Consider the following 40,442-nt stretch of genomic DNA (forward strand, 5'->3'; position numbering starts at 1 on the left):
TGCCACGGCGCGTCTGTAACAGTTGAGGAGTTAATAAATTAACTGTAAACTTCCTAACTGATAACTGATAACTGGTAACTGATTACTGTATCAGGGTATCTTGAACGGTTTTATTGAAAATGACACGCCCCGGGGTAGTACGAATATATTGGGCAAGAATATTCCCCTCGGAATCTTCTCGAACTCGTCGCATTAGTTTCCCTGTTTTTTTGCCCACATAAGTTTTAGTGATCACTCCAGTTAAGTCGTCTTTAAGTTCGACCCCTATCTGTTCTACTTCATCCGATAAAATCTCCCCATCAAATCGCACCATGATGTATGAATGTAAACCCAAAGCGCCCTGTTTATAGGCTAAGATTACATCTTCTAAATCAGGAAAATAGCGGTGACTTTGATCCTCTAATTTAGGGTTTTCTGCGGTTAAATAATAACATCCCAACACCATATCCTGACTAGGTGTAACAATCGGTCTACCCGTTGCTGGGGATAGAATATTATTCGAGGCTAACATTAATAACCGAGCTTCAGCCTGGGATTCAATTGATAGGGGAACGTGAACGGCCATTTGGTCACCGTCAAAGTCAGCGTTAAAGGCGGGACAAACTAACGGATGCAGTTGAATCGCCCGACCATCGACTAAAATCGGTTCAAAGGCTTGAATCCCTAAACGGTGCAAGGTTGGGGCGCGGTTTAGCATCACCGGATGTCCTTGGATGACTTCCTGTAAGACTTCCCAAATGCTGGCATCATTCCGTTGAATCAGTTTTTTCGCCGCCTTAATATTGTTAACTAATCCTTGACGAATTAGGCGGTTAATTACAAAGGGTTGGAACAATTCAATTGCCATTTCCCGTGGTAAACCGCACTGGTGCATTCTTAATTTTGGCCCCACCACAATCACGGAACGTCCAGAATAATCGACCCGTTTTCCTAATAGGTTTTGACGGAATCGTCCTTGTTTTCCTTCGATAATATCGGAGAGGGATTTTAAGGGTCGATTATTCGCCCCCACCACTGTCCGACCTCGGCGACCGTTATCAATTAAGGCGTCAACGGCTTCCTGTAACATCCGTTTTTCGTTACGGATAATAATTTCTGGGGCGAGAATTTCCTGTAACCGGGCTAACCGATTATTCCGGTTAATCACCCGACGATATAGGTCGTTTAAGTCGGAGGTGGCAAATCGACCCCCATCTAACTGCACCATTGGCCGTAAATCAGGAGGAATGACGGGAATTACATTCAAAACCATCCAATCCGGTTTGGAACCCGTAGCCACAAAGTTATCAATCACCCGCAACCGTTTAATATATTTGGCGCGTTTTTGTCCCTTGGCGACGCCGATTTCTTCCCGTAATCTTTCGGCTTCTTCTTCTAAGGGAATATCTTCGAGCAAACGGGAAATGGCTTCGGCTCCAATTCCCACTTCAATTCCGGTTAAGGTGGAATCTTCACTATAAATTTGGTCTTCAATTTCTAACCAAGTATCTTCGGTTAATAACTGTTTATAGGATAGGCCGTCATAGTTACCTGGATTTAACACCACATAAGCGTTAAAATAAACCACCTGTTCTACATCCCGCAATGGCATATCTAATAAAATAGCCATATAACTAGGAATGCCTTTGAGATACCAAACATGGGTAACGGGAGCCGCTAGTTTAATAAAACCCATACGGTGACGACGGACACGGGATTCTGTTACTTCTACCCCGCAGCGTTCACAAACAATTCCACGATGTCTGACCCGTTTATATTTCCCACAATGACATTCCCAATCCTTTGCTGGGCCAAAAATTCGTTCACAAAACAACCCATCCATCTCCGGTTTCAGGGTTCTGTAATTGATGGTTTCAGGTTTTGTAACTTCTCCAACAACTTGACCATTGGGTAGGGTTCTTTCTCCCCACTGCCGAATGCGTTCTGGAGATGCGATTCCAATTTTAACGTAATCAAATCGTTGTTCAATTTTAGCCATTTTATTCAGGGAATAGGGAACGGGGAATTACGAATTACGAATGGGTAATGGGTAATGGGTAATGGGTAATAGTAAAAAGTTCAACAGTTGGTTAACTCCTCAACTGATAACTCCTCAACTGATAACTGGTAACTGATGACTGATAACTGATTATTCGTCTTCTTCGACTGAACTACTTAAATCATAAGTAGGTTTAGCGGGGGCAAAGTTATTGGAGGTGTAGGTCATCCGGGTGGCTGGGATATCAGCCATTAAGTCTACTTCCACATCTCGACTTCCACCTTCGTCGGTGGTTTCCACTTTATGCACCGCAATATCCAAACACAACGACTGCAACTCCCGCATCAACACCTTAAAGGATTCCGGTGTCCCAGGACGGGGAATGGTTTTACCCTTGACAATGGCGTTGAGGGCTTCGTTGCGTCCCTGCATATCGTCGGATTTGACCGTTAACAACTCCTGCAAGGTATAGGCCGCCCCGAAAGCTTCCAAGGCCCAAACCTCCATTTCTCCAAACCGTTGTCCTCCTTGTTGGGCTTTCCCTCCCAAGGGTTGCTGAGTCACCAAAGAGTAAGGGCCAGTAGACCGGGCGTGAATCTTATCATCAACCAAGTGAACCAGTTTCAACATATAGGCAATCCCCACGGTGACGGGTTGGTCAAAGGGTTCTCCGGTGCGACCGTCATAAACGATGCTTTTCCCCGGATAGTTTTCGTTAAATAACCAATCTTTCTTGGTTTTATCCCGGGCTTCTTTTAACTTCCCGTGAACGGTTTCCCGTGACATTTCCGGGCCGTGCATTTCATCAAAGGGAACCACTTTAAACCGTTTTTTCAGGTTTTGACCCGCCCACCCTAATAAACATTCAAAGATTTGGCCGACGTTCATCCGACTGGGTACACCCAAGGGATTAAGAACAATATCCACAGCCCGACCATCGGGCAAATAGGGCATATCCTCAATGGGGAGAATCCGAGACACAATCCCTTTATTTCCGTGGCGTCCGGCCATTTTGTCCCCGACTTGGATTTTGCGTTTTTGCGCCACATATACCCGCACCACCATATTCGCCCCAGGCGGTAACTCATCCCCCTGTTCCCGGGTAAATACCCGCACATCTACAACCCGACCTTTTTCTCCGTTAGGAACCCGTAGGGAGTTATCCCGCACGTCCCGGGCTTTTTCTCCGAAAATTGCCCGGAGTAATTTTTCTTCGGGGGGTTGGTCGGATTCCCCTTTGGGTGTGACTTTCCCGACTAAAATATCCCCGGACTCTACCCAGGCCCCAACTCGGATAATCCCATTCCCATCCAGTTGTCGCAGGGAGTCTTCCCCCACGTTAGGAATTTCCCGGGTAATTTCTTCGGGGCCGAGTTTGGTTTGTCGGGCTTCAATTTCGTATTTTTCAACGTGGATGGAGGTGTAAATATCCTCTTGGACTAAACGCTCACTAATTAAAATCGCGTCTTCGTAGTTATATCCCTCCCAGGGCATATAAGTCACCAGAATATTATGACCTAAAGCTAGTTCTGCCCCTTCGGTGGAGGAACCATCGGCTAATACCTGACCCGCTACCACCTGATCTCCTTCATAAACCAAGGGACGCTGGTTTAAACAAGTATCTTGGTTAGAACGTTGATATTTTTGTAGTTCGTACTCGATATAGCCAGCGTATTTTTGCTTCCATACCGAGGGCTGTTTGGTTTTGAGGTCGAGATCGTCGTATTCGCGAATCAGGAAACTTTCCTCGCTGGAATTTGAATCGGCATCTACCGTCAGGGATTTGACAATAATCCGAGATCCGTCAATATAACTGATCTCCCCATCCATACGCGAAACAATCACCATCCCACTATCCCGGGCGGCTTGGGCTTCTAGTCCGGTTCCCACTAATGGCCGTTCGGGACGTAACAGTGGTACGGCTTGCCGTTGCATATTAGACCCCATCAATGCCCGGTTCGCGTCGTCATGTTCCAAGAAAGGAATTAAGGAGGTGGCGACGGAGACAATCTGTACCGGAGATACCGCGGCATAGTCCACCTGCATGGGAGTTGTGGTGGTGAATTCCTGGCGATACCGCACCGGAACAATTTCCCCTAAAATCGTTCCCTCGGCATCGGTGCTAATATCCCCAGGTGCCACCCGTAAATCGTCTTCTTCGTCGGCGGTCATGTACACCGCAGGTAAATCTAAGCGGACTTTGCCGTTTTCAACTTTGTTATAGGGGGTGGCAATAAATCCGTAGGGGTTCACCCGCGCCAAAGTTGCTAAAGAGCCAATTAATCCAGCGTTGGGCCCTTCCGGGGTTTCAATCGGACAAATCCGACCGTAGTGACTGGGGTGAATATCTCGGACAGCAAACCCGGCCCGTTCCCGGGTTAGTCCCCCGGGGCCGAGGGCAGATAGGCGCCGTTTGTGGGTCAGTTCCGCTAAGGGATTGGTCTGATCCATAAACTGCGATAATTGGGAACTACCGAAGAATTCTTTAATGGCAGCCACTAGGGGTTTGGGGTTGACTAAGGATGCTGGGGTTAAGGCATCGGCATCACTCACGGTCATCCGTTCTCGGATAATCCTTTCTAAGCGGTTTAAACCGACCCGAATTTGGTTTTGCAGCAGTTCTCCCACTGACCGGACACGACGATTTCCTAAGTGGTCAATATCATCGGTTTCACCAATATCAAATTCTAGGTTAATTAAATAATCAATCGCCGATAAAATATCCACGGAGGTTAGAACCCTGGTGGTATCGGGAATGGTGAGTCGTAGTTTTTTATTCAGTTTATAGCGTCCCACCCGGCCCAAATCATAGCGTTTGGCATCAAAAAAGCGATTATTGAGTAACTGTTCTCCACCAGCCACCGTTGGGGGTTCCCCTGGACGGAGTTTGCGGTACAGTTCCATTAAGGCATCGTCTTCGCTAAATTCCCCTTCCCGTTCAATGGTCTTTTCAAAGTATTCGGGATGGCGCAGGGCATCAAAAATTTCGTTATTGGTGAGTCCCAAGGCTTTTAATAAAACCTGGGCGGATAGTTTGCGGGTTTTATCAATTCTGACCCACACTAAGTCATTTTTATCGGTTTCAAATTTTAACCAGGCACCTCGGTTGGGAATTAAGGACGCACTATATGTCCGTCGGCCGTTTTTATCAATTTCAGATTTATAATAAACCCCAGGACTTCTGACAATTTGGTTGACGATAACTCGTTCAGCCCCATTGATAATAAAAGTTCCCCGTTCTGTCATTAGGGGTAAGTCCCCAATAAAGACTTCTTGTTCTTTAATTTCTCCAGTTTCTTTATTAATTAAACGAGTCGGAACGTACATTTGAACGGCATAGGTACTATCCCGCCGTTTGGCTTCATCAACGTCATATTTAGGACGTTTAAGTTTATAATCTTTGGCTAAAAAATGGAGTTCTAGTTTCCCGGTATAGTCGGTAATTGGGGAAAAACTTTCTAATTCTTCAATTAGCCCTGCTTCTAAAAACCAACGAAAACTTGACCGTTGAATTTCAATTAAGTCAGGGAGTACAAAAGTGGGTTCGTTATGGGTTAGACTTGCCATTTATTAGTTATCAGTTATCAGTTATCAGTGATTGAGTTAATAGTTGTCAGTTATCAATAATCAGTCATCAGTCATCAGTCATCAGTCATCAGTTAATCGTTAAGAAGTTTACAGTTAATTTATTAACTCCTCAACTGATCACTCCTCAACTGAATCACTCCTCAACTGATCACTGTTAACTGATAACTGATAACTGAAAGAGTTGACAGGCATTATTCGTGGTTTGTTGAGATAGGGTTTCTAGGGAAATGTCCCGCAGTCGGGCAACGGTTTCGGCAACATGGCGCACAAAGGCGGGTTCGTTGCGTTTTCCCCGTTGAGGAACAGGCGCTAGAAAAGGACAGTCTGTTTCAATTAAAATTCGATCAGACGGAACTAGACGAGCACATTCCTGAATAGCAATTGCGTTTTTAAAGGTAACGGTTCCGCTAAAACTGATATACAGCCCCAACTTCAGAAACTCCTGCTGTTCTTCGGGAGTTCCTCCCCAACAGTGCATGACCCCGGAAACTTGGCCTTGTTGTTGCCAGAATTGCTTTAATAGGGGAATCATGGTTTCTGCTGCCTCCCGACAATGGATAATCACAGGTTTCTTCAAACTATAGGCAATCTCTAGCTGTTGGGTGAAGACCTGGATTTGTTGATCTCGGTTATCGGCTTTATAGAAATCGAGTCCCATTTCTCCAATCGCAACGACTCTATCATCGGATTGGGCGAGTTGGGTAATGGTTTGGGCCGAGGTGGAATTCCAGAGTTTAGCATCCAAGGGATGCAACCCAACAGCAAAGCTTAGTTCGGGGACTTGATTAGCAATTTCCTGTATTTCCTGAAATTCTCCAGGGTGAACACAGGAATGCACCAAACGGACTACTCCCGCCTCCTGCCATCTCTGCCGAATTGCGTCTAAATCGGATGCCAATGCTTTGAAGTTAATATGGACGTGGGTATCGATCAGTTGCATAGTCCTTTTATTCAGATTCATCAGCAATCAGTGATCAGTTACCAATTTTGCAGTGCCAGCGTCCTCGCGGGATAGTTTATATTACCCGTATCCTTCATGGCTAAGAGTTGACTACTACTAAGCATTGGCTCTTAACTGTTAACCGTTTACTGATAACTGATCAATGATGAGCTAGGCCGCAACGGTTTGGTGGCGCTTTAAGGCTCTCGCCAGGCGAGATTTTTTACGAGCGCCATTGTTAGGATGCAGGATACCCTTTTTTACGGCCTTGTCGATTTTACTAAAGGCATCCGACATTTGTTGATTTACGTTAGTGAGATTATCGGTTGTGGGGTCAGTCCCAAATTTATCAACAGAGGTGAGACATTTTTTCATTAAAGTCTTGACGGCTGACTTGTAAGATTTGTTACGCAGGCGATTGCGCTCTGCGATTTCGACTCGTTTGACAGCAGATTTTATATTAGCCATAGGTTGTGATTGAAGAAGACGCAAGTATTTCGATTAGAGATACTCAGTTACAGACATACCAATATAACATTTATTTTGTCAAATTCAACCTATCTTCCTATTTACCCATAGGAAGGAGCAATAAAGTTCTGGATTTGAGCCATTGTAGCAAAAAAAAACGGGTTTAACATCCTGTGCTTCTAGGGTTGCTCTCGCGTAGGCGGGTATAGCTTTTTGTGCTATGCTAGATGCGGTATGAATCCCCAGAGTGTTGCCCCTGTGGCTAGAACTCTAAAGTATCGCTTAAGGATACAAAGTCTGGGTATGGCCAAGGAAACAAGGGGGAGAAATTTTTCACCTGGGTTAATAAGCCTCGGTGTCAAGATATTCAACCCTGTTGTCTGTTCCGTATCTGCGCCCTAGTTTTTTTAAGGTTGGCACTCCGAATCACCATGCTGCGAATTATTACTCAGTGGGTTGAAGCACAAGCTGAATTACGACGGATCTCTGACCGTACCCATGATGACGCGATGACCCATAAAGAAGCAACCGTGCGAGAAGTCTTGCAAACGGTTCGGCGTCAAGGGGATAAGGCTCTTTTGCACTATACGGAAGAATTCGATCAAAAAATATTAACATTAGATGAGTTGCGGGTGAGTGGTTCGGAGTTGGACGCAGCTTACCAGCAAGTCTCGAAGGAATTGTTGGATGCGATCCAATTTGCTCGCCAACAAATTGAAGCCTTTCACCGCCAGCGCACTCCTAAGTCCTGGGTGCAGTTTGGGGAGGATGATGTGGTTCTGGGGAAACGGTTTACCCCCGTTGACCGGGCTGGATTATATATACCTGGGGGGAAAGCGTCGTACCCCAGTACGGTTTTGATGAATGCAGTTCCGGCTCAGGTAGCCAAGGTTCCCCGGATTGTGATGGTGACTCCCCCAGGGCCAGACTCTAAGGTAAACCCAGCCGTGTTAGTGGCGGCTCAAGAGGCGGGAGTCCATGAAATTTATCGGGTGGGTGGGGCACAGGCCGTGGCGGCTTTAGCCTATGGCACGGAAACGATCCCGAAGGTGGATGTGATTACCGGCCCGGGCAATATTTATGTGACCTTGGCGAAAAAGTTGGTTTATGGGACGGTGGGCATTGATTCCCTGGCGGGGCCATCGGAGGTTCTGATTATTGCGGATAGTACGGCGAATCCGGTTCATATCGCGGCGGATTTATTGGCCCAGGCGGAACATGACACCATGGCTGCGGCAATTTTATTAACAACGGATTCGGCTTTAGCCCGACAGGTGGTGGCGGAGGTAGAACGGCAGTTGGTGAATCATCCCCGACGGACGTTGACGGAAAAGGCGATCGCCCATTATGGTGTGGTGGTGGTGGTGGATTCCTTGGAGGCCGCAGCCGAGTTATCTAATGAATTTGCCCCAGAACACTTAGAATTAGAGGTAGCCGAACCCTGGGATTTACTAGAAAAAATTCGCCATGCCGGGGCAATCTTTTTGGGTTGTTCGACCCCGGAGGCGGTTGGGGATTATTTGGCTGGCCCTAACCATACCTTACCCACATCGGGGGCAGCCCGTTATGCCTCGGCCTTGGGGGTGGAAACGTTTATGAAACATTCAAGTTTAATTCAGTATTCGCCAACGGCTTTACAGAAAGTTGCCGGATTGATTCAGGTGTTGACTGATGCGGAGGGTTTACCCTCCCATGGTGACTCGGTACGACTCAGAACTCAACCTTAATCGTGATGGCTGTTAATTTTGACCAAAAAGCGAGACGCAAGCCCCTGGCTTCAGACATGGGGATAAGTCGGTAGGGATTTTTAAATCCCGTGAAACGATTGCGTGGCTTTAGCCATAGTGATATAATCAAAACAAAGCAAGTAAGAATAACCATCTGCGTGTTGAACCATCCTAGTGCGGAGTAATCCCGGCAACGGACATATCCGACTCGATTCGGAATAGTTAAAGGGCAAATAATGGCAGGATGTTGATCGTACCTAACTGGCGTTGTGATGGACTCGGAAAGCGAAAAAAATCAAAGTAAGCGCAATTGCAATACCTGTCGTACTGGTAGTTGTTTTGAGCGTGTAGGGTGTCTTGATAGCACCATTGAAACGGTTCACAGATCTTCAAGAATCCCCCGGCTTCAGATGTGGGGAGTATCAAGTCTTGCCTTTAGAATAGCGATTTGAAGCGGTAGGATTTTAAGGCGCGGTGATTTTCCAGTTGTTTAGAGGAGACGTTTTTGTGCTGAATACGATTTTGGTTGCTGTGGATGATTCACCAACTGCTAAGTTTGTGATTAAGGCCCTGGGTCAACTGCAATTGCAACCCACAACTAACGTGATCTTCTGCCATGTTATTCCAACGGTAGAATCAGATTTTGATCTGGTGGCGGATCGGCCGCGTCCGAGTGCAGATGAGTTTCCCTATGGTAATTTGGAAAAGCAACTGCGGGTTTATCAGGATCAGTTAGATTGTGAAACTGAAATTGAGATTGTAGCGGGTGATCCGGCGGAGGAAATTATTCGTTTGGCTAATATATATAAGACGGATTTAATTATTATTGGGAATCGGGGATTAACGGGAGTAAAACGAATTCTGGAAGGGTCAGTGAGTTCTCAGGTGGTTTCGGAAGCAAATTGTTCGGTTTTGGTGGTTAAGGAAATTTAAGGTTAGTGGGAAGTTGCGATCGCTAATTTGATTTTAAGTATCAATTGATCTGATTTATCTGGGCGCATCAAGCCACCCATGGTTAGAAGTTTGGGGTTGGCTTTTTGGGCAACTTAATAATACTAATAAGCCTAATTTTAAGTAAAGTTACCCAGTGTTACACTAAATATAGCGTAAAATAAGATTTCTGTCAATCCCTGTCACTAAATATGGAATTAGAGTACAGTGGTAAGGCGTCAATTCATTATAGCATTGGGTAAAAATATTGACTATGCAATCAACATCACCATCCCTTACCATCACCCCTAATAAAAATATTAAAGTCATTAAACGAGATGGTCGTCTGGCCCCATTAGATGTCTCTAAAATTCGAGAAGTCGTTAACTGGGCTTGTGAGGGAATGGAGGCGAATCCGATTACCCTAGAAGCGGGACTAACCACCCGACTGCGGCATGGTGTGACTACCCGAGAAATTCAGGATAATTTAATTAATTGCGCCTTAGAGTTATGCAGTCCCTCCGACCCAAACTGGCGTTATGTGGCGGGAAGACTACAGATTTGGAGTTTATGGAAAGATACCTTAGTCCGTCGGGGCTATGAATACGGCGACTATTGCAGAACGGTTCATAATAAAGTGGAACAGGGACAATATGACGTTCGGATTCTGACTTACACCGCCGAAGAACTTCAAGAGGCCGGAAGTTGGATTAATCCCGAATGGGACAAAGATTATGATTATGCTGGGGCAGTTTTGTTAAATAAACGCTATTTATTAACAGATGAATTACCCCAAGAAGCTCTATTAACCTGTGCGTTGCTATTAGCAATTGTAGAAAAACCCGAAAATCGGTTATTCTGGGCGAGAAAGTTTTATCAAGCGATCGCTCAACGTAAAGTTTCCTTAGCTACCCCAATTTTAGCAAATTTAAGGATTCCTCACGGCTCCCTGAGTAGCTGTTTTATTACGGCAATGGATGATAATTTGGAAAGCATTTTTGACACGATTAAAGATGCCGCCAGAATTTCTAAAAATGGCGGCGGTGTGGGCACAAATGTTAGCCGAGTGCGGTCAACTGGCAGTTGGGTGATGGGAAAACAAAACACCTCGGGGGGTGTGATTCCTTGGATTAAATTATTAAACGATACGGCGATCGCGGTAAATCAAGGCGGACGTCGGGCGGGGGCGATTACGGTGAGTTTAGATGTCTGGCATTTAGATGTTCCTGAATTTCTGGAAATGCAGACAGAAAATGGCGATCAACGTCGCAAAGCTTATGATATTTTCCCTCAATTAGTGATTCCTGATGAGTTCATGCGTCGGGTGATCAGTCGAGAAGATTGGACACTGGTTGACCCCTATGAAGTTAGGGAAAAACTGGGCATTGAATTAGCCACAACTTGGGGGGAATCCTTTGAAAGTGTATATCAAAAAATAGAAGCAAACTTAGATACGGAAATCACCCTTTATAAAAAGGTTAATGCTCGGGATTTATTTAAGTTAATCATGCGTTCCCAAGTAGAAACCGGAATGCCCTATTTATGGTTTAAAGATACCTCAAATCGGGCTAATCCTAATCAACATGAAGGCTATATTCCGGGGGGGAATTTGTGCCAAGAAAGCTGGTCGAATGTTAAACCCGGAGAAGAAGCACACACTTGCAACTTGGATTCTTTGAATTTAGCTAATATTGAACGAGAAGAACTGCCGGAAGTCTGTGAAATTGCGGTGCGAATGTTAGATAATACGATTGAAATTACTAACACTCCCTTTGAAGCTAGTAAAACCCATAACCAAAAATATCGAACAATTGGGGTAGGGGCGATGGGATTAGCGGATTGGTTAGCCAAAAATCGCTTAACTTATAACCATTTAAACGAAATTAGTCATCTGTTTGAAGATATTGGTTTCTATTGTACTAAAACCTCAATGGAACTGGCAAAAGAACGGGGTTATTACCCAGCATTTAAAGGCAGTGCTTGGAGTCAAGGAAAGTTAATTGGGGCGAAACCCGTAGAGTGGTTTTTGCAACACGCGGCGCAGAAAGAACGTTGGCAACAATTGAGTTTAGATATTCAACAATATGGGATTCGTAATTCTCATATTACCGCGATCGCTCCTAACACATCCTCTTCTTTGGTGCAAGGATGTACCGCTAGTATTTTGCCCTGTTATAGTCGTTTTTTCTATGACAAATGGGCGAAGGGAACAGTTCCAATTGCTCCACCGTTTCTTCAGGATCATTTTTGGTTTTACCCGGAAAATAAAAGCCTAAATCAACAAATTGTTGTTAAGGCGGTGGCGACGGTTCAAAAGTGGATTGATACCGGAATTTCCATGGAATTAATGTTTAATTTGAATGAGGGAGTTTACTTTCCTGATGAACCCGATCGCGCTATCAAAGCTAAGGATATTTTTGATACCTTAATCTTAGCTTGGCAAGAAGGCTGTAAAGCGGTTTATTATGTCAGAACCGTGCAGCGTGATAGTTTCAAAGAAGCTGATGATGGTTGCGTTGCTTGTGCTAATTAAAGGCTAACAAGCTAACTTGATAAAACTATGTCATACTGGTGGGGGAAAGTTATCTTAAATTCCTTGATTTTACGAGTATGACCTTAGACTTTGCTTCATCCCCACCCCTGGACAAAAATGGGCGTAGAAAGCCCTTAACTATGCCCATAAATCCGATTTTCAATCCGAATGGAAATGATGATATTAATCATCGTTCTATTTGGTTTGGGGAAACCACAAATTTAATGCAATTAAATGATGTGCGTTATTCCTGGGCCGTGGGTTTGTATAAACAAATGCGCGAGAATTTCTGGGTTAATTAGGTAGCTCAGACTAAATCCCTTGAAAACGGTGAAACTCTGTGTAATTTATTGGCGTTGCGAGAAAGTTTTTTGTATTATGAAATATAACTTTCATAATATCAAAAATGGAAAGCAAGACCTGTAGCAAGTGTCACGTTGTTAAACATATTTCCGAATTTCACAAAGACGCTAGGTTAAAAAGTGGAATAGTCTCAAGGTGCAAAAGTTGTATTCTTGCATACAAGCAAGACTATTACGCATCAAGTCATGGGAAAGCTAAATCCAAAGCCTACGTTGAAAGAAATAAAGAAAAGATACAATCCTATAACAAGCAGTATCTTAGGGAATATAGAAACTCTGGAATAAAAAATAAAAATAAACTAGAGTTTTGTATTTATAAAGGTGGTTGTTGTTCAGAATGTGGATTTGTTGCAACGGAAGATACTATTGCTGCCTTTGATTTTCATCACACTGATCCTTCTGAAAAGGAATATACTCCATCAGATATGGTGTTAATGAGAAAAGATAAGGTATTCCAAGAATTAGATAAATGTATTCTCTTGTGTTCTAACTGTCACAGGATTCTACATTACAGACAATACCGTGCCAAGCTTGCTAAAAAGCAAGAAGGTGTAGAGACTAACCCTATAAGGGAGTAGGCTGTAAGCGATTGACAGTCGAAGCGGGGGACTCCTTTTGCTATTAAAAGGATGATGAGATAGTCCGATCCATAAGGTGACTTATGGCAGCTTAAATCAAGCGGGTTAGACTTAGCGAATCTAACTGAACACCAATGACCCGAAAAATTAGATATTACTCAGGATGTCGTGGATTATGTTAACTTAACTCCCGATGAACGTTGGGCATTTGATGGAATTTTAAGTTATTTAACCTTCTTAGATTCTGTTCAAACCTGCAATATTCCTCATCTGAAAAGTTGTGTAACTGCCCCAGAAATTAGTCTTTGTATGGCGGAACAAACTTCTCAGGAGGCGATGCACAATCAGAGTTATCAATACATGATTGAAACGATTATTCCATCCGATCGGAGAACCTTTGTTTATGAGTTTTGGAAAACCGATAGTGTTTTGCGCGATCGCTGTGAATTCATTGCCGGGATTTATCAACAATATATGGATGTGCGATTCGTTTAACCTAAAATAAACCGAAAGGTTTATGGGACGGTTAACCCAGTTTATAAGACTGGTGATAACTGATTACATTTATGGGTGAACCGCCGTGCGGTAAGTCCCATCCCTCAAGTGCTGAGGTGAAAACATAACCCCTAGTTTGAATGGGTAGCAACCAACAAGCTAAAGCGGGGTTAAAAGGTAGAACTACTGGAAGCCAAATCTGGTAACTATCGAGTAAGAAGTCCATGCGTAGCGAAAGCAAAGATGTGTTTGAACCACCGTTAATTGTGATGGTGTAATGGCTAAATCAAGAACAATCTTGAATAACACCAAGCCAAAAGGCAAGGATAGGGCATAAGCGGGTGTTCAACCGACTTATAAGCACCGCCCAAAAACCCGGTGGATAACATCACGCTAAAGACTTCAAACAAATGTGTAATCGGAACGAAGTAACCCCTGTATATCTCTGGAGAGGTCGTGCGTCCAGTAAGTAGCTAACGAATGATATATGGGGAAGGGATGGTATCAAAAGCGAATGCTTTGCTGTAATGGCAAAGATATGCTGACAGATACTCGGTAATTCCAAAGAAATAGAACAAGTAGCAATACAAATGTCTAAAACGCTGATTAAAACTCAGACGGTGGAATGGAAAGACCTTAACTGGCGCAAGCTGGAAAGGGTAACTTTCAAGTTGCAAAAGCGCATATTTCAAGCGAGTGAACGAGGCGATGTTAAAGCAGTTCGTAAACTTCAAAAGACCCTGATTAATTCCTGGAGTGCTAAATGTATTGCGGTTCGCAGGGTAACACAAGATAACCAAGGCAAAAATACGGCTGGAGTAGATGGAATTAAATCTCTTACCCCAAAGCAACGTATGAACTTGGTAGGACGATTAAAGTTAACCAATAAGGTAAAACCAACTCGCAGAGTTAATATTCCCAAACCTGGTACAACAGAAACCCCCCCCCAAGCCCCCCATGCACGGGGGGTTTGGGGGGGCGGAATACCCACAATCAACGACCGCGCATTGCAAGCGTTAGTTAAACTAGCGTTAGAACCAGAATGGGAGGCTGAATTTGAGCCAAACAGTTATGGTTTCAGACCAGGACGTTCCTGCCACGATGCAATAGGAGCAATATTTTTGAGTATCAGATACAAGTCCAAATATGTACTTGATGCTGATATTGCCAAATGCTTCGACCGCATAAACCACAAAGCATTAATCTCCAAGATAAACACATACCCTACATTAAGCCGTCAAATTCAAGCGTGGCTAAGAGCAGGGTACATGGACGGAAAAGAACTTTTTCCTACTAATGATGGTACACCACAAGGCGGGGTAATTTCACCTTTACTTGCGAATATTGCCCTACATGGTATGGAAGAAAGAGTCATGCAATATGCAGAAACTCTAAAAGGGAGAAAATTGGCTAACCGTCAATCTCTTAGTTTAATCCGTTACGCCGACGATTTCGTAATAATCCATGAGGATTTAAACGTAGTTAAAAAGTGTCAAGAGATAATTGCTGATTGGTTAAGTGACATGGGATTGGAATTAAAACCAAGTAAAACAAAATTAACCCACACCCTTAATGAAATCGAAGGAAATGTTGGGTTCGAGTTCTTAGGATTCCATGTACAACAACACAAAGTAGGTAACTACCGATGTGCGAACAACACGCACGGAACACCGCTAGGTTTTAAGACATTAATCACACCCTCAAAAGCCAAAGTTAAAACTCATCTTGTCAATATAGCTGAAGTAATAGATACCCATAAGACTGCCCCTCAAGCTGCTTTAATTAGCAAGCTAAATCCAATTATTAGAGGTTGGTCAAACTATTACTCAACTAAAGTTAGTAAGGATACTTTCTCAAAAGTTGATAATCTAACTTATGACAAATTAAGAGCCTGGGCAAGAAGGAGGGGAAAAGGGAACATCAACAAAGACAAATACTGGAGAACAGTAGGCGACAGAAATTGGTGTTTCAGTACAAAAGATGGATTAGAATTATTCACCCACGCCAGTACGCCAATCGTAAGGCATACAAAGGTCAAAGGAAAGGCTAGTCCGTTTAATGGAGACTGGATTTACTGGAGTAAACGAAGGGGCGAATATCCTGAAACTCCTAGCAGAGTTTCCAAATTAATCAAAAAACAAAAGGGTATTTGTCCTCACTGTGGTTTGTATTTCACAAGTACAGACATTGTAGAAGTTGACCATATTAAACCAACATCATTAGGTGGAAAAGACATCTATGATAATTTACAACTTCTACACAAACACTGTCACGACACAAAGACGGCTCATGATGGTTCTTCAACTAAAAATAAGCAATTACCAATAGTTGAGAATTATGAAAATAACCCGTTTTGAATCGTATCCGTAACAAGGATGGAGTTATCAAGGAGCCGTGTGAGGTGAAAGTCTCACGCACGGTTCTGAAGGAGAGGTAGGAGTGGTAACGCTCCTATCGACTCTAACAATCCCACCCTGGAAAATTACTTTATTTCCCTGTTAGCTGACTATATGTTAGAAGGAATTTACTTCTACAATGGGTTAAATTAATGGCCCCCTAGCACCGCGAGATGTTAGTGAAAACTCATCAAATTGCTGGAACCCCCTAAAGCCTTTATACCAAAGCGAAATTAGAAATGATAAGCGCGCCAGGTGCGAGAGCAGAAAAAAGTTAAAGGATTGATTGGAAGCCGCAAGGGATCTAATCTTTACAATGGGCAATCAGCAGCCAAGCTCCTCATAAAAGGAGAAGGTTCAACGAACAGAGGGTGAGTATCTTTTATTCGTTTAAGATAAAAGATAATGGTATGTTCTAGCCCCTACCGAAAGGATGGGTAGTAGCGTTATCTACTTCTACAATTTAGCGTCACGGATGTTAATGCCGGGATCTGCCGATATTTTCAAAATGATTAACCGTTAAATTCATAGCGGCTTTTCACGGTAACGTGAATTGAAAACCCCTCTAATTCAGGGAAACTCTCAATTGAGACAATCCTGAGCCAAGTGGAAAGATGAACTTCCCCATGTTATAATTCATCTACAACCTAATAGATGTCTTAGCTCATGGATGCCAAACACCCTGATTTGCCTTATACGGTTTCTGAAGATGGTTCTATGCTCAAAGTAAGAGGTCAAGGAATTAAGAAGACGACCCGAAGTACCGCCGGATATCGTCAGATTAGTTGCTATGGAAAGACATTTCTTGTTCATAGAGTTGTTTGGGAAGCATTTAACGGGGAAATACCACAGGGATTGCAAATCAATCACATTGATGGAAATAAAGCTAATAATAGTCTGTCTAATCTTGAGTTGGTGACACCTGCTGAAAATATCCGTCATGCAGTCAAAACAGGATTAAAACAAGGGAAATCAGCCGAAACTAACTCTATGGCTAAACTCACTAATGAACAATATTTGGAAATAATCCATGATCTTGTCAATGGGGCAACCAATCAAGAGGTTGCTGATAAGTATGGGTTACACTCCCGATATATCTCACTGATTCGTCATAGAAAACGTCTGAAGTCTGTTTGGCAGCAATTCGAGAATGAAAATCAAGTCGTTCAAGTTAAAAATAGTTCGGGTTTAAACAGTAAAATTCCTATTGAGCAAAGAATTGAAGCTATTAAGAGACTTCCGACTTGCTCTAATAAGGAATTAGCCCAATGGCTTGATGTTGACTGCTCTGTTATTAGCAATGTTCGTCATAGAAAAACATGGATTGATGCTTGGGAAGTTATTGATTCTAAAGGTGCAACGACTAGCGGTAAAAGCGTAGTAGCAAGTGCTACGAAACGGGGGGCTTCCTATTAGGAAGATGATATAGTCTATTCTGAAAGGTGACTTTCAGCAGTTCTTAAGAGAACGGGCAAGGACTAACGACCCTTGTTGAATATTAAGGATGAACTTTCTCATGTTCGGTTATTCCAGAAATTAATTCCTGAAGCCATGCAAGTGTTTACCCACTCTGTTGATCAAATTTATGAAATGTTCAATACCGCCGTTGAACATGAATGTAAATGGACTAATCATATTGTGGGAAATAATATCTTAGGAATCACGGAATATAGTACGGAACAATACACCAAATATCTAGCCAATATTCGGTTACGTTCTATCGGTTTAGAGCCCCTTTATCCCGATAAAAAGTACAGTAAAAGTCCCTATACCCATTTAGAACGCTTCTCGGATACCAAAAAAGAAGCCCATACTAAAGCCAACTTCTTTGAAGCCAGCGTCACCAGTTATGTGATGTCTTCTGGGGTCAGTGGTTGGGACGAAATTTAACCTGTCGTAGAGACGTGCCATGGCGCGTCTCTCTGTTGTGGCTATTGCATTTCTCTACCCCAATGCTAAAATTTATGTCAACATAGAGAAAATAGCTTTCTGATAGTTTTTGCTCGAACTCCGTATGAATACTGTCCGTCCTACAACCCATGCTCTAATTCCGATAGAAAGACTCAAACATTTAATTAATCAATCGATTACCACCCTAGAAACCCTACTTCAAGATCCAGCAGTTTCTCCGACTGAACGAGCGAATATTGCCTTAAAAATATTAGAAATGTCGGGATGTTCTTCCGTTACTCCCCTGGAACTTCTACAATCTCCCTCCCTACTGGCTTCATCTGTAAATTTTAACGCTTCTCCTATTTCCCAACCCTCTACAACAACCGTTGAACTTCTCCCATCTTCCGCCCCAATTGTAGCTGAGAATAATCTGGAAATTTTACCTGCTAATTATGTGCAGATTGAAAATTTTTTAAAACCGCAAGAGCATAAAGAAGCATTGAAAATTGCTTTCAAACAACCGGATAAATTTGTAGGTTCAAAAACAACTACTCAAGCAAGTAATTATCGAAAATCTTCCATTCTCTATGCAACTTTATTTCCTGATTTCTACGAATTACTGCGTAAAAAATTAATTGCTATAATTCCTTCTGTTCTCACCCAGTTAAACCTTTCACCCTTTACCGTTTCCCAGGTAGAAATGCAATTAACCTCCCATAATGACGGGTGTTTTTATAAAATTCATAATGATTCGGGTAGTCCCGAAACCGATACTCGCGTAATTAGTTATGTCTATTATTTTCATAAACAACCTAAAAACTTTTCAGGGGGAAATTTAAGACTATATGCTACGGAATGGCAAAATGGTTATGCCTTGAATGAACGGGAATTTATTGATATTGAACCCCATAATAATAGTATTGTTTTTTTTGATAGTCGTTGCAAACATGAGGTCATGCCTGTCAGTTGTCCGTCCCAAAGGTTTGAAGATGGACGCTTTACCCTTAATGGTTGGTTGCGTGCGGGTTAATTCAATATTTGATAGTTGCAAAAAGCGATCGCCTTGTTTAAAGACTGACCGCTTTTTAACCCTAGCAGGACTTACACACAAGACCAAAGAAACCGGGTTTGGCGCTTAAGTCCTACCTAGATTTAAAATTGAATTAATCGGGAAAACAATTACATCGAACACCCTTCTGGAGTATAAAGGTTTAAATATTTTCCTGATATCCAACCATAGGCTTTTTTATCATCACCTAACGGTTTTCCTAACCACCATAATTGCTGATTAAAGCAACATTCAATTAATTCGACATCAACGTGATTGGGGATTTTATAAATTACATTATCAGAAACAGCATCGGGAGATGAACGCACATTAAGATTGGTGTCCGTGGATAAATTCACAGTGGCAAATTCTCGATCAGAAAGCACAACTAAGGCATGGGGTTTATAGACATACCAAACCATACTTTTATCTTTGCCACTTCCTAAAGATGCAACTAAGGTAATCTGGTAATGATCGGGTTTATGATCTTGGTAGCTGCTTAGGATTAAGCGACTTCCAAGCGGAAAATTGATTTTTTGAGTCTCTGTTAAGGTTGAGGAATCAACAGGATGCAATTTTAACAGAGTTGTGTGGGTAATAATTAATCGCATTTTTATTCGGGGTATGATTTGATTGTGATTTTATCGGGTTTTATAAATTCATAATAGCATAAGCTGTTCAGCATTTAGACTATACAGCCTAGCAATCATTCCCATTATAACACGCCGGAAATCGGTAATTAGTATTGGTGGCTCATTAAAATTAGTTAAAAATGTCCTCTACTTTTTCTGACAATTAAGACAGCATCAATTTGAGTGGAAATAATAGAAACTGGAGTCATATCCAAAAATTCACAGACTAAAAAGTATAGTGAACTAGGAATAGCTATTTTTAGATCTCTGCTGGTAGCAACCGCTTCTTGAAACATGGTTTTATCTAAATTAGTTTTACATTCAGCACAAACATATCCTAGATGTGACTCAAGCAGCTTAGAATTTTTAAACTCACTATCTAATGAAGTTTTTAAGTACAGTTTTTTTCCTAAAATAAAATCTTGATTTTTTGTTCTTAAACTGGGTTCACCCCCTTGACCCTGATTTCCCAAAGAAGACAAAAAACTTAATCCAGAAAAGGTGTTTTTTGGCCCAATTTCAAAGGAGTCATCAATTCCTCGTAAACTTCTATAGATCAATTGAGGGAGAAATTCCTCAAGAATTGTATTATCTAGTTTGAGTTGTCCTTTTTGACAATATAGAAAATTATCAGAACTATCAAAGATTAAGTCCAGTTCAATGAAACGCTGATAGGAATTAGTTACCTCTACTAAATTTTCTACCGTATCTTTTTGATCTTTTTCAACAGCTTCTAATGCTTGTATCCACTGTTGATATTGTTTTAGGGATTCTTCAACTCGTTCTTTATCAGCAGCAGGTAATTGAGGGTTGTTCAAACAAGCTTTGAGTTTATCATAATGAGGTGTTGGGAATTTCAGCATTGTCAGATGATCCTTTCGAGGTTTTATTGTTGTAAATAGGGAGATGGAGTTAAACTGTAAACTTTATTAATTGCGTCTCTGAGAGAAGATTCATTTTTTTCTGAAACTACATCTAATCCTTGGGTTAAAACTTGTTCAGCAACCTGTCTAGCAATTATATCCCAGTCTTGAACTGATATAGAAACTTTTTTGTTGACTAAGTGTAATAAATCTTCTCGAATGATTTGACCAAACTTATTTTTAAATTGACGTTTTTGTGTGAGTACCGAGTCAAAAACGCCAGACTGTTTCACTAATTCTATAATAATTTCTGAATTATAGAAGGGAACACCTAACACCGTTGATTGATAACCGACTACAAAAATGATTCGTGTTTCTTTTTGACAGACTCTCTGAAGCTCTTGGAGAACAGCAACTAGATCTAAACAGTATTGGATGACAGTCAAAAATCTATTGCCTCGGTTAGCTCGATTTGAACCTATTTCGGATTTAGCAATTTTGAGTAAGTCCCAACCCAATAGTTCTGCGGAACTGCGATAATTTTGGTGATAATTGAAAACGTTGATATAGGGAGGAGAGGTAATCACAAAATTAATACAATCATCTTCGAGGGGAAGCTGACGCGCATCCCCTAAAACCGGATTAATTTTTGCTTCAGAATATGGAAGTTCCCGAATTAATTGGTAGAGTTTACAAGCGGGTATGGTAAATCTGTTCTCTGGTTAAGTTATGATTTTCTGAGATATCTAAGAGGATCACTAATCCATGAACAATAATACTCTCAAAATCTTCTAATTGATCATAGAGTTCACTCAAATTTTGTTGAAATTCTTCTATTGTCAGGGTTTGATGGTACTGGATATCAAAAAAGTTAGATATTGCCAAGAGCGTTTCTAATTTCTGGGTTATGGATGTAATGATCTGTTCTCGTTTGTGTCGTGTTAAGTTGATAAATTGATAGGTACGACTTAAAATCCAGGCTGCGGGATTAAGTTCACATCCAAATGCTTTTAAACCTAAACACCCAGCTTCATAAACTACAGTTCCACTTCCGAGAAAGGGATCTAAAATTGTGGCGGTTTTGGGAGCATAGGCAAAAATTAGGTTTTCCACTAATTGAGGAGCAAATTGTCCACGCCAGCTAAACAGGTTAGACCGAGTTTTGTCCTCAATATCCAGAATATCTTGGGGTAAACTGATATTAAATTCTTTTACATTCTGACTCAAAAATTTTTCTCGCAGTCGGTTGTCTAAAAACAGGCGATTTGCCATATTAAAATATAATGGAATTACTCGTGCGAGACGTTCGGTGCCAAAGTCAAGGATTAAACCCCGAAACGTAAGCAGGGAGATAGGTTCAGACAATTGGCAAATGGAGTTAAATCCACTAATAAATCCAATTAAGCCTGTCTTAACTTTGGAAATGTGACCTTAAAGGAAGGTCAATCTCGGAGTCAACGGTACGGATTACCGTACCTGAGAGATATAGGCAATACCCACAGAGCCAGACTGATTATCAAAACTCTGAAGCTGGGTATAACGGGAAACCGGGTGTAAGTCAAATGCCCAAGGAGTTCTCTAGCCAATTGCCCAAGAATAACGTAAGTGAACATCCGACTTGAACCGTCGTAATCATTAAGTAGCGAAACGACTTGTCACGCTGCGTTCAAAAGAACAAGGGGAACAGATAGAAGTTTTTATGTACTTCTATAAAAGGTAAGGTTTTGAGTAGAACACTTACTTAGACTCCCAAAAGTACCCCGGCGGATAGGATGATTCTAAAGGCAATAAACCCATTTTCAAGGAACGTTAAAACCCCCTCATATACCCCTACAGAGGTCGAATATTGTTAGGTAGCCACAAATCTAAGGCGTATGTTATGAGGGCGAGAGATGGAGTCAGAAGCCAATGCCTAAATGTAATGTTTAGGATACGCAGACAGATTCCGGTTTAGTTGTTAGGTAAGGTTGTTAACGTGCAGTATAAACGGTGAAAACGAGTTTCAAGACTACGGAAGCATGGAATACTATAAATTGGGCGAAAGTTCAAAGAAAAGTATTCAAGCTGCAAAAGCGAATTTACCAGGCATCATTATCGGGACAAAATGCAAAGGCTCGAAAACTTCAAAAACTTCTAGTTAAGTCATATTACGCCAAACTCTTAGCAGTTAGAAGGGTAACTCAAGATAATCAAGGCAAGAAAACAGCCGGGGTAGATGGTGTTAAATCCATCACACCCAAACAACGATTAGAACTTGTCGGAAACTTGAATAAATACCAAAAGGCGAAACCACTCCGAAGGAAATGGATACCCAAACCCAACGGAGAAGAACGTCCTCTAGGAATCCCAACTATAAACGATAGAGTCAGACAAGCCTTGGTGAAATCTGCATTAGAACCACAATGGGAAGCCAGATTTGAAGGTGAAAGCTACGGGTTCAGACCCGGACGCTCTACCCACGACGCAATGTCAAGAATCTTCCAAAGCATCAATAAAGGTGAATATTACATCTTAGATGCTGACATCTCAAAATGTTTTGACCAGATCAACCATGAATACCTACTGTCCAAAATTGATTGTCCATCAACAATGAAAGCCCAAATCAAACAATGGTTAAAAGCTGGAGTTATGGATAACGGCATATTTAATGCAACAGAGACAGGCACTCCACAAGGAGGAGTCATTAGTCCTCTACTTGCAAACATCGCACTGGATGGAATGATGAGTTTAGTTAGGAGCTTGTTCCCAAAGAAAACGAGCAACAACAAAAACTACGCAACAGTCATCAGATATGCCGATGATTTTGTGGTTATTAGTCCACAATTAGAAGTCATTCAACAGTGCCAAGTTGTCATCGAGGAATGGCTAAAACCCATCGGGTTGGAACTGAAACCAGCTAAAACCCGGATATGCCACACACTAAGAGAAATCGAAGTAAATGGCGAAAAGGTAACACCAGGATTCGACTTTTTAGGTTGGAACTTTCGACAATACCCTGTGGGAAAACACCACTGTGGTACAACGGGAGGAAGCTCTAAGCGATTAGGATTTAAAACTCTAATAAAACCTAGTAAGAAGGCAATTAAAGCTCACGCGGACAAAGTGAAAGAAGTGATTAAAACCCACAAAACTGCACCCCAATACGCACTAATCAAACGCTTAAACCCTGTCATAAGAGGATGGTGTAATTATCACTCCAAAGTAGTTTCCAAAGAAACATACTCCTCTTTAGATTATATGACATGGCAGAGATTAAGAGCATGGACAGTCAGCAGATGCGGAAAGGCAAACTACGGGAAACTGAAGAACTATTTCAGGAAAAACGATAGCAAAGCATGGAATTTTGAAACCAAAGATGGTTATAAACTACTAACCCATGCAGAAACACCAATCACCCGCCACGTCACTGTAAGACCTGAAGCATCACCTTATGACGGAAACTGGACATATTGGAGTACAAGAAAAGGAACATCTTTTGATGTACCTAAACGAGTAGCAACTTTGCTCAAAAAGCAAAAAAGGCAAATGTAACCTCTGTGGGCAGTATTTTACCCCAGAAGATATTGCAGAAATCGACCATATCATCCCTACATCGAAAGGTGGAAAGAATGATTATAAAAACCTGCAATTATTACATCGCCATTGTCACGATATTAAAACATCAACTGATGGGTCTTATAACTCAAAAGGAGATGGATGCTCTGATGATAACAGTCAACTAGACTAGGAGCCGTGTGCGGTGAAAGTCGCAAGCACGGTTCTGAATGGGAGTCGGGGGTTGTAAAGCCCCCCTCGACCCCTAATAAGGATTACAATAGAATACTCGATCTCAGAAATCTATTTCGGGCAATATGCACACTATTATAATTTTGTCAACAGCAATTACAAATATTTATACTCCGTAATAATCAGAAATGTTCTTCAAGGGGGATTAGGAAGGATAATTTGGGCAGATATTATCCCTAAATTCACAGTTTAATTAGCTAAATTCACAATAAATTGAGACTTGTAGCCACTCTCGCTGATTTTTTACACAAAACAACCATTATAGTATTTTGAAAAAGATTTTATCTCACCCACCTCATCCTGTCAACCCCCTGATTTTTCGTCAAAAATATGAGAATAATTCTCAATAATTTGGCGGTTTACAGTTGTTTACAATTCTGACTGTTTGAAAATTTAAAATACTCTGTACAGATTTATTATTTTTACTTATTGATTTTTCCTTGGGCATGGGAGATAATAGAGTTAAAAATAATAGTGGATAATTGAATGTCCGTTTCAAGCTAAAGTAAGAGACGTTGCTCAAGCGGTAAGCATGATTGAAGTTGAAAAGTTGTGTAAAACCTACGGTTCTACTGTAGCGCTGCGGGATGTTTCCTTTGCGGTAGAACCGGGGGCAATCTTAGGATTTTTGGGGCCGAATGGGGCGGGAAAAACCACCACCCTGCGGATTTTATCGGCCTATCTTCCGGCTACCAGTGGAACTGCGAGAATTGCCGGGTTTGATGTGCATGAAAAATCCATGGATGTGCGACAACGGATTGGTTATTTACCGGAAAATCCGCCACTGTATCCCGATATGACTGTGGAAGGATATTTGTATTTTGTGGCACAGATTAAACAAGTATCGGCGGGCGATCGCCAAACCAACGTAGAAACGGCGATCAGAAAATGTGGATTATTGGAAAGGCGAAAATCCCTAATTAGAAAATTATCGAAAGGCTACCGTCAACGAGTAGGAATTGCTCAAGCTATTGTCCATGATCCGCCTGTAATTGTATTAGATGAACCGACAGTAGGGTTAGACCCGCGACAAATTATTGAAGTGCGGAATTTAATTAAGAGTTTAGCCGGGAGTCATACGATTATTTTGTCAACCCATATTCTACCGGAAGTTAGTATGACCTGTAGCCAAGTGGCGATTATTAACCGAGGTGAAATTGTGGCGACGGGGACACCGGAAACCCTGATGGAACAGTTGACGGGAGGTTCGGGATATGAAGTAGAACTCGACGGAGAAATAGAGGAGGAGAAATTGGTCGGGTTGAAACAGATATCGGGGGTAAAAGTTATTGAAAAAGTTGGTAATTTAGGGGATTTAAACCGAGGGATATGGCGGTTGGGTTGTGAACTAGATTCTTATCCTGCACCGGAAATTTTAGCGATGTTACTGGCATCGGATTTGAAAGTCTATGAACTGCGGCGGACTCGTGCAAGTTTGGAAGATGTATTTTTAGAGTTAACTACCCAAACTCAGCCCGAAAAAACCGAGTTGTTACCAACAACAGACTCCCAGACTGGAGAGGATATAGAAACAGAGGAAAATATTACTTCGGAATTGGAGAATGAGGAATCTAAAAATATAGAGGATACTGATTCTCAACCTCAAAATTCAACATTAGATCGGGAGGAGGAATAATTATGCTAATAATTTTGAACAATATTATGGCAATTTATCGCAAGGAATTACAGGGATATTTTGCCTCTCCATTGGCCTATGCTATTGCGGGAGTGTTTTGGCTAATTACCGGATACTTTTTTATTGCGATTTTATTAGGGCCAGAAGGGTTAATTCAACAGGTTGCCTACCGAGATCAGATGGGAATAACTGAACCCCCGATTGATTTACCTTATGAATTTTTACAAGTATATTTGCGTTTGATTGGCACGTTATCGTTATTTGTGTTACCGATGTTGTCGATGGGGTTATATGCAGAAGAACGAAAACTGGGAACTTTGGAATTATTAGCCACTTCTCCCCTAACTAATTGGGCGATCGCCACTGGAAAATTATTAGGGGTGCTGACGTTTTATATAACTATGATTTTACCCTTAATGGGATTACAGGTATTAGCCTTCAGCGCTTCTAAACCTCCGGTTTCTCCGGGTTTGTTTTTATTAGCTCATTTGGGGTTAATTTTATTGGCGGCGGGAATTTTATCCCTGGGAATGTTTATTTCTTCTCTAACAGATAGTACAATTTTGGCGGCGGTATTTACTTTTGCTTTAGTTTTATTTCTCTGGGTGATTGACTTAATCGGTGGAAGTCTGGGAGGAGTTGTAGGAGAAGGGTTAAAACAATTATCTCTAATTTCTAGTTATACTAACTTTGTGCGAGGAATTGTGGATAGTAGTAGTATAGTCCTGTTAGCTAGTTATATTATTTTAGGTGTATTTCTAACAGCGCAGTCAATTGATGCTTTGCGTTTCCAACGTTCTTAATAATATGATCAAAACCCAATTTAAACTCAATCGTCAATTTATACAATTCCTATTTTTCCTTGGCCCTAGTTTGATCGTCATGGGATTATCTGCCGGGATCGTGATCGGAAGTTGGGAACCCATTCCTTTAATCTTAATTATTACTGGAGTTGTAATTTTAGGATTATGGTTTTTATTCCAAGCCTATTTTAAACCTCAGGATCAGTCTCAAACTCCCTACTGGAGTCGGCGCTCTACCCAAGCCGGAACTAATGCCTTAGCCTCGACGGTATCTGTTTTATTAATTTTAGGATTAATTAATTTTGTCGCCATTAGAAATAACTTCCGTATTGATTTAACCGAAAATCAACAATTTACCCTATCTCCTCAAACCCAAAACCTAGTTAAAACCTTTGAACAACCGCTAAAAGTTTGGGTTTTTGACCGAGGGAAAAATCCCCAAATTCAAGAATTATTAACCAACTATCAACGCCTGGGCGGTAAAAATTTTCAGTATGAATTTATCGACCCCCAAGCTCAACCCGGACTGGCGCAACAATTTGGGGTGAAAGAGTTTGGCGAAATCTATTTAGAATCAGGAAAAAAACGACAACGGGTAAGAAAAGAAGCCTTAGAACCCTTAACCGAATTAAAACTGACCAATAATATTGCACAATTATTCAGTAACCGGACTCCAAAAGTTTATTTTATCCAAGGTCATGGAGAACGACCCTTAACCGAGGGACAGGGAGGATTATCGGAGGCAATAAAAAGTTTAACCGAAAAGAATTTTATCGCCGAACCGTTAAATTTAGCCGAACAAACTGCTGTTCCCTCGGATGCAGATGCAATTATTCTTGCTAGTCCCCAACGGAAATTATTTGCAGGAGAAGTTAAAGCCCTAGAAGCCTATTTAGATCAAGGTGGTAGTGTTTTATTATTATTAGACCCGCAAACTAATCATGGTTTAGATGAACTCCTAGAAAAATGGGGAGTTAAAGTTGATCCGCGCCTGGCTATTGATGGGTCAGGGGGTGGCCGTTTAGTGGGTTTGGGGCCGACTGTTCCAATTGTGCGAGAATATGGTAAACATCCGATTACCCAGGATTTTGGGAATGGAATTTCGATTTATCCCTACGCCAGTCCGGTGGAAACCCGCACTATTGATGGGATTACCGAGATTCCGTTAATTTGGACAAATGATCAAACCTGGGCGGAAAGCGATCTCAAAAGTCCTGAACTCAAGCTCAACCCGGAAGTAGATCGACCTGGCCCCCTCTCCCTGGGAGTTGCCTTGAGTCGTCCCCAGAAACAGGCTGAAAAGTCGGAAACTAAACCACCTTCCCAACCCTCTCCAGAGAAATCCGAAGCTCGGTTAGTGGTGTTCGGAAATTCGCAATTTGCCACTAATGGATGGTTTGGTCAGCAACTGAATGCCGATGTGTTTCTTAATTCTGTGAGTTGGTTGAGTCAGTCTGACCAGGAGACTTTATCTATTCGTCCGAAATTAGCCACCAGTCGCCGAATTGCCATGACCCCACTTTTAGGACAAACTTTGAGTTGGTTGGCGTTATTGGTTTTACCGATATTTGGGTTTGGGATGGCGGTGTTTGTGTGGTGGAAAAGACGTTAGTTGGAATTGGTATTTTTACGCGGGGGAGGCTTGATTTAACCACAAAGACACAAAGACACCAAGAATACAAAAAAACAGCCAAAAGTCTTGACTCTATAACAAAATTACCTATCACGGATTTAAGATGATTACGCAGATTAACACAGATTAAAATCCGTGAAATCAGTGAAATCCTTTTAAATCCGTGATCACTATTACCTCTTACCCATTACCCATTACCCATTACCTATTATGACATTTTCAACTATTCCTTTAATTGGGTTACGCGCTGACCATTTCCGTCATCCTTTGGATTTACAATCTACGAATACCTTGAAACAATTTCCGGGTTTAGATATATTAGTGCGGCAATTATTAGGGGGTCTGGGAGAACAGTTTTTTTATTTAGAAAATATTGCTTCTAGTATTTTGGTGAGTGACCAACAATTACCTAATTTGCATCAATTATTATTAGATGCTTGCAAAATATTAGATTTAGAACCTCCTCAACTGTATATTCGCCAAAATCCTGTTCCCAATGCCTATACCTTTGCCATGCGGGGAAAACAGCCCTTTATTGTGATTCATACCTCCCTAATTGAATTATTAACTCCAGATGAAATTCAAGCGGTGATTGCCCATGAGTTGGGACATTTAAAGTGTGAACATGGGGTTTATTTAACCCTGGCGAATTTAGTGGTACTAGCCGCTAATCAATTATCCCCCTGGGGAACAATGTTAACCCAGGGTTTACAGACCCAGTTAATGGAATGGGTGCGCTGTGCAGAATTTACTTGCGATCGGGCGGCATTATTGGCCACTCAAGATCCCAGAATTGTGATGTCGGTATTAATGAAATTATCGGGAGGCTCTCCCAGTTTAGCCCCCCAACTCAACTTAGATGCCTTTGTAGCCCAAGCTCGGACGTATGATCAAATTAGTAGTACGGAACTCGGAGAACTGCTTAAACAAGCCCAAACCGCCCAATTAAGCCATCCTCTCCCTGTGCTACGGGCGAGGGAAATTGATCGCTGGTCGAGTAGTTCAAATTATCAGGACTTGCTAAAAAGAAAGTTTATGGTGTATGATGGTGAAGCCAACCGAAAGGGCGGGTGGCGGAATTGGTAGACGCACCGCACTCAAAATGCGGCGGCTTCGGTCATAAGAGTTCAAGTCTCTTCCCGCCCACTTCTAAGCCTTAAAGAGCTTCACTCGCGTAGTAAGCCCTTTAGGGCTTTATCATTATTTCAAGGTTTCTGTATCCCAATCACCCCATATTAAAATTCTTTAAAATGGACATAACCCTGAACCTCGGTGAATTAGCACCGGATTTTGTTCTACCCGATAGCGATGGTAACCCTGTCCGTCTCAGTGATTTTCGGGGGAAACCGGTGGTTTTATATTTTTATCCGAGGGATAATACCCCTGGATGTACAAAGGAAGCCTGTGGGTTTCGGGATAATTACGGAGAATACCAAGAAAAAAATATAATTGTTCTAGGGGTAAGTACGGATAACCAGGTTGCTCATCGTAAATTTATTAGTAAATATCAGTTACCCTTTCCTCTATTAGTTGATGAAGGGGGGAAAGTAGCAACCGAATATGGCAGTTACGGACTGAAAAAATTTATGGGGAAAGAATTTATGGGGATATTTCGTCATACTTTTGTGATTGATGCTCAGGGTCGCATAGAAGCAATTTATCGGAAAGTTAAACCGGAAACCCATAGCCTAGAAATCCTGCAAACTCTTGAGAAACCATAGAATTTTCCTGATTTTGTACTTATGATAGGGATAGGCTAATTAGTAACAAAAACTCAAAACCTGTCTATTTTTTTAATTAGAGGAGAAAAAACACTTTGGTAGTATCCTTTGCCAAATATGTTTGGAATTTTGGACAAACGGTATTAGGAATTATTTTTCGTCATCCTATCCCTGGAACCAGTATTATTCCAATTCTACCTGATGGCAAAATTGTGCTGGTGCGCCGTCGAGATAATGGGAAATGGGCTTTACCCGGGGGCATGGTAGACTGGGGTGAAGATATCCCCACCACTATTAAAAGAGAACTGGCAGAGGAAACTGGGTTAGAATTGGTTAAGATTCGCCGTTTGGCGGGTGTCTATTCTGCGCCTGATCGAGATCCGCGAGTCCATTCCATTTGTGTTGTCGTAGAAGCGGATGTTCAAGGTAACTTTCAAGTTCAGGACATCCAGGAAATTACGGAGGTTAAAGCCTTTTCTGTTACATCCCTCCCCTCCGATTTTAGCCATGACTGTGAACGACATCTTCAGGACTATTTACAGGGTTTAACGACCCTAGCGTAAGGTTTTGTCCACAATATTAAAAATTTAGGATGTATCAATTATTTCATCACTTCCGAATTCAAGTGTCCCAGGGACAGATTTTCTGGTGTGAAGTCGGTGATGGCCCGGCAATTATTTTTCTGCATGGGTCTTGGACGGATAGCAGTCAGTGGGTACCGTTGATGCAGTATTTAAGTCTGGATCACCATTGTTTTGCACCGGATACTTTGGGATCTGGAGAGTCTCGACCGTTTACAAAAATTCACCCTTCTATTAATTTAGAAGTTGAGTGTTTAGCGGAATATATTCAAACCCTCAAAATTGAAGAAGTCTGTTTAGTAGGTAATGGGTTGGGAGCTTGGATAGCAACCAGTTATGCCTTGAAATATCCCCAAGTGGTTAAGGGTTTAGTGGTTATTGCCCCGGAGGGAATAACCTTTAAAAACTATAAAAAAGAATGGGGATGGAAACGACAATTATCGGCTTATTTTTCTCCGTTATTTTTGTTTTTGAAACTGATTTATCCCCTAGGGTTTCTATTCGGACAAGGAAAAAAAATTCAGGCTTGGTTTAGCGATCGCCAAATTCTGTTGGAGTGGCCTGTTGCCAGTCAACTGTTGTACCGTCGTCGCTGGGCAGAAATTCAGGCAGAAATGTTGAATCAACCTCTGGAGTCGTTGAAATTACCCACTTTGGTCTTACAAGGAGATGAGGATACCGCCACCGCCTTGAACCAGAGTAAAACTTTCTCCGAAATCGCACCGATGACTCAATATCATATAATTGAGGGCGGGAAACCGAATTTACCCTTGCAAATGCCAGAAGTTATCGCCCAATATATTCGGGAATTTATTACCCATCAAGTTCAGTTTTCAGAGCCGCCATCCCCCGAAATATTAGATCGGGATCAGCCACAGGATGAATACCCCTATCAGGAAACCGCTTGGTGAAGTAGGACAGTAATAAATTGCGATCGCCTCCGGTGATTACCATCGCCCCCTGGGGATATTGTTTTTGCCAGGCTTCAATAAAATCCCGCACTCCGGCCAACAGGGTATAAATAATTCCGCTCTGAATTGCCTCTGAGGTTTCGGTAGCCCAGCGTGGCGGTAGATGGGGAGGGGAGAATTCAACCCTCGGTAGGGTGGCGGTTTTCTGAGCCAAGGAAGACCGTTGTAGCCCTAAACCGGGTAAGATAGCTCCTCCCACTAGCCGTTGATCGGCGTCGGCGGCGGTGAAGGTTAGGGCTGTTCCCGCATCAATTACTAAAATTGGCCATCCATACTGTGTTCCTGCTCCTAATACAGCTAAGGCGCGATCAATGCCTAGGGTTGAGTACATTCCGTTCAGGGGAATATCAGCTAAGGTCAAAACCCGAACTTGGGGGAATCTGGCCCAATATTGGGTGGGTTCGCAGACCACGGAAGCAACGATTAAAGGTAAATCATCTTTTAGGGTTGGGGGTGGTTCGGTATTGTCCTCATCCCAAGTCTCTAATACCGTTTGACCGCATAACTTAGCCCAATGGCGTCGAGAATTTCCTAGCATCAATCCTAACCAGAGACGATTTCGGAATGAGTATAATTGAGGGGATTCACACATCTATCTTTAGGAATACTTCCAATTTTATGAACAATATTGTAAAATATCTTGACAGAAAGTTTAAGGGTTAATGGTGCATTTGCAAATTCTGTTTTCATGGATTATTGACTATCCTGATATTAAACTAAGACTTTTTCTTCTTCTTCTCAAGCTAGGAAACATCTGATTTATAAAGTTGATTAAATTTGATTAGATTGTGGTTGGAAAACTTGGGAAATTGATGGCTTAAAACAACTGGCTGATCAATTAGCGATCGCGATTAAACAAGCCCAACTTTATACACAAGTTCAAGAAACCGCTTGCCAATATCAACTCCAAACCCAAGATTTGCAAGCCACCTTAGAAGAATTAAAAAATACTCAAATTCAATTAATTCAAAGTGAAAAATTATCAAGTTTAGGTCAAATGGTAGCCGGAATTGCCCATGAAATTAATAATCCCAATAATTTTATATATGCTAATATTTCCCACGCCAGAAACTACGTTCAAAACTTGCTAGAAGTCTTGAATAAATGTCGAGAGTTTAGCCCGGAAGTTGGAGAATTTTTAAATCAAATGGGTGAGGAAGTAGAACTCGATTTTATTCAAGAGGACTTTCCCCTGTTAATTGATTCTATGGAACAGGGAAGTGTGAGAATTCGTTCTATTGTTGATAGTTTAAAAGATTTCTCCCATTTAAACGAATCCGAATGGAAATCCGTTGATTTAACTGAAGGTTTAGAAAGTAGTTTGACCTTGTTAGAACATCGAATGACTCAAATTAAAATCAATAAAAATTATCAAACCATTCCCAAAGTTAATTGTTTCCCTAGTCAAATTAATCAAGTCTTTTTCCAAGTTTTAAGTAATGCCATTGATGCGGTTAAATCTAATCCAAAAGAGGGAGAAGTTACTTTAACAACTGAAGATCACAGTCCAGATTTTATCAGAATTACAATTCAAGATAATGGACTAGGAATTCCAGATGAAATTAAATCTCGAATTTTTGATCCATTCTTTACGACAAAACCCGTAGGCCAAGGGACAGGAATGGGACTGGCTATTTGTTATCAAGTAATTGTTAAAGCTCATGGTGATAAATTAGAATTTAAGACTCAACAGGAAAACGGGACAGAATTTATGATTGAGATTCCTTGTTCCTAAATGGTATTATAATTTTATTCTCCTTTTTTTGTGTCTTTATGTTTCCTTCTTTTTGGTTGCTTTAAATCTATTAAAGTCGTTTAAAAACTAATACACCATTCTTTTGATAGGACAATTTAAAATTGGGTTTTGCTTTTAATTGAGTTGCATATTTTTCCCCTAAATCTTTTGTATCGGGCCAAGGATGACGTAAATTTAAAATCACATAATCAAATTCTATTAAATTAAAGTCTGGTGATACTTGATTGAGTAATTTAATAGTTTTACGATGGGTAAAATGGGGTGCAAGTCTGTTATCGGTCAAAACTCCACCTTTAGTGTGAATTTGGCTGACAGCTTTTTGGGTTGCTGACCAATTATCAATTCGAGTAAAATAGCCTAAAACTTGTGTATGATCTGCCCATAATAAGAATACTAAAATTGACCAAAGTATGATCCATTTCGGTAGTTTTTGATGGGGAATTGTGAATAGATGAGAAGAAGACCCCCAATGTCTCACCTTTGGTAATAGGGGGTGAGAAGATTCGGTTTCTTCCTGGGGTAAAGATATGTAAGAAGATACATTTTCACCCAGTTCTTTTCCCCCCATTAGCAAGAAAGGGCTAGGGGGGGTCTGAAATTTATTCCATAAACCCCATAAACTATTAGCAAGTCCTGCCTTTTCTGCTGCTAAAGTTTCTATCATCACTAATAATAAAAAAGGTAATGCAGGGAGAGAATATTGATAAATTAAACTGCGTTGCATCGGGTCAATAGATAATATATTGAGTAATAAAGTTGGAATGGCGGGAACTAATACGATAAACTTTTGAGGATTTAACCACCAAATCACCGCGACACTAAACTCCAAGAAATAAACTAAAGTATTGATAGATAATAATTTTCCTAAAATCAATTTAGGTTTAATAATTGTATTGAAAATTACCCCTAAAACCGAATCCCCTAAATAATCATATCGAGATACTCCGGCGGCTTCTTGACCACTATAAAAAGGAATCATAACCTGAGTTGCAATTAAAAACCAAGTGATTCCTAACGCTATTGCTATCATTCCATAAAAACGACGTTGTTCAAAAAAGATCAACCAAAATCCAATAGCAATTACGGTTAATGCGAAAACGGCTTTACAGGCTAATATCCAAATAATTGCTATAGTAAACCAGATAATTTTTTTCTGTTTTGCTGCTAAAATTGCTCCAAAAATTGCTGGGACTGCTAAAACATCGGGGTGGAAATCAAATAAATTAATATTAAAAATTTCAGGATAGAGTAAATAGGCGATCGCAACGGCTAAACTTAATCGTTGATTTAATCCCGCTAATTGAGCTAATTTCCATGTTAATCCAGTCGCAGATCCCAAACAAATTGCTTGCACTAAAAATAACCAATAAACACTCGGATAAATTTTATATAATAATGCTAAAGGATAAATTGCGATCGCTCCATGATCTCCCAAAAAATGAAAACCCAAAAATGAAGAAATGGGTTGTCTTCCTATACTAATTAAGTATATAATTTGATCATAAATTCCTAAATCATAAGCAGTAGACTGAAATAAAAAGTGACGTAAACTGCTATAGAAAAATAAAATAAATGTGCCAATTCCCATAACTTTCCAGATAGAAATGGAAAATAGGCTCTTAGTCTCTATCGGCGCTGAAGCTTCGGGATGGTCTGGGTGGGTTTGCATTTTGTTCATTACTCACAACGAAGTTCAGTCTACCTGAGAGTGAATCTTCTGAACAGTAGAATCTTTGATTATATCTCAATCTTTTAATTCCTAGATAATATCCCTAACTCGATTTGAGCAGGAATTGGGAAATGGGGATCAACCATCGTACTATGGTTATATCAAATACTTGTTAAGAAAAGATGAAAGCAATTACACTTCTGGGTTCTACAGGTTCCATCGGGACTCAAACCTTAGACATTGTAGCAGAATATCCCGAACAGTTTCGGATTGTGGGACTCACTGCCGGAAGCAATATTAACCTATTAGCCCAACAAATTCGCGCCTTTAACCCCAGTATTGTCGCCATTTCCAATCCTGACCAGTTACCCGAATTAAAAGCCCTGATTACTGATATTAACCCCCAACCAATTTTACTCGCGGGAGAGGAAGGAATTATCGAAGTTGCACGCTATGGGGACTCGGAAGCAGTAGTTACCGGAATCGTCGGTTGTGCAGGTTTATTACCTACAATTGCCGCCATTGAAGCCGGAAAAGATATCGCCCTAGCTAATAAAGAAACCTTAATTGCTGGGGGGCCGGTTGTCAATCCTTTAATCAAAAAACATGGGGTAAAATTATTACCTGCGGACTCGGAACATTCAGCAATTTTTCAATGTTTACAAGGAGTTCCCCAAGCGGGATTAAGACGAATTATTTTAACAGCTTCTGGGGGTGCTTTTAGAGATTGGCCCGTAGAAAAATTAAAAGAAGTAACAGTAGCCGATGCCATTACCCATCCTAACTGGTCAATGGGCAAAAAAATTACCGTTGATTCAGCCACAATGATGAATAAAGGTTTAGAAGTAATTGAAGCGCATTTCTTGTTTGGATTAGATTATAATGATATCGAAATTGTGATTCATCCCCAGAGTATTATTCACTCGTTAATTGAGCTACAAGATACCTCCGTTTTAGCCCAATTGGGTTGGCCAGATATGCGTTTACCGATTTTATATGCCATGTCTTGGCCGGAAAGAATTTATACAAATTGGCAACGTTTGGATTTAGTTAAAGCGGGGAATCTAACCTTTAAAGAACCGGATGATCAAAAATATCCTTGTATGTCTTTAGCCTATGCTGCTGGCAGGGCTGGGGGTTCGATGCCTGCGGTTTTAAATGCAGCAAATGAACAAGCTGTTGCTTTATTTTTAGAAGAAAAAATTGCATTTTTAGATATTCCCAAGGTCATAGAACTAACTTGCGATCGTCATCAAATTGATAATCGTAAAGATCCGACTTTAGAAGATATTATAGAGTCAGACCGTTGGGCAAGACAAGAAGTAATTGTGGCTTCTAAAAAACTTCATCAAAAAATAGCGGTTTAAGTTGTAAAAAAACGACTAATAAACTTAAATTTGAATGGATTTATAAATTGGCTGAGACTTCAAAAATCGTAGGGTTGAGGCGGGCTTCAACCCTATAAAAAAAATCCAGGTTAATTTGATTGAGCGCAGTCTGAATCAAATTAACTGGATCACAACAAAAAATTCCTATTCAGATTCAGGATTTGTGTAGGGATCAACATTCGGGTCTTGGATAGCTTCAGGATGAGGATTAGTATAGGGTTTTAAATTAGGGTCTGCATTAAAATCGGAATCGGAATTTGTATAGGGATCAACATTCGGATCTTTTACAGCTTCAGGATGGGGATTGGTATAAGGCTCAGTATTAGGATCTCCATTTGGTTGAGAATGACTAGAAGTAGACATTAGCTTATAACCTCATTAATTTCAGATGGGTGGATTGTCAATCAGAGTCTAAAAAGTAAATTTTCCTTTCGGGACTTCACTTATTTAAGTGCATCTGGGCGAAGATCCCAAATTCTATCATACAAAATTAACAAAATGGCGTAGTCTCCGCCTTGCAGCATCGCGTCGCTTCTTAGGCATACCCCCTGATTCAGCAACGCCCAATATCCATATATATGTGTCTGCGTGTGTCCAAGATTAGACCTCTTGCAAAAAAAATCTATGCTATAATAAAAAATTTTCACTTTCAGACTAAGAGTGTCAACTCATAATTATAAATGGCTGACAACAAATTACAACGAAGACCATAACGGCGACGACGATTTCGATAACGACTCGATAAGATCCTGAAAATTTTGAGGCTCCGATTAACGTGTTCAATCACAATTCGTTGATGAGCCAAAGCTTGATTATAGTCTTTTTCTAAGACCGAAAGATTGCCATTTTTGGGTTTCTTTTTGGGTACATAGCTATTCAAGTGATAATCCTTAATCCCTTGATAGCCACTATCTTGTAAACTATCAGTTTGGGGGTGAAAATGAATTTTGCTTTTTTTGAATAAGCTGAAATCGTGGCAATGTCCTTGTCCAAAATCTGTACAAATAATCTGTTTAGTTTCTTGATCAATTACTAACTGAATTTTGAGCGTGTGATGTTTTTTCTTTCCTGAGTAACATTTTTTCTGTTTTTCATTAAAGTTGATTCAATATTAGCAACAATTCGGCAAATAGTTGATTCTGATACTCCCCAATTTGTCCCAATATGAAAATATGTTCTGTATTCTCGCCAATACTCCAAGGCTACTAAAACTTGCTCTTGGAGAGTCAGGCAGGTGTGACGTCCTCTCCTATCTTTAGGATGTTCTAACCTGAACTGCTCTATGGCATTAACCATTGCTTGAAAGGTTTGAATCTTGACACCAAATCTCCGTTTAAATTCAGGAGGTTTCAAATTTAGATAAAATTGAGTGTTCATCGCAGAGTTATTGTCTTAATTCACTTTCAATTTTTACCATTTTATGGAGTTTTTAGCAAAAGTTTGTGAAGAATGGTTAGTCTCTGGGATTTTATGAAATTGAGCAAAACTCACCATAATACCATAAAATTATTTTGCAAGAGTTCTAATAGACCGTTGCCCCTTGTATCGGACAAAAACCATTAAATTCTGATGCCATCATTTGTTCCCTAGGCGAGTGACTCCCAGCCACAAAAAGCTGAACCCCATAGAAATGAAGGATTTAGCGGGCATGAAAAAATATTTTGCCAAAAGGGGTTGACATCTTCAAAGAAGACTGATAGATTTATAAAAGTGTCGAAAAACAAAAGACACACCGAACCTGGACAACTAAAGAGTTTGAAAGCCAAGTTAAAACATTTTATTCTCGTCAAAACAGAATTTAGAGCTTAACCAGGGAGTTTAACACAAACTTTCTGAAAAAGCAAAAAATTCTAAAACTTTGAGAAACAAGTTTTAGAGCCAAAACAACAGATTCTTCAAAACGGAGAGTTTGATCCTGGCTCAGGATGAACGCTGGCGGTCTGCTTAACACATGCAAGTCGAACGGAATCCTTCGGGATTTAGTGGCGGACGGGTGAGTAACACGTAAGAACCTGCCTCTAGGACGGGGACAACAGTTGGAAACGACTGCTAAACCCGGATGAGCCGAAAGGTAAAAGATTAATCGCCTAGAGAGGGGCTTGCGTCTGATTAGCTAGTTGGTGAGGTAAGAGCCCACCAAGGCGACGATCAGTAGCTGGTCTGAGAGGATGATCAGCCACACTGGGACTGAGACACGGCCCAGACTCCTACGGGAGGCAGCAGTGGGGAATTTTCCGCAATGGGCGAAAGCCTGACGGAGCAAGACCGCGTGGGGGAGGAAGGTTCTTGGATTGTCAACCCCTTTTCTCAGGGAAGAACACAATGACGGTACCTGAGGAAAAAGCATCGGCTAACTCCGTGCCAGCAGCCGCGGTAATACGGGGGATGCAAGCGTTATCCGGAATGATTGGGCGTAAAGAGTCCGTAGGTAGTCATCCAAGTCTGCTGTTAAAGAGCGAGGCTTAACCTCGTAAAGGCAGTGGAAACTGGAAGACTAGAGTGTAGTAGGGGCAGAGGGAATTCCTGGTGTAGCGGTGAAATGCGTAGAGATCAGGAAGAACACCGGTGGCGAAGGCGCTCTGCTGGGCTATAACTGACACTGAGGGACGAAAGCTAGGGGAGCGAATGGGATTAGATACCCCAGTAGTCCTAGCGGTAAACGATGGAAACTAGGTGTGGCCTGTATCGACCCGGGCCGTGCCGAAGCAAACGCGTTAAGTTTCCCGCCTGGGGAGTACGCACGCAAGTGTGAAACTCAAAGGAATTGACGGGGGCCCGCACAAGCGGTGGAGTATGTGGTTTAATTCGATGCAACGCGAAGAACCTTACCAGGACTTGACATCTCTGGAATCTCCTTGAAAGGGGAGAGTGCCGTAAGGAACCAGAAGACAGGTGCTGCATGGCTGTCGTCAGCTCGTGTCGTGAGATGTTGGGTTAAGTCCCGCAACGAGCGCAACCCTCGTCGTTAGTTGCCATCATTAAGTTGGGAACTCTAGCGAGACTGCCGGTGACAAACCGGAGGAAGGTGAGGATGACGTCAAGTCAGCATGGCCCTTACGTCCTGGGCGACACACGTACTACAATGCGAGGGACAGAGAGCAGCCAACCCGCGAGGGAGAGCGAATCTCATAAACCCTGGCACAGTTCAGATTGCAGGCTGCAACTCGCCTGCATGAAGGAGGAATCGCTAGTAATCGCAGGTCAGCATACTGCGGTGAATCCGTTCCCGGGCCTTGTACACACCGCCCGTCACACCATGGAAGTGAGCCACGCCCGAAGTCATTACTCTAACCCGAAAGGGAGGAGGGTGCCGAAGGCGGGGTTGATGACTGGGGTGAAGTCGTAACAAGGTAGCCGTACCGGAAGGTGTGGCTGGATCACCTCCTTTTAGGGAGACCTACTTTTGATGAGAGTGCCAAATCCAAAACAACAGCACCCTCAAAAGTCATCCCAGGTCGTTACGAGAAAAATGAAAAACACAACAACAGCTTTCAAACTCGGAAGTCCGGTTCAAAACCTAGGACAATTCAGCACCTAGCTTCAATCAAAAAGAAGCCAGAATGCTGGACTAACAAGTCCAGACAGAACCTTGAAAATTGCAGAGAAACAAAAACTGGCAGTAGTTCGTAGTTAGAACTTTGAGTCATGGGAAGGGAAACCAACCCAAAAGCCAAAGAGATAACCACAAACAAAACAACAGAAACAAAGTTAAGTGGTCAAGATAGAAAGGGCTGACGGTGGAAACCTTGGCACACAGAGGCGAAGAAGGACGTGGCGACCGACGATAAACTCCGGGGAGCTGGAAGCGAGCAACGAGCCGGAGGTGTCCGAATGGGGCAACCCAAAAACAGCCCACTGAATAAAATAGGTGGGCATGAGCGAACCGGGCGAACTGAAACATCTTAGTAGCCCGAGGAAAAGAAAGCAAAAGCGATTTCCCGAGTAGTGGTGAGCGAAAGGGAAACAGCCTAAACCAGTCGGTTTACCGATTGGGGTAGTGGGACAGCGACACTGGACTCGACAGAGTTAGACAAAGCAGATGAAACCTGCACCAGAGAAGGTGAAAG

The 40,442-nt window shown here is 41.6% G+C and carries 29 protein-coding genes, 1 tRNA gene, 2 rRNA genes and 3 pseudogenes (1 of these 35 running past the window's edge); 23 read left to right on the forward strand and 12 right to left on the reverse strand.

What is annotated here, in order from left to right; genetic code table 11:
- Positions 1-82 precede the first annotated feature (82 nt).
- From NMG86_RS18190 to rpsT, 4 genes are all read right to left on the reverse strand, one after another.
- On the reverse strand, positions 83-1,978 hold the full coding sequence (locus NMG86_RS18190) for a DNA-directed RNA polymerase subunit gamma (protein WP_026798267.1): 1,896 nt from the start codon (positions 1,976-1,978) through the stop codon (positions 83-85).
- 150 nt (positions 1,979-2,128) lie between these two features.
- Entirely contained in the window at positions 2,129-5,545 is a 3,417-nt protein-coding gene (gene rpoB, locus NMG86_RS18195) for a DNA-directed RNA polymerase subunit beta (protein ID WP_026785761.1), read from the reverse strand.
- Between the two features lie 175 nt (positions 5,546-5,720).
- Positions 5,721-6,506, reverse strand: coding sequence for a TatD family hydrolase (locus NMG86_RS18200; RefSeq protein WP_026795573.1), 786 nt, complete (start codon positions 6,504-6,506; stop codon positions 5,721-5,723).
- Positions 6,507-6,677: 171 nt separating this feature from the next.
- A complete protein-coding gene (gene rpsT / locus NMG86_RS18205) occupies positions 6,678-6,974 on the reverse strand; it encodes a 30S ribosomal protein S20 (RefSeq protein WP_026785759.1) in 297 nt (98 codons plus the stop codon).
- 431 nt (positions 6,975-7,405) lie between these two features.
- Here rpsT and hisD point away from each other — a divergent pair, with 431 nt between their 5' ends.
- From hisD to NMG86_RS18255, 10 genes and pseudogenes are all read left to right on the forward strand, one after another.
- Positions 7,406-8,701, forward strand: coding sequence for a histidinol dehydrogenase (hisD, locus tag NMG86_RS18210; protein ID WP_026785758.1), 1,296 nt, complete (start codon positions 7,406-7,408; stop codon positions 8,699-8,701).
- 507 nt (positions 8,702-9,208) lie between these two features.
- Positions 9,209-9,634 (forward strand): universal stress protein, encoded by a 426-nt coding sequence (locus NMG86_RS18215; protein WP_026785757.1) that lies wholly within the window; start codon positions 9,209-9,211, stop codon positions 9,632-9,634.
- Between the two features lie 271 nt (positions 9,635-9,905).
- Positions 9,906-12,164 (forward strand): ribonucleoside-diphosphate reductase subunit alpha, encoded by a 2,259-nt coding sequence (locus tag NMG86_RS18220; RefSeq protein ID WP_026785756.1) that lies wholly within the window; start codon positions 9,906-9,908, stop codon positions 12,162-12,164.
- 77 nt (positions 12,165-12,241) lie between these two features.
- Positions 12,242-12,466 carry a ribonucleoside-diphosphate reductase gene (locus tag NMG86_RS18225; protein WP_227351138.1) on the forward strand — a complete coding sequence of 75 codons (225 nt, stop codon included), beginning with the start codon at positions 12,242-12,244 and terminating at the stop codon, positions 12,464-12,466.
- A 104-nt stretch (positions 12,467-12,570) separates the two neighbouring features.
- Complete coding sequence (locus NMG86_RS18230; protein WP_036831655.1) at positions 12,571-13,104, forward strand: hypothetical protein; 534 nt, start codon at positions 12,571-12,573, stop codon at positions 13,102-13,104.
- Between the two features lie 150 nt (positions 13,105-13,254).
- Positions 13,255-13,599 (forward strand): annotated as a pseudogene (locus NMG86_RS18235) (ribonucleotide-diphosphate reductase subunit beta); the annotation flags it as partial.
- Between the two features lie 590 nt (positions 13,600-14,189).
- A complete protein-coding gene (gene ltrA / locus NMG86_RS18240) occupies positions 14,190-15,956 on the forward strand; it encodes a group II intron reverse transcriptase/maturase (RefSeq protein ID WP_043938512.1) in 1,767 nt (588 codons plus the stop codon).
- A 705-nt stretch (positions 15,957-16,661) separates the two neighbouring features.
- Positions 16,662-17,411 carry an HNH endonuclease gene (locus tag NMG86_RS18245; RefSeq protein ID WP_051319513.1) on the forward strand — a complete coding sequence of 250 codons (750 nt, stop codon included), beginning with the start codon at positions 16,662-16,664 and terminating at the stop codon, positions 17,409-17,411.
- 72 nt (positions 17,412-17,483) lie between these two features.
- On the forward strand, positions 17,484-17,885 hold the full coding sequence (locus NMG86_RS18250; protein WP_081693633.1) for a ribonucleotide-diphosphate reductase subunit beta: 402 nt from the start codon (positions 17,484-17,486) through the stop codon (positions 17,883-17,885).
- A 124-nt stretch (positions 17,886-18,009) separates the two neighbouring features.
- Positions 18,010-18,918: a 2OG-Fe(II) oxygenase gene (locus NMG86_RS18255; protein ID WP_026795571.1), complete on the forward strand. Its 909-nt coding sequence runs from the start codon at positions 18,010-18,012 to the stop codon at positions 18,916-18,918.
- A 149-nt stretch (positions 18,919-19,067) separates the two neighbouring features.
- Here NMG86_RS18255 and NMG86_RS18260 read toward each other — a convergent pair whose 3' ends face one another.
- From NMG86_RS18260 to NMG86_RS18275, 4 genes are all read right to left on the reverse strand, one after another.
- Positions 19,068-19,547, reverse strand: coding sequence for an SH3 domain-containing protein (locus NMG86_RS18260; protein ID WP_026798268.1), 480 nt, complete (start codon positions 19,545-19,547; stop codon positions 19,068-19,070).
- 155 nt (positions 19,548-19,702) lie between these two features.
- Positions 19,703-20,431, reverse strand: coding sequence for a Bpu10I family restriction endonuclease (locus tag NMG86_RS18265; RefSeq protein WP_081693632.1), 729 nt, complete (start codon positions 20,429-20,431; stop codon positions 19,703-19,705).
- Between the two features lie 23 nt (positions 20,432-20,454).
- Positions 20,455-21,018, reverse strand: coding sequence for a hypothetical protein (locus NMG86_RS18270; RefSeq protein ID WP_233422927.1), 564 nt, complete (start codon positions 21,016-21,018; stop codon positions 20,455-20,457).
- Positions 21,019-21,121: 103 nt separating this feature from the next.
- Positions 21,122-21,703, reverse strand: a complete 582-nt coding sequence (locus NMG86_RS18275) for a DNA methyltransferase (RefSeq protein WP_233422926.1) — start codon at positions 21,701-21,703, stop codon at positions 21,122-21,124.
- 717 nt (positions 21,704-22,420) lie between these two features.
- Between NMG86_RS18275 and ltrA (NMG86_RS18280) the strand changes: the two are divergent.
- The 9 genes and pseudogenes from ltrA (NMG86_RS18280) to NMG86_RS18320 all read left to right on the forward strand — a co-directional run bounded on the left by ltrA (NMG86_RS18280) (position 22,421) and on the right by NMG86_RS18320 (position 31,502).
- Positions 22,421-24,158 (forward strand): annotated as a pseudogene (ltrA, locus tag NMG86_RS18280) (group II intron reverse transcriptase/maturase).
- A gap of 591 nt (positions 24,159-24,749) precedes the next feature.
- Entirely contained in the window at positions 24,750-25,853 is a 1,104-nt protein-coding gene (locus tag NMG86_RS18285) for an ABC transporter ATP-binding protein (RefSeq protein WP_026798269.1), read from the forward strand.
- Between the two features lie 2 nt (positions 25,854-25,855).
- On the forward strand, positions 25,856-26,656 hold the full coding sequence (locus NMG86_RS18290) for an ABC transporter permease (RefSeq protein ID WP_026785748.1): 801 nt from the start codon (positions 25,856-25,858) through the stop codon (positions 26,654-26,656).
- Positions 26,657-26,660: 4 nt separating this feature from the next.
- Positions 26,661-28,268, forward strand: a complete 1,608-nt coding sequence (locus NMG86_RS18295) for a GldG family protein (protein WP_043938508.1) — start codon at positions 26,661-26,663, stop codon at positions 28,266-28,268.
- Between the two features lie 231 nt (positions 28,269-28,499).
- The gene (locus NMG86_RS18300; RefSeq protein WP_026798271.1) at positions 28,500-29,375 is read left to right on the forward strand and encodes a M48 family metallopeptidase; all 876 of its coding nucleotides are present in this window, start codon (positions 28,500-28,502) and stop codon (positions 29,373-29,375) included.
- Positions 29,354-29,435, forward strand: a tRNA-Leu gene (locus NMG86_RS18305). Before NMG86_RS18300 ends, NMG86_RS18305 begins: the two co-directional genes overlap by 22 nt.
- Positions 29,436-29,545: 110 nt before the next feature.
- Positions 29,546-30,010 (forward strand): thioredoxin-dependent thiol peroxidase, encoded by a 465-nt coding sequence (gene bcp / locus NMG86_RS18310; protein ID WP_026798272.1) that lies wholly within the window; start codon positions 29,546-29,548, stop codon positions 30,008-30,010.
- 95 nt (positions 30,011-30,105) lie between these two features.
- Positions 30,106-30,573: an NUDIX hydrolase gene (locus NMG86_RS18315; protein WP_026798273.1), complete on the forward strand. Its 468-nt coding sequence runs from the start codon at positions 30,106-30,108 to the stop codon at positions 30,571-30,573.
- Positions 30,574-30,602: 29 nt separating this feature from the next.
- Entirely contained in the window at positions 30,603-31,502 is a 900-nt protein-coding gene (locus NMG86_RS18320) for an alpha/beta fold hydrolase (protein WP_052338764.1), read from the forward strand.
- Here NMG86_RS18320 and NMG86_RS18325 read toward each other — a convergent pair.
- Positions 31,405-32,154: a pantothenate kinase gene (locus NMG86_RS18325; protein WP_036834041.1), complete on the reverse strand. Its 750-nt coding sequence runs from the start codon at positions 32,152-32,154 to the stop codon at positions 31,405-31,407. The genes NMG86_RS18320 and NMG86_RS18325 overlap by 98 nt on opposite strands.
- A gap of 327 nt (positions 32,155-32,481) precedes the next feature.
- On the opposite strand from NMG86_RS18325, the gene NMG86_RS18330 reads away from it, so the two are divergent.
- On the forward strand, positions 32,482-33,297 hold the full coding sequence (locus NMG86_RS18330) for a sensor histidine kinase (protein ID WP_051319855.1): 816 nt from the start codon (positions 32,482-32,484) through the stop codon (positions 33,295-33,297).
- Between the two features lie 70 nt (positions 33,298-33,367).
- On the opposite strand, the gene NMG86_RS18335 is transcribed toward NMG86_RS18330, so the two are convergent.
- The gene (locus NMG86_RS18335) at positions 33,368-34,987 is read right to left on the reverse strand and encodes a DUF2079 domain-containing protein (RefSeq protein ID WP_026798274.1); all 1,620 of its coding nucleotides are present in this window, start codon (positions 34,985-34,987) and stop codon (positions 33,368-33,370) included.
- Between the two features lie 182 nt (positions 34,988-35,169).
- On the opposite strand from NMG86_RS18335, the gene NMG86_RS18340 reads away from it, so the two are divergent.
- The gene (locus NMG86_RS18340) at positions 35,170-36,354 is read left to right on the forward strand and encodes a 1-deoxy-D-xylulose-5-phosphate reductoisomerase (RefSeq protein ID WP_026795561.1); all 1,185 of its coding nucleotides are present in this window, start codon (positions 35,170-35,172) and stop codon (positions 36,352-36,354) included.
- Between the two features lie 165 nt (positions 36,355-36,519).
- Here the strand turns inward: NMG86_RS18340 and NMG86_RS18345 are convergent, their stop codons facing one another.
- The gene (locus NMG86_RS18345; RefSeq protein WP_026785740.1) at positions 36,520-36,738 is read right to left on the reverse strand and encodes a hypothetical protein; all 219 of its coding nucleotides are present in this window, start codon (positions 36,736-36,738) and stop codon (positions 36,520-36,522) included.
- A 286-nt stretch (positions 36,739-37,024) separates the two neighbouring features.
- Positions 37,025-37,752: pseudogene (locus NMG86_RS18350) on the reverse strand (transposase family protein).
- 520 nt (positions 37,753-38,272) lie between these two features.
- Here NMG86_RS18350 and NMG86_RS18355 point away from each other — a divergent pair.
- Both NMG86_RS18355 and NMG86_RS18360 read left to right on the forward strand, forming a co-directional pair.
- A 16S ribosomal RNA gene (locus NMG86_RS18355) occupies positions 38,273-39,763 on the forward strand.
- Between the two features lie 326 nt (positions 39,764-40,089).
- Positions 40,090-40,442, forward strand: a 23S ribosomal RNA gene (locus NMG86_RS18360) (it continues 2,535 nt past the right edge of the window).
- Together the 16S and 23S rRNA genes form the textbook arrangement of a ribosomal RNA operon.

This window comes from Planktothrix rubescens CCAP 1459/22 (genome assembly GCA_904830895.1).
GTDB lineage: Bacteria > Cyanobacteriota > Cyanobacteriia > Cyanobacteriales > Microcoleaceae > Planktothrix > Planktothrix agardhii.

Bases quoted from the DNA above. Each gene is read 5' to 3' on its own strand.
- NMG86_RS18190 (WP_026798267.1), bottom strand. From the start codon at position 1,978: ATGGCTAAAATTGAACAACGATTTGATTACGTTAAAATTGGAATCGCA.
- rpoB (WP_026785761.1), bottom strand. From the start codon at position 5,545: ATGGCAAGTCTAACCCATAACGAACCCACTTTTGTACTCCCTGACTTA.
- NMG86_RS18200 (WP_026795573.1), bottom strand. From the start codon at position 6,506: ATGCAACTGATCGATACCCACGTCCATATTAACTTCAAAGCATTGGCA.
- rpsT (WP_026785759.1), bottom strand. From the start codon at position 6,974: ATGGCTAATATAAAATCTGCTGTCAAACGAGTCGAAATCGCAGAGCGC.
- hisD (WP_026785758.1), top strand. From the start codon at position 7,406: ATGCTGCGAATTATTACTCAGTGGGTTGAAGCACAAGCTGAATTACGA.
- NMG86_RS18220 (WP_026785756.1), top strand. From the start codon at position 9,906: ATGCAATCAACATCACCATCCCTTACCATCACCCCTAATAAAAATATT.
- NMG86_RS18225 (WP_227351138.1), top strand. From the start codon at position 12,242: ATGACCTTAGACTTTGCTTCATCCCCACCCCTGGACAAAAATGGGCGT.
- NMG86_RS18230 (WP_036831655.1), top strand. From the start codon at position 12,571: ATGGAAAGCAAGACCTGTAGCAAGTGTCACGTTGTTAAACATATTTCC.
- ltrA (WP_043938512.1), top strand. From the start codon at position 14,190: ATGTCTAAAACGCTGATTAAAACTCAGACGGTGGAATGGAAAGACCTT.
- NMG86_RS18245 (WP_051319513.1), top strand. From the start codon at position 16,662: ATGGATGCCAAACACCCTGATTTGCCTTATACGGTTTCTGAAGATGGT.
- NMG86_RS18255 (WP_026795571.1), top strand. From the start codon at position 18,010: ATGAATACTGTCCGTCCTACAACCCATGCTCTAATTCCGATAGAAAGA.
- NMG86_RS18260 (WP_026798268.1), bottom strand. From the start codon at position 19,547: ATGCGATTAATTATTACCCACACAACTCTGTTAAAATTGCATCCTGTT.
- NMG86_RS18265 (WP_081693632.1), bottom strand. From the start codon at position 20,431: ATGCTGAAATTCCCAACACCTCATTATGATAAACTCAAAGCTTGTTTG.
- NMG86_RS18275 (WP_233422926.1), bottom strand. From the start codon at position 21,703: ATGGCAAATCGCCTGTTTTTAGACAACCGACTGCGAGAAAAATTTTTG.
- NMG86_RS18285 (WP_026798269.1), top strand. From the start codon at position 24,750: ATGATTGAAGTTGAAAAGTTGTGTAAAACCTACGGTTCTACTGTAGCG.
- NMG86_RS18290 (WP_026785748.1), top strand. From the start codon at position 25,856: ATGCTAATAATTTTGAACAATATTATGGCAATTTATCGCAAGGAATTA.
- NMG86_RS18295 (WP_043938508.1), top strand. From the start codon at position 26,661: ATGATCAAAACCCAATTTAAACTCAATCGTCAATTTATACAATTCCTA.
- NMG86_RS18300 (WP_026798271.1), top strand. From the start codon at position 28,500: ATGACATTTTCAACTATTCCTTTAATTGGGTTACGCGCTGACCATTTC.
- NMG86_RS18320 (WP_052338764.1), top strand. From the start codon at position 30,603: ATGTATCAATTATTTCATCACTTCCGAATTCAAGTGTCCCAGGGACAG.
- NMG86_RS18325 (WP_036834041.1), bottom strand. From the start codon at position 32,154: ATGTGTGAATCCCCTCAATTATACTCATTCCGAAATCGTCTCTGGTTA.
- NMG86_RS18335 (WP_026798274.1), bottom strand. From the start codon at position 34,987: ATGCAAACCCACCCAGACCATCCCGAAGCTTCAGCGCCGATAGAGACT.
- NMG86_RS18340 (WP_026795561.1), top strand. From the start codon at position 35,170: ATGAAAGCAATTACACTTCTGGGTTCTACAGGTTCCATCGGGACTCAA.
- NMG86_RS18345 (WP_026785740.1), bottom strand. From the start codon at position 36,738: ATGTCTACTTCTAGTCATTCTCAACCAAATGGAGATCCTAATACTGAG.